Annotated in this window: 56 protein-coding genes and 1 pseudogene (1 of these 57 running past the window's edge); 28 read left to right on the top strand and 29 right to left on the bottom strand. The window is 37.6% G+C overall.

Features of this window, described 5'->3' with window-relative positions:
- Positions 1-2,923, top strand: partial view of a nitrate reductase gene (locus EHQ49_RS09770; protein WP_208732195.1) — the 3' portion only. Its footprint begins 602 nt before the window's first position; the window shows 2,923 of its 3,525 coding nt (coding positions 603-3,525); its start codon lies beyond the left edge, outside the window; it ends in the stop codon at positions 2,921-2,923.
- A 143-nt stretch (positions 2,924-3,066) separates the two neighbouring features.
- On the top strand, positions 3,067-4,161 hold the full coding sequence (locus tag EHQ49_RS09765) for a PepSY-associated TM helix domain-containing protein (protein WP_208732194.1): 1,095 nt from the start codon (positions 3,067-3,069) through the stop codon (positions 4,159-4,161).
- A gap of 14 nt (positions 4,162-4,175) precedes the next feature.
- Here the strand turns inward: EHQ49_RS09765 and EHQ49_RS09760 are convergent, their stop codons facing one another.
- Positions 4,176-4,739 (bottom strand): LIC_11695 family lipoprotein, encoded by a 564-nt coding sequence (locus tag EHQ49_RS09760; protein ID WP_135578868.1) that lies wholly within the window; start codon positions 4,737-4,739, stop codon positions 4,176-4,178.
- 16 nt (positions 4,740-4,755) lie between these two features.
- Positions 4,756-7,125, bottom strand: a complete 2,370-nt coding sequence (locus EHQ49_RS09755) for a TonB-dependent receptor (RefSeq protein ID WP_135578866.1) — start codon at positions 7,123-7,125, stop codon at positions 4,756-4,758.
- 133 nt (positions 7,126-7,258) lie between these two features.
- Between EHQ49_RS09755 and EHQ49_RS09750 the strand changes: the two genes are divergently transcribed.
- Positions 7,259-7,690: a DoxX family protein gene (locus tag EHQ49_RS09750; protein WP_135578864.1), complete on the top strand. Its 432-nt coding sequence runs from the start codon at positions 7,259-7,261 to the stop codon at positions 7,688-7,690.
- 67 nt (positions 7,691-7,757) lie between these two features.
- Positions 7,758-8,162: a hypothetical protein gene (locus tag EHQ49_RS09745; protein ID WP_135578862.1), complete on the top strand. Its 405-nt coding sequence runs from the start codon at positions 7,758-7,760 to the stop codon at positions 8,160-8,162.
- A gap of 4 nt (positions 8,163-8,166) precedes the next feature.
- On the opposite strand, the gene EHQ49_RS09740 is transcribed toward EHQ49_RS09745, so the two are convergent.
- On the bottom strand, positions 8,167-8,577 hold the full coding sequence (locus EHQ49_RS09740; RefSeq protein ID WP_135578860.1) for a CoA-binding protein: 411 nt from the start codon (positions 8,575-8,577) through the stop codon (positions 8,167-8,169).
- Positions 8,578-8,720: 143 nt separating this feature from the next.
- On the opposite strand from EHQ49_RS09740, the gene EHQ49_RS09735 reads away from it, so the two are divergent.
- The 3 genes from EHQ49_RS09735 (at position 8,721) to EHQ49_RS09725 (ending at position 11,247) form a co-directional block, all read left to right on the top strand.
- Positions 8,721-9,881, top strand: a complete 1,161-nt coding sequence (locus tag EHQ49_RS09735) for a hypothetical protein (RefSeq protein WP_135578858.1) — start codon at positions 8,721-8,723, stop codon at positions 9,879-9,881.
- 6 nt (positions 9,882-9,887) lie between these two features.
- Positions 9,888-10,616, top strand: coding sequence for a flagellar filament core protein flaB2 domain protein (locus tag EHQ49_RS18840; protein WP_135578856.1), 729 nt, complete (start codon positions 9,888-9,890; stop codon positions 10,614-10,616).
- A gap of 85 nt (positions 10,617-10,701) precedes the next feature.
- On the top strand, positions 10,702-11,247 hold the full coding sequence (locus tag EHQ49_RS09725) for a DUF4334 domain-containing protein (protein WP_135578854.1): 546 nt from the start codon (positions 10,702-10,704) through the stop codon (positions 11,245-11,247).
- Positions 11,248-11,303: 56 nt separating this feature from the next.
- On the opposite strand, the gene EHQ49_RS09720 is transcribed toward EHQ49_RS09725, so the two are convergent.
- Positions 11,304-12,995 (bottom strand): methyl-accepting chemotaxis protein, encoded by a 1,692-nt coding sequence (locus EHQ49_RS09720; protein WP_135578852.1) that lies wholly within the window; start codon positions 12,993-12,995, stop codon positions 11,304-11,306.
- Between the two features lie 90 nt (positions 12,996-13,085).
- Positions 13,086-14,267 (bottom strand): DJ-1/PfpI family protein, encoded by a 1,182-nt coding sequence (locus tag EHQ49_RS09715; protein WP_244241429.1) that lies wholly within the window; start codon positions 14,265-14,267, stop codon positions 13,086-13,088.
- Positions 14,268-14,386: 119 nt separating this feature from the next.
- Here EHQ49_RS09715 and EHQ49_RS09710 point away from each other — a divergent pair, with 119 nt between their 5' ends.
- Positions 14,387-15,526, top strand: coding sequence for a helix-turn-helix domain-containing protein (locus EHQ49_RS09710; RefSeq protein ID WP_135578850.1), 1,140 nt, complete (start codon positions 14,387-14,389; stop codon positions 15,524-15,526).
- A gap of 27 nt (positions 15,527-15,553) precedes the next feature.
- On the opposite strand, the gene EHQ49_RS09705 is transcribed toward EHQ49_RS09710, so the two are convergent.
- The 6 genes from EHQ49_RS09705 to EHQ49_RS09680 all read right to left on the bottom strand — a co-directional run bounded on the left by EHQ49_RS09705 (position 15,554) and on the right by EHQ49_RS09680 (position 24,014).
- Positions 15,554-16,720, bottom strand: coding sequence for a YheT family hydrolase (locus EHQ49_RS09705; protein ID WP_135578975.1), 1,167 nt, complete (start codon positions 16,718-16,720; stop codon positions 15,554-15,556).
- Positions 16,721-16,739: 19 nt separating this feature from the next.
- Entirely contained in the window at positions 16,740-18,428 is a 1,689-nt protein-coding gene (locus tag EHQ49_RS09700; RefSeq protein WP_208732193.1) for a glycoside hydrolase family 2 protein, read from the bottom strand.
- Positions 18,428-19,756, bottom strand: a complete 1,329-nt coding sequence (locus EHQ49_RS09695; RefSeq protein ID WP_135578846.1) for an MFS transporter — start codon at positions 19,754-19,756, stop codon at positions 18,428-18,430. Before EHQ49_RS09695 ends, EHQ49_RS09700 begins: the two co-directional genes overlap by 1 nt.
- A 96-nt stretch (positions 19,757-19,852) precedes the next feature.
- Entirely contained in the window at positions 19,853-21,379 is a 1,527-nt protein-coding gene (locus tag EHQ49_RS09690) for a lipid A deacylase LpxR family protein (protein WP_135578845.1), read from the bottom strand.
- A gap of 127 nt (positions 21,380-21,506) precedes the next feature.
- Positions 21,507-23,609: a 7TM diverse intracellular signaling domain-containing protein gene (locus EHQ49_RS09685; protein WP_135578844.1), complete on the bottom strand. Its 2,103-nt coding sequence runs from the start codon at positions 23,607-23,609 to the stop codon at positions 21,507-21,509.
- 75 nt (positions 23,610-23,684) lie between these two features.
- Entirely contained in the window at positions 23,685-24,014 is a 330-nt protein-coding gene (locus tag EHQ49_RS09680) for a DUF3817 domain-containing protein (protein ID WP_135578842.1), read from the bottom strand.
- A 228-nt stretch (positions 24,015-24,242) separates the two neighbouring features.
- Here EHQ49_RS09680 and EHQ49_RS09675 point away from each other — a divergent pair, with 228 nt between their 5' ends.
- The 4 genes from EHQ49_RS09675 to EHQ49_RS09660 all read left to right on the top strand — a co-directional run bounded on the left by EHQ49_RS09675 (position 24,243) and on the right by EHQ49_RS09660 (position 29,582).
- A complete protein-coding gene (locus EHQ49_RS09675) occupies positions 24,243-26,252 on the top strand; it encodes a neutral/alkaline non-lysosomal ceramidase N-terminal domain-containing protein (protein WP_135578840.1) in 2,010 nt (669 codons plus the stop codon).
- 183 nt (positions 26,253-26,435) lie between these two features.
- Positions 26,436-27,239, top strand: a complete 804-nt coding sequence (locus EHQ49_RS09670; RefSeq protein ID WP_135578838.1) for an SDR family NAD(P)-dependent oxidoreductase — start codon at positions 26,436-26,438, stop codon at positions 27,237-27,239.
- A gap of 42 nt (positions 27,240-27,281) precedes the next feature.
- Positions 27,282-27,674 carry a hypothetical protein gene (locus EHQ49_RS09665; protein ID WP_425269849.1) on the top strand — a complete coding sequence of 131 codons (393 nt, stop codon included), beginning with the start codon at positions 27,282-27,284 and terminating at the stop codon, positions 27,672-27,674.
- Positions 27,675-28,124: 450 nt separating this feature from the next.
- A complete protein-coding gene (locus EHQ49_RS09660; RefSeq protein ID WP_135578834.1) occupies positions 28,125-29,582 on the top strand; it encodes a PAS domain-containing sensor histidine kinase in 1,458 nt (485 codons plus the stop codon).
- Between the two features lie 68 nt (positions 29,583-29,650).
- Here EHQ49_RS09660 and EHQ49_RS18730 read toward each other — a convergent pair whose 3' ends face one another.
- Positions 29,651-29,935 (bottom strand): STAS domain-containing protein, encoded by a 285-nt coding sequence (locus EHQ49_RS18730; protein WP_167483002.1) that lies wholly within the window; start codon positions 29,933-29,935, stop codon positions 29,651-29,653.
- A gap of 113 nt (positions 29,936-30,048) precedes the next feature.
- Between EHQ49_RS18730 and EHQ49_RS09650 the strand changes: the two genes are divergently transcribed.
- Positions 30,049-30,354: a hypothetical protein gene (locus tag EHQ49_RS09650; protein WP_135578832.1), complete on the top strand. Its 306-nt coding sequence runs from the start codon at positions 30,049-30,051 to the stop codon at positions 30,352-30,354.
- A 60-nt stretch (positions 30,355-30,414) separates the two neighbouring features.
- On the opposite strand, the gene EHQ49_RS09645 is transcribed toward EHQ49_RS09650, so the two are convergent.
- Both EHQ49_RS09645 and EHQ49_RS09640 read right to left on the bottom strand, forming a co-directional pair.
- The gene (locus EHQ49_RS09645; RefSeq protein ID WP_135578830.1) at positions 30,415-31,335 is read right to left on the bottom strand and encodes a hypothetical protein; all 921 of its coding nucleotides are present in this window, start codon (positions 31,333-31,335) and stop codon (positions 30,415-30,417) included.
- A 67-nt stretch (positions 31,336-31,402) separates the two neighbouring features.
- Positions 31,403-32,842, bottom strand: a complete 1,440-nt coding sequence (locus EHQ49_RS09640) for an LA_3751/LA_3752 family putative glycosyltransferase (protein ID WP_135578828.1) — start codon at positions 32,840-32,842, stop codon at positions 31,403-31,405.
- Between the two features lie 47 nt (positions 32,843-32,889).
- Here EHQ49_RS09640 and EHQ49_RS09635 point away from each other — a divergent pair, with 47 nt between their 5' ends.
- Positions 32,890-33,996, top strand: a complete 1,107-nt coding sequence (locus EHQ49_RS09635) for an SGNH/GDSL hydrolase family protein (protein ID WP_135578826.1) — start codon at positions 32,890-32,892, stop codon at positions 33,994-33,996.
- Positions 33,997-34,026: 30 nt separating this feature from the next.
- On the opposite strand, the gene cueR is transcribed toward EHQ49_RS09635, so the two are convergent.
- The gene (gene cueR / locus EHQ49_RS09630; protein ID WP_135578824.1) at positions 34,027-34,416 is read right to left on the bottom strand and encodes a Cu(I)-responsive transcriptional regulator; all 390 of its coding nucleotides are present in this window, start codon (positions 34,414-34,416) and stop codon (positions 34,027-34,029) included.
- Between the two features lie 108 nt (positions 34,417-34,524).
- Between cueR and EHQ49_RS09625 the strand changes: the two genes are divergently transcribed.
- The 6 genes from EHQ49_RS09625 (at position 34,525) to purT (ending at position 39,926) form a co-directional block, all read left to right on the top strand.
- Complete coding sequence (locus EHQ49_RS09625; protein WP_135578822.1) at positions 34,525-34,971, top strand: hypothetical protein; 447 nt, start codon at positions 34,525-34,527, stop codon at positions 34,969-34,971.
- Positions 34,964-35,167, top strand: coding sequence for a heavy-metal-associated domain-containing protein (locus EHQ49_RS09620; RefSeq protein ID WP_135578820.1), 204 nt, complete (start codon positions 34,964-34,966; stop codon positions 35,165-35,167). The genes EHQ49_RS09625 and EHQ49_RS09620 overlap by 8 nt, the downstream gene beginning before the upstream one ends.
- A complete protein-coding gene (locus EHQ49_RS09615; RefSeq protein ID WP_135578818.1) occupies positions 35,151-37,355 on the top strand; it encodes a heavy metal translocating P-type ATPase in 2,205 nt (734 codons plus the stop codon). The genes EHQ49_RS09620 and EHQ49_RS09615 overlap by 17 nt, the downstream gene beginning before the upstream one ends.
- Before the next feature lie 27 nt (positions 37,356-37,382).
- A complete protein-coding gene (locus EHQ49_RS09610) occupies positions 37,383-38,210 on the top strand; it encodes a helix-turn-helix domain-containing protein (protein ID WP_135578816.1) in 828 nt (275 codons plus the stop codon).
- A complete protein-coding gene (locus EHQ49_RS09605) occupies positions 38,207-38,677 on the top strand; it encodes an ankyrin repeat domain-containing protein (RefSeq protein WP_135578814.1) in 471 nt (156 codons plus the stop codon). The genes EHQ49_RS09610 and EHQ49_RS09605 overlap by 4 nt, the downstream gene beginning before the upstream one ends.
- Positions 38,678-38,753: 76 nt before the next feature.
- Positions 38,754-39,926, top strand: a complete 1,173-nt coding sequence (gene purT, locus EHQ49_RS09600; RefSeq protein ID WP_135578812.1) for a formate-dependent phosphoribosylglycinamide formyltransferase — start codon at positions 38,754-38,756, stop codon at positions 39,924-39,926.
- 75 nt (positions 39,927-40,001) lie between these two features.
- Here the strand turns inward: purT and EHQ49_RS09595 are convergent, their stop codons facing one another.
- Positions 40,002-40,742 (bottom strand): adhesin OmpL37 family surface protein, encoded by a 741-nt coding sequence (locus tag EHQ49_RS09595; protein ID WP_135578973.1) that lies wholly within the window; start codon positions 40,740-40,742, stop codon positions 40,002-40,004.
- Between the two features lie 190 nt (positions 40,743-40,932).
- Between EHQ49_RS09595 and EHQ49_RS09590 the strand changes: the two genes are divergently transcribed.
- Genes EHQ49_RS09590 through EHQ49_RS09580 form a run of 3 tightly spaced genes read left to right on the top strand, consistent with a single transcriptional unit; the run spans position 40,933 to position 44,110 of the window.
- Positions 40,933-42,429, top strand: a complete 1,497-nt coding sequence (locus EHQ49_RS09590; RefSeq protein WP_135578810.1) for an ABC-F family ATP-binding cassette domain-containing protein — start codon at positions 40,933-40,935, stop codon at positions 42,427-42,429.
- On the top strand, positions 42,426-43,352 hold the full coding sequence (locus EHQ49_RS09585) for an ABC transporter ATP-binding protein (RefSeq protein ID WP_135578808.1): 927 nt from the start codon (positions 42,426-42,428) through the stop codon (positions 43,350-43,352). Before EHQ49_RS09590 ends, EHQ49_RS09585 begins: the two co-directional genes overlap by 4 nt.
- On the top strand, positions 43,349-44,110 hold the full coding sequence (locus EHQ49_RS09580; protein WP_135578806.1) for an ABC transporter permease: 762 nt from the start codon (positions 43,349-43,351) through the stop codon (positions 44,108-44,110). The genes EHQ49_RS09585 and EHQ49_RS09580 overlap by 4 nt, the downstream gene beginning before the upstream one ends.
- A 75-nt stretch (positions 44,111-44,185) precedes the next feature.
- On the opposite strand, the gene EHQ49_RS09575 is transcribed toward EHQ49_RS09580, so the two are convergent.
- From EHQ49_RS09575 to EHQ49_RS09560, 4 genes are all read right to left on the bottom strand, one after another.
- Complete coding sequence (locus tag EHQ49_RS09575) at positions 44,186-44,926, bottom strand: SCO family protein (protein WP_135578804.1); 741 nt, start codon at positions 44,924-44,926, stop codon at positions 44,186-44,188.
- The gene (locus EHQ49_RS09570; protein ID WP_135578802.1) at positions 44,923-45,480 is read right to left on the bottom strand and encodes a toxin-antitoxin system YwqK family antitoxin; all 558 of its coding nucleotides are present in this window, start codon (positions 45,478-45,480) and stop codon (positions 44,923-44,925) included. Before EHQ49_RS09570 ends, EHQ49_RS09575 begins: the two co-directional genes overlap by 4 nt.
- A gap of 7 nt (positions 45,481-45,487) precedes the next feature.
- Positions 45,488-46,402, bottom strand: a complete 915-nt coding sequence (locus EHQ49_RS09565; protein ID WP_135578800.1) for a YHYH protein — start codon at positions 46,400-46,402, stop codon at positions 45,488-45,490.
- A 95-nt stretch (positions 46,403-46,497) separates the two neighbouring features.
- On the bottom strand, positions 46,498-46,887 hold the full coding sequence (locus EHQ49_RS09560; RefSeq protein WP_135578798.1) for an FKBP-type peptidyl-prolyl cis-trans isomerase: 390 nt from the start codon (positions 46,885-46,887) through the stop codon (positions 46,498-46,500).
- Positions 46,888-46,971: 84 nt separating this feature from the next.
- On the opposite strand from EHQ49_RS09560, the gene EHQ49_RS09555 reads away from it, so the two are divergent.
- Positions 46,972-47,286, top strand: coding sequence for a HepT-like ribonuclease domain-containing protein (locus tag EHQ49_RS09555; protein WP_135578796.1), 315 nt, complete (start codon positions 46,972-46,974; stop codon positions 47,284-47,286).
- 3 nt (positions 47,287-47,289) lie between these two features.
- Here the strand turns inward: EHQ49_RS09555 and EHQ49_RS09550 are convergent, their stop codons facing one another.
- Both EHQ49_RS09550 and EHQ49_RS09545 read right to left on the bottom strand, forming a co-directional pair.
- Positions 47,290-48,423: a DUF1577 domain-containing protein gene (locus EHQ49_RS09550; protein ID WP_135578794.1), complete on the bottom strand. Its 1,134-nt coding sequence runs from the start codon at positions 48,421-48,423 to the stop codon at positions 47,290-47,292.
- 99 nt (positions 48,424-48,522) lie between these two features.
- Positions 48,523-49,083, bottom strand: coding sequence for a hypothetical protein (locus EHQ49_RS09545; RefSeq protein WP_135578791.1), 561 nt, complete (start codon positions 49,081-49,083; stop codon positions 48,523-48,525).
- A 181-nt stretch (positions 49,084-49,264) separates the two neighbouring features.
- Here EHQ49_RS09545 and EHQ49_RS09540 point away from each other — a divergent pair, with 181 nt between their 5' ends.
- The gene (locus tag EHQ49_RS09540; RefSeq protein WP_425269848.1) at positions 49,265-50,206 is read left to right on the top strand and encodes a patatin-like phospholipase family protein; all 942 of its coding nucleotides are present in this window, start codon (positions 49,265-49,267) and stop codon (positions 50,204-50,206) included.
- 67 nt (positions 50,207-50,273) lie between these two features.
- Here EHQ49_RS09540 and EHQ49_RS09535 read toward each other — a convergent pair whose 3' ends face one another.
- Entirely contained in the window at positions 50,274-52,541 is a 2,268-nt protein-coding gene (locus EHQ49_RS09535) for a hypothetical protein (protein ID WP_425269845.1), read from the bottom strand.
- Between the two features lie 94 nt (positions 52,542-52,635).
- Here EHQ49_RS09535 and EHQ49_RS09530 point away from each other — a divergent pair, with 94 nt between their 5' ends.
- Entirely contained in the window at positions 52,636-53,112 is a 477-nt protein-coding gene (locus tag EHQ49_RS09530; protein ID WP_167483003.1) for an OmpA family protein, read from the top strand.
- A 42-nt stretch (positions 53,113-53,154) separates the two neighbouring features.
- Complete coding sequence (locus EHQ49_RS09525; RefSeq protein ID WP_135578787.1) at positions 53,155-53,550, top strand: acyl-CoA thioesterase; 396 nt, start codon at positions 53,155-53,157, stop codon at positions 53,548-53,550.
- Position 53,551: 1 nt separating this feature from the next.
- Here EHQ49_RS09525 and EHQ49_RS09520 read toward each other — a convergent pair whose 3' ends face one another.
- The gene (locus EHQ49_RS09520; RefSeq protein ID WP_135578785.1) at positions 53,552-53,938 is read right to left on the bottom strand and encodes an LIC_11502 family protein; all 387 of its coding nucleotides are present in this window, start codon (positions 53,936-53,938) and stop codon (positions 53,552-53,554) included.
- Here EHQ49_RS09520 and queG point away from each other — a divergent pair.
- The gene (queG, locus tag EHQ49_RS09515; protein ID WP_135578783.1) at positions 53,937-54,920 is read left to right on the top strand and encodes a tRNA epoxyqueuosine(34) reductase QueG; all 984 of its coding nucleotides are present in this window, start codon (positions 53,937-53,939) and stop codon (positions 54,918-54,920) included. The two genes, EHQ49_RS09520 and queG, sit on opposite strands and share 2 nt — an antisense overlap.
- A 98-nt stretch (positions 54,921-55,018) precedes the next feature.
- Here queG and thiE read toward each other — a convergent pair whose 3' ends face one another.
- The 5 genes and pseudogenes from thiE to map all read right to left on the bottom strand — a co-directional run.
- Positions 55,019-55,657, bottom strand: coding sequence for a thiamine phosphate synthase (gene thiE / locus EHQ49_RS09510; protein WP_135578781.1), 639 nt, complete (start codon positions 55,655-55,657; stop codon positions 55,019-55,021).
- Positions 55,647-56,450, bottom strand: a complete 804-nt coding sequence (gene thiM / locus EHQ49_RS09505) for a hydroxyethylthiazole kinase (protein WP_135578779.1) — start codon at positions 56,448-56,450, stop codon at positions 55,647-55,649. Before thiM ends, thiE begins: the two co-directional genes overlap by 11 nt.
- Before the next feature lie 21 nt (positions 56,451-56,471).
- Positions 56,472-56,867, bottom strand: a complete 396-nt coding sequence (locus EHQ49_RS09500; RefSeq protein ID WP_135578776.1) for a response regulator — start codon at positions 56,865-56,867, stop codon at positions 56,472-56,474.
- Positions 56,868-56,872: 5 nt separating this feature from the next.
- Complete coding sequence (locus EHQ49_RS18835; RefSeq protein WP_279638118.1) at positions 56,873-57,004, bottom strand: hypothetical protein; 132 nt, start codon at positions 57,002-57,004, stop codon at positions 56,873-56,875.
- A gap of 57 nt (positions 57,005-57,061) precedes the next feature.
- Positions 57,062-57,631, bottom strand: a pseudogene (gene map, locus EHQ49_RS09495) (type I methionyl aminopeptidase); the annotation flags it as partial.
- Positions 57,632-57,671: the final 40 nt, after the last annotated feature.

Here is a 57,671-nt window from a genome sequence, read left to right as displayed (position 1 = left end):
TGTTGTAGATCCGAGAAAGACAGATACCTGCGCAGATGCTGACTTACACTTACAAATTCATCCAGGGACTGATATTTATCTTTTTCATGCAATTGCTAAGGTATTAATTCAAAACAATTGGATTGATTCCGAATTCATTAACTCCCATACGGAAGGTTATGCAGAATTACAAAAACTTTTATCCGATTTTGATTTAGAGTCCGCAGCAAAAACTTGTGGAATCCCTGTGGATGAGATCCATTTAGCGGCATCTTACATTGGCCAGTCGAAAGGATTTTTGTCTTTATGGGCTATGGGATTGAATCAAAGTGTGGTGGGTGTCAACAAAAACCTAGCTCTTCTCAACTTGTCATTGTTAACTGGTAAAATAGGAAAACCAGGAAGCGGCCCTTTTTCTCTTACTGGCCAACCCAATGCTATGGGAGGAAGAGAAGTCGGTGGACTTTCTAATTTGTTGCCGGCCCATCGTGATTTGAGCAATGTGAGTCATCGAGAAGAAGTGGCAAAGTTTTGGGGGGTTGAAACCGAAGTCATTCAAAGTAAACCAGGATTTACGGCAGTGGAAATGTTCGAAAACCTTCGTACTGGAAAAATGAAGGCAGTATGGATCATATGTACAAATCCTACCACAAGTTTACCTGATGCTCGTATGGTAGAACAGGGATTACGTGCTGCTGAACTTGTAGTGGTCCAAGATATTTCTATGAATTCATCTGCTATTCCTTACGCAGATTATGTCCTTCCTGCTGCTGGATGGGCAGAAAAACAAGGGACCATGACTAATTCCGATCGTCGTGTTACTTATCTTTCTAAGGTTTTGAGTCCACCTGGAGAGGCGTTAGCTGATACTTTCATCATTCAAAAATTTGCGCAGAAGATGGGTTTTGGTTCTTCTTTTAATTATAAAACGGAAGAAGATGTATTCTTAGAACATTGTGCTTTAACAAAAAATACCAAAATTGATATCAGTGGATTGGATTATTCCATTTTAAAAGAAAAACGTTCTGTGCAGTGGCCTTACCCTCACAAAGAACACGGGGGAACTCCTCGTTTATTTTCGGATCATATTTTCTATCGTGCCAATGGAAAAGCAAAGATATTTGATGTATCACCGGAGGATACATCTGAAAAAACTTCAGATCTTTATCCATTCATTTTAACAACCGGTCGCATCCGTGATCAGTGGCATACTATGACCCGAACAGGTAAAGTGCAAAAACTTATGGAACACAAATCCGAACCGTATTTGGAGATTCATCCGGAAGATGCAAAACGAATAGATGTCATTGATGGTGCAATCGCAGAAGTTTCGAATGAGAGGGGGGTCGTACGTGTTCGTGCTAAAATTACTGACACCATCAAACAAGGGACAGTTTTTTTGCCGATGCATTGGGGGAAAAAGAATAAAAATGATGAATCTCGGGCGAACAACCTAACAAGTAAAGACTATGATCCTTTTTCGAAACAACCAGGGTTTAAAATCTCTGCCGTGCAAGTGAAACCTTATGTCAAAGAAAAAGAAAAAATTATCATCATTGGTGGCGGGAATAGTACACATGCATTTATAAAAAATTATAAAGACCTAGCTCCCGATGATGAAATCACTGTGATTTGTAAGGAAGAAAATCCTTTATACAACCGTATCCTTTTACCTGATTTTATCAGTGGAGAAAAAGAATTTCATGAACTTTCCAGTGCCGATTCAGAGGAAGTGGCTTCTTGGAATATTGATCTTCATACTGCAACCTCAGTGACTGAAATTTTGCCAGAAGCGAAGATAGTCAAAGATGCCTTTGGTAATTCCCATTCGTATAACAAACTAATCCTTGCTACGGGAAGTTCTCCGCAAATTCCGAAATACATTGGACCGGAAATGGTAGGTGTTTTTAGTTTACGGGCTAAAACCGATGCCGATCGGATCAAAGGATTTTTTGTTCCTGACTCTCATGCATTGATTGTTGGTGGTGGGCTTCTTGGGTTGGAACTTGCTGCGGCTCTTAAGTCGTTAAATGTAAAAGTGACAGTTCTTGTTAGAACAGATCGTTTGATGTCCAAACAATTAGATGCAGTCGCTTGTGATATCTTAAGAGAAGAAATTGAGAAGAGAGAGATTGAAGTTCTTTTTAATTCTGAAATTTCGAAAGTGAACGGGTATGGTCGAATTACGAATGTAGAATTGAAAGATGGGCGAAAACTCCAACCAGATGGAATTGTGTATGCGATGGGAACAAGTCCCAATTTACATCTGGCAAAAAACTTAGGTTTTGAATTAGGAGAAGGAATCAAAGTTAATGAATTTTTACAAACGAGTGATCCGGATATCTATGCCATAGGAGAAGTAGCAGAACATACCAGTGGTGTTTATGGAACAGTTCTTGCGGCGGAGGAACAAGCAAAAGTTGCCGCCTCACATATATTTGGTTATAAATACAAAACATACTCAGGATCTTTACATTCCAACCTTTTAAAAATTCCAGGCCTTGAGTTGGTTTCACTACGGCTTCCTGGTGTTTCCTTTGAAAACCTATCGGATGAATATGAAGAAATCGTATTCTTGGATCGAAAAAGAAGACGTTATAAAAAATGTATTGTTAAGGGAGATAAATTAGTAGGTGCCATCCTCATTGGCGATAAAGCTGAGTTTGTTGAATATAAAAACTTAATTGCTAGCGGAGTAGAACTTGGAGACAAACGAGGAAAGTTACTCTCTGGTGGTACGGGCGCCAAACCTCCTAAAGGTGCACTGGTCTGTTCTTGTAATAGTGTGGGTCGGGGAAATATCGAAGATGAAATCAAAAATGGTGCCTGTAATTTAGAATCGATTATGACGGCAACAGGTGCCGGTACGGGATGCGGAAGTTGTCGGCCCGAAGTGAATCAAATCCTGAAAACAATGATGGCAGAGACAAAAACATCTGATTAGTTGGAATCCCTTTCGGTTTCCGATTTCTTAAAATTTGTAAATCCTTGGTTCTCTAAGGATTTTTAAGGTTTGATAAATTTTATTTGAAAATGAGACCTATTCTCAAAATTATGGATCTATTCTAGAGTAGGAGCCTAGCACTTGTGAAGGCAAAAACTTGGTATCAGGTTCATATGGTTCTCGGTATTTTCGGAGCCAGTTTTCTTTTGGTTTTGGGTGTGACTGGATCTCTTCTCGTCTATGGAAAGGAATTACAATCACTTACAGGTGCTTATTCTATAAAAGTAGAAAAGGAACGCCTACCTTTTGATACTCTTTACAAACAATTGTTAGATCAAATCCCCGAAGGAACTGTGGCTGGTTGGTTGTTATCCGATTTACATGACCAAGCGGACCAAGTTTGGTTTCATAATTTAGAAACCCCTAGTCGTGAAACTGTCTACTTAATCAATCCATACAATGGAAATCTTATTGGAAAACTGAAAGAAAACAGAAGTGATAGCCTTTATGGTTTTTTACTCGTTTTGCATTATAGTCTTTTTCTTGGCGGTGTGGGTTATTTCCTCACCGGATGTATTGCCTTTATTTATTTGTTTTTAGCAATCAGCGGAATCAAACTTTATAAACGATTTTGGGTGAGTTTGTTTCGCCTTCGATGGAAAGAAAGTGCACAAATTCTCTTTTCCGACTTGCACAAGTTTGTTGGTATTAATGCAGTTTGGTTCCATTTGATTTTAGCAATCACTGGTGGATGGTGGAGTTTAAGAGACACTGTGATTCTTACGTTTCCAGAAGAAAAAGTGGTTCATCATCTGTGGGTTTCTGAGGATTCGATCAATGAGCTAATAGAGCAAACAAAAAAAGAAATTCCTGGATTCCGATTGGGATATGTTTCTTTCCCTCACCATTCCAAAGAAGAACCAATTGGAATTTATGGAAATCGTTTCGATTCTTCAGGATTTGAAAGTCGATATGGTTCTTATATTCGTTATGATGTAAAATCCAAAAAGATCTTTGATAAAGTAGATATGGGGAAAGAAAACATTTTGAATCGAGTTTTGGATTCCTTTCGGCCACTTCATTTTGGAACCTTTGCCAATCATTTTAGTAAAGTAATTTGGGTGATTGGTGGTCTCACACCGGCGATCCTATCAATCAGTGGACTCAGTCTTTATTATATAAAGAGAAAAAATAAAAGAAGAAGAACCCAAAAAATCCCTTTGAGTTCTTCTGTTTGAGATTTAAGTTCGAATTATTGCCAACATTTACTTGGGTCGTAACAAACGTAAGTTCCTTTGAATCTTTCACAAGCTTCTTTCGCACTTTTTAAACCTGTAACACCATAGTATACGTTTGCAGGAATTAAATATCCATGTTCTCCTTCTGTAGTGTATGCGTAAGGAATTAGGTCATTGATTCCGTCTACTCCGTCGTAATGACAGGCTGCAACTTTATTCGTAATAGAACAAGGTCCATTGAATTTTTCTACAACGATCTGAATTCCAATTGCATTTCCAATTGTGGCATAAGTTTGTTCCATATCCTTTTCCCATTCTGCTTTTTTCTCTAAGTAAGCAGTAGAATATTCTCTGCAAAACAAATGAGCTCCGTTTTTGATACTAAATCGGTGGCTGTAAGCTACGTTTAGTCCAAGCCTTTGTGCTTCGCTCATACTGTTTGCATTAATTTGTTGTAGAGCTAACATGGAAACCAGGTCATCACTGGTAACTTTTGATTTGGGATCAAATAAATCACATTGGAATAGAGAAATTCCAAGGGTGACTAGGGTAAGAAGGGTTTTTATTTTAGTTTTCATAGTTTTCTCCAGAAATTTAAATTTTATAAGTTAACATAAATCCGTAGGTTTTTGGTGCTCCAGGTACAGCCTGGAAAGTTCCATCAATGTAGGAGGTGAAGTAATACCGATCATTCATATTGTTCATATATAAGTAAGCGGAGATGGTATCGGTTTCATATCCGATTCTAGAATTAATTACATAATAGGGGTCGCTATATACCGTGTTATCTGCTGCGAAATACATTTGACCAACTGCTTGAAATTCGCCGCGAAAAAATATTCCGTATTCGTTTCTGTATTGAAAATAACTTACGATGTCATACTTCGGAATGAAATGAACCCACTTTCCATTAAAATCTCGATTTAGAACAGAGTCATAAAATTTGTTAAAGATTCCTTCTGTATAACCTGCAGAGAGCCCAAGTTTGGTATCCTTATGAGGTTTGATGAATGTTTCCAATTCATATCCTCTGATGGTAACAAGTTCCGCATTGAGGTTTATGTATTGAGAGAGGTTGATGGCCCGGACAACATGAAAGTCTTGGGTTTCCGTATAGAACTGAGTGTATTTTAATCCAAATTTTCCTTTAAAGAATTCTGATTTTATACCGGCTTCTATGGTATCATTGATTTCTGGTTTGAATGTAGCTCTGCTTGGAATGTTAACAACGGTGCTATAACCCGCATTTTTATAACCACGACTAAAACCTATAAAAAACATGAGATTGTCGATGGGTTTGTAATCAAAGATCATTCTTGAAACATTGTAGTTATAATGATTGTTAATTGTATATGGATCTGATAAAAGTTTTGTTTCTCCATATGGATTGATTGGTGAAAAACCGATCACTTGTTCGGTATGAGACAAACGACTCTCTTGTCGTTCCAATCTGGATCCTATGGTAATTGTAAATTTTTCTGCAAAAGTATAACTATTATGTGTATAAAAACTAAGGTTACGATCATGAATTCTTGAGAGATTGTTTTCGCGAGCAGGGGCACGAAGGCCACCAAAATCATTTCCAACATACATTTGAACTCTATGTTCTCTTGCTTGGTCAATATTTGTAATTTTACTGGATGAGTAGATTCCTACCTTAAATTGTAATGGGTCATGTTTATCTTTAGATTCAACATATACATCGTTCAGGAAAGTTGTAGCTTTTTCGACATAAATAGATCTATGTTGATCGGTTGTTGTAAAGTCGGCATCGGCAGTGATGGGATCAATGTCCATCTTCCGAATCGCAGATGCTGTTTTTAGATTTGCTTGAGGTAATTTCGTAGTTGTTGCTAGAGAATATGTGTTCCCCGTGACATTACTTTTTCCTTCATAATCCCAGTAAACTTTTCTATCTCCATTCACTCTGTTTACATAGGTTCCATATAACTTGGCACAGTTGGATGGCATGGCAACACAACCTTGTAATAAAGCTTTTTCCCTTTCAGACTTGGCACCTAAGTAGTTTACCAAATTGAGGGAACCATCATCAAAACTTTCTGCGCTGACTTGTAAGTCTGCTTCAAAGACATCGTTAGGAGTAAAAAATAATCGGAAACGTCCTGCTTTTCCTTTTCTACCATCGGGATGAGTTTTGTAGATTTCTACGGGAACTTCATAGGGCCGGTTGGTTGGATAATAAAAACCTGTTACGTTTGAAAGATATCCTTCTCGTTCAGTAGTTTTTCCAGCGATTCCAAAATATAATTTATCTTTGATAATGGGTGCATTGTAATAAGCCGATGTTTCTTGTTTTTTATAATTTCCAGCATCATAAGTAATTTTTCCTTCAGCAATATTTGTTGGTTTTTTAGTTCGGATCTCAACAACACCACCTTGAAAGTTTTTTCCAAACAAGGTAGCTTGACTTCCTCTATATACTTCAATGTTTTCAATTCCATATAACTCAGTGTTAAGCGCCACATTGTCGTTGAGTGGAACTCCATCTAAAATCAGACCTACTGCTGGTTCACTGAAGGCAATACTCCGCATTCCTCGAATGTTGAAATAAGTAAAGTTACGCGATCCCGAATCAATGATGGAAAAATTCGGAACTTGTTTATCGATGTCATTGGTTCGATTGATTCCAGCATCTTGGATGTCCTGTTCGTTCAACCGGCTGATACTATTTGGTGTACGAAGAATTTCCCGGTCTCTCGGATCTTTTTTGCCTGTAACTCGAATGCCTTGTTCGGCAGGTTTTGTTCCTGTGTTGGGAACCTGGTCTGTGGGGTTGCTCGGAGGTAGGGGAGTTTTTTCCGTCGTTTGTGGGAGAAGAGCTGTTGTCGAAAGGATGAAAATGAGGAGTACGGAAGTGAAAGTAGGAAATTTACTCCGCCACTGGATCTGGGCCTTTCTCAATCCTATCTTTATATGAGAGTCATTCTCAAAAAGGAAAGTCATATGGCCATTCCTTCGTAAGACCAGTCAATTGTCTAGAATTAAATGAGATAAAGACTCAATCTCATAATTTAAGGATTTCCCGAATTCTGGGTTCGGAACGAAACAGAATTTGATTTTTAGAGTCTAAATCCGTATGAGTCAAACAAATACAGTCGATAGAAGTATCTATCAAACAGGGTTGCGTATCCTTCTAGGGGCCTTTTTGGTTTTTGCAGGAGCCGGACACCTAACATGGCATAGGACAGAATTTTTGGCGCAGGTTCCTACCTGGTTACCGATCAATGCAGATTTGGTTGTGTTACTTTCCGGTGTTGTGGAAATTACATTGGGATTGTCTTTGCTTTTTCTTAAGAGCAAACAAGTGCAAGTTGGTTGGGTTGTCGCATTGTTTTTTGTTCTTATCTTCCCAGGAAACATATCCCAATATATGAATGGGATCAGTGCATTTGGTTTAGATACTGATAGAGCACGACTCATTCGTTTGTTCTTTCAGCCTGTGCTTGTTCTTTGGGCTCTTTGGAGTTGTGGATCTTGGCAAGACTTTCAAGCTAAGAGGAAAAGTTAATCCTTAAATTTTTGAATTGTTTTTCCGTATCGATTGTGAGTTCTATTTGTAATCTATAGGTGTCTGTATGATTAAAAATAGTTTCTCTATACTTCTCGGGTTGGTGTCGGCAATGGCCATTATGATGGCAGTGGAGTTTCTGAATTCTTTTTTTGTGAAACCGCCAAGTGATGAGATCATTGCCAATCCAGAACTTTTAAAAGAGTTTATGACTAACTTACCAACTTCGGCCTATCTTCCTGTTTATTTTGGTTATGTTTTGGGAGCTTTTGTTGCTGGCATTGTTACAATGAAACTAAGTAAAAGTAACCAAACTTTGATGATAGTTTTGGTAGGTAGTCTATTAACTCTTGCCGGTGCTTTTAACTTTTTTGTCTTCCTCCCTGGCCAACCTCTATGGTTTGTTATACTTAGTTTGTTATCATTCCTCCCATTCGTGTGGTTAGGTAAAAAAATGGTTTCTAAGTCTTAGCCGTTTAAAAATAATTTCTGTGTTCAATGATGAGACAACGATTGGACACAACACGAATCCCCGCATCTTCCGCTTTTTTTTCTGCTTCGGGATGGGAGATTCCCAATTGTAGCCATATTACTTCTGTTCCACCCAAACTTAAGATTTCATCGATAACTTCTGGAACTTTATCGGAACTACGAAAGACATCGATGAATTTTCTATCTTCTTTCGGAACGTCTTTGAGGTTTTTGTAGATGGTAAACCCACCTACACTGTGTTCTTTGGGATAAGTTCCGACCACTTCCCATCCTTTGTCTCGAATGTATACGGGAACATAATGGCTTGGTTTGGAAATGTCATTGCTAAGTCCGTAAACCGTGATTTTTTTATAGGATTCAAGAAGCGATTTGATCTCGGAATCTAATACATTCATTAGGATAGTATACTACATGGATTGGGAAATGCAAGTGAGTAAAGTTCAGTTTATGATTCTATTTTGAATCTAACAATGAATCTAAAGTCTAATTATCGTTGCGTTTGTTTTTTAGTGTATTAAAAATAGTTCCTGATTGAGTTATGCAACGGATTGATTTTCTAAAAAAACTATCTTTTACTGCTCTACTTGTGGCTGGTATTCGTATGGAATTATCCTCGGAACCAAGCCAAGGTTCAACGTCGAATCAAAATCAACAAGTGGATCTGCTTCCTACCTATCCCATGGATGAAGCAGAAAAAATCACAGAGGTAATTGTTACAAAAGTTTACAAAGAAGGAATGGAATTAGATACATTCCTAAAATTGTTTGCTGAAGAATTAAAAACACGTTTTCCCTTTGTAGAAAATTCAAAAACTTCTAATTATCATTCGTTGTATTCTGTTGCAGTTCGTTCCGAGATCTTGTTTCGATTAATCATAATACTCGTGGAGGTTTGGCAAAATCTCTGTCTTCAATTTGGACTAGAAGGTTATGACCAAAAGGAATTCGAATCCGATTCGATTCAAATTCAAGATTGGATCGAATCATTAGGGAAGGAATTTAAAATTGGGGAGAGTCCCCATTTTTTCTTAAAAACAAAAGGAGATTGGGAATGGCTCCCATCAAAGGTTCAGTATCTGGTTCCTTGGTTTGGAACTCAGAAAACAGAATCCATTCAATTTTTTCCTCTGTCCTTAGAAGTACATCAAGTGTGGGAAGATGTTTCTTCATTCAAAAATAAACTCGAATATAACCAAAATATTATCTCTGAAGTATTAAGAATTTTGGACATCTTACTTTTTCGTTTACATATGAATCGTGCCATTTGGCACCAATATGCTGTTAGGTTTTATTATTTGAATTTTGTAGAAAAAAAGTATTCGAACAAACAAAGTAAAAAAAATCAAAAAGTACAAAATAGGAATACTTTGGATTTGTTTGCCATCCGTTTTACATCTTTTGAATCTGCCATTCGCACCATCCAAGAGAGAGCCTTCCATATGCAAAGTGGAGTATACCATGCGATGAATCGGCAAAATCAACAAATGGTTGTGTCATCCCTTGTTCAAGTGATTGGACAAATTTCAGTAGTGACTGGTGGGGATCAGGATGTATGTAAGAGGTTGCGATTGGCCAATCATTATGGGGGGATTCTGAGTGTTTCTACTGCGGCCATGGCAACCGAATCCCTGCCAATACTCGAAGACGCGTTACAAATTTTGCAAAAAGAACGTAAGTTATACTTTCCAAATGGTAAATAAACATTTATGAAATTACCAAAGAATTCTTTTCTATTCATTACTTCACAGAGAGAAGGCATCATCCAAAAACAAATTCAGAACCTTCAAAAAGAAATATTGGATTGGGTCGCTGAAGAAGACAATTCAACCGGAGGACAAAAAGAAATTATACTTCGAGTGAATCCCGATGCGAATTTTTTTTACCATTCGGTTTTGAACCTAAAGGAAACAAAGGTCACAAGTTCGAGGTTGAAGTTTATTTCTCTTACTTCGGCAAGATTGGAAAAACTTTATGAAGTCAAACCAACTCGAACTACATTCCAGAAACAAAATCTTTTGATCGAAAAGGTGATCGTATATCTGGATACCTTACTTCTGATATCCAAAAGAATGTTGTTGATTTCGAAATCAGAGACGATGGATAAATCTAATCAAAAAGACTTACAGTTAGAAGTGGGAACGCTCATTGATGAAATAGATCGAATTGCTTCGTTTGCAGAGTTTAATCGAATGAGTTTATTGATGGGTGATTTTTCTAAAAATTCTAGAGTCGCTTCTATGTGGTTTATTAATGAAAAGAGTGGGAAACTTTTTCGAATGTACATTGCTACAATGACAGCTAAGTCCTTGGGTTTAATTACACTCAGTGGATATCCTTTAGCACTATCCAATTCAACTTTGTTTCAAAAAAAAATTGAAAATACAATTCTGAGAATCAACGAAGAACGAAATCGAATCCGATCTGTTCTTGATTGAAGTTTTAAAATCGATTCTATTTTTTGTATATATATTTCCTTGGAACCGAGGCCGAAGAAGATTGGTTTAGGTTACAATTTTAATTATGAATACTCTCGAAAAAAAATTCTACGAAATGCGTGGTAAAAAGAACAATTCTATCGATGATTCTTTCGCTCTTTTTGACGCATTAGAGACAGTTAACATTGAAGATACAATGGGTCGTTGGCATGGTTCCGGATTTCACACGGGACATACAATGGATGGGGCCTTGGAAACATTCAATTGGTATGGAAAAGAATTTGTGGATGCCGACAACGTCCATCCTTTGGTATTTAAATCCTTTGGAAAAACTTTATTTAAGGTAAATCCTTCCCTAATGCCTGTTCGGTTGGCAACGTTAATTCCATCTACTAATTTATGGCCTTTACGTTATGTATTTTTGCTAGTACGTTTTTTATTTCAAACTTCGTCATCGAAAGCTCGTGTTCGTCGGATTGAATTTCGTGGTAAACTCACCGCTGCCATGATTTATGACACACTTCCTATACACGATGTATTTAAAAGAGTAAATAAAGACACAATGTTTGGATGTATGGATTACAAAGGAATGAAACAACCATTCTTTTTTGTATTAGAGCGAGATAAATAGGATAAACCCCTTCAAACTTTGTGATATTAAAGAATGAAGGGTTTTTGTGTTACCGCCTAACGATCCAACCATTCAATTCCAAATTCTAAACTAGGAACGGATTTTAGTTCGACATTCCCTGTTTTTAGAGTTTGGTCATCAATGGAGATGGCGGCAAGTGCTGAGTTGGGAACAACAACTGCCATCTTGCGGAGGCTGGAATTACTTGCTTTTGGGAACCAATTGACATTGACCCATTCTTGAGCAGAACGAGTGACAAGTCCCATTCTTCTTGTATCTGCAAGCCATTTACGAATATTATGTTTTTCGATTATTTTTAATGCTTCGTTTAGAATTTCTGAATACTTTTCCTCACTAAAGTTCGGTGTCCAAACCACTTCCAGGAGATCTTTTTCTTTTATATAATAGATACTTCCAATTTCAGATCGGAATTGGAGTTTGTGGGTAGTTTCGTCTCGATCAGAAATAGATGATTCATCCGAAACTAAATTCGTTTTGAATAGATCCACCATGGAGATGAGTTTATCTGCTGTATTTGCGATTGCTGTAATTTTTTCGGCGAGTAAATCGCTACTTTCTGAATTACTAAAAGAGGATTGGCTAATTGAGGATACGGAAGCCATCACTTCATTTGTTGCTGTTTTGTGTTCTGTCACTGCATCTTTGATTTCTGTTGATCTTTCTTTTACGAAAACAGCTTCTTTTAAAAGTTTATTTTTGAGTTCCTTTTGTGTATTTACAGCATAATGAACTTCTGTAATTTTTCCAGAAATAGAATCAATATTTCCAATGATTTCTTGGATTTCCATTGTTGTTTTTTCAATTCGTTCACGTCCTAAGGAAACATCGTTTTGATTCTTTTTCATTAAGGAATCGATTCCTTTGACTGCACCTGCTGTTCTTTCTGCAAGTTTTGAAACTTCTTCTGCAACCACTGCAAATCCTCTTCCCGCATCACCTGCTCTGGCGGCTTCAATTGAAGCATTGAGTGCAAGCATGTTCACTTGTTCACTGATCTTTGAAATGACATCTACAGTTTTAGAAATTTCCAATGAACTATGGGATAAATTGTCCATCGCTTCGTTCATAGTGCGTAGTGTGTTTTTACCCGCTTCTGCACGTTCAATGATGATTTTTATAGAATCAAGTGTTCCTTCGACGTATTCGCCAGTTTTGTCAATAGCCAAAGATAATTGATCAACTTCGGTTGTCAGATTATTCATACTTTGGGAATTGTTTTCAGCAATGTTTGAAATGGATATTGCAACACCTGATATTTCTTCTATCGATGCTGAAACTTCTTCCGTGGCAGCAGATTGTGATTGTAAGTTACTTGAAAAATCAAGAGTCACCAATTTCATTTCTTGTGAATCTGAAGATAAAGTGTCGGCCGATGTTTTGATATGTTGGATGAGTTCACCTTGGGCTTGTAACATTCTGTGGAAACTGGAATAGAATTCGGCAAATAACTCGTTCGGTTTGTAAGAGAGTCTAACTTGCAGGTTTCCCAATCCTACTTCTTTAAACGCCACGTCTAGTTTTCCGAAAATTTTTCCCAACCAGGAACTTAAAACAATCCCAAAGATAAGTGCAAATACAATCAAGATGCCGAATCCAAAACCAAGGATTACATTTAAGTGATCCTGTGCTATGTTTTGAACTTGTAGTAGCACGGTGACGCTGAAAAGCAATAAGGATCCAAAGACCAAAAAGGAAAGGATGAAATACAATTTAAGTTTTGAATGCATACGTTTACTGATTCCAATTTTTAAGAGTACAAACGAGATGCTAGCCTAAAACTCTAAAATTAGATTTTTTGATTTTGGATTTTAACTATGTTAATCTTTACACGTGACATAATGACAAAGCGGACCAGTTGAAAACTCCAGCTGTGTTGCGACAAATCGCATTGTCCCCATTCCGTATCGATTTTGGATTTGGCCAAGAGTTTCTTCCAAAAGTGGATTCGCTTTTTTAACTTTTGGAATCTCTAGGATCAAATTTGTTTCCTTCCGGTTTTCTTCTTTGATTTCAGAAAGAAAACGAATCCCCGAATTGGAAGTGATTGGCTGAAGATTGGTAGATATTAATTTTGTTTTTGATCTGTAAGTGCGGGAATAAGAATCGGCAACTAGTGCTAAAGATATTTCATCGATGCCATGATACAAAGGAATTCCTATTGTTTCATGATTCCAAACGAATGTTAGGTTCTTTGCCGCCGTTAGATATTGTTTCCAATCTAAATTAAATTCTTCCGTATTGTGGGTTGGATCCCAGCTTTGAATCCCGAGTGATTTTGCCATCTCTTCTGCTTTTTTATTTCCCGCAATGGATTCTATTAAAGCTACAGAAATGGGAATAGAAGCCGTGACACCTGTAGTTGTTATGATGTTTTGATCTTGGACGTATCTTTTGTTTTTGATCCATTCTGTATTTGGAAATGTATTTTTTAGACTTTCTTTTGAATACCAATGACCTGTCGCTTTTTTATTGTTTAATAACCCGGCATGACCTAATGTCCAAACTCCATCACAAATTCCCACAATAGTGGCTCCGTTTTTAGATTGGTTTTGAATCCAACGAATGATGGTTATATTTTCCGCGTTATGAATGGCGGGGACAATGACGATGTCAGAACCTTCTGGATGAAGGTTGTCAAAGTCATCAATGGATGTTGTGATTTCGATAGAAAGTGTAGGAAACATATCCATAGTTCCTTTGTTAGGGGCTACTGCATAAATCTCTGCAATTTCAGATCTTTTTAAGATTCCGTATGGGACTATGAAATCGGTGAGTTCGGTATATTGGTTTTCTCCTATAACGACGATTACCGGTTTTTTATGGTTTGATTTTTTATGAATTTTTTCCAAACGAATTTCAGGTTGGATTTTAGATTCAGCAAATATTGATAAATGATTAAAGGTTAATGTTAATACTGTCATCAGTATAATTGGTGGAACCATTTGTTTTGTTGAAAACGGGTGATTTTTTTTCTGGTTGTGGCGAAGGTTTTGATTCATGATAAAAGTATCTCCGAAATCTGTAAACCGGTCGTCCGTTTGGATACGGATGGACTAAAAAGATGTCGAAATGTATTAAAAAATAGACAAATGGATTTTGATTCTCCGTAATTGTTGTTATGAATTTGATTCCCTTTGTGGGAGCCGTGGTTGCTTTTCTTTTGGCAGTTTCGTATTGGATGGAAACGATCCAAAAGGGAACTAAGAAAAAACAGACTAATTTGCCTTCAGATCTGAATGCCACTTCTTTTAGAAAAAATTTTGATATTTGTTTCCTGAATCAATATACAACAACATTTCTATTTTTTTCACTTACCATTCTCCAACTCCATATTTACGTTGAACTTACAAAAGAAATGAACTCTTATCCTTTGTTCTATGGAATTCATATTCCTTGTCTCCTCCTCCTCGGTCCTCTTAGTTATCTTTTTTTTGAAGAAATGAGTGGGGGAGAGTTTTCCCAAATTCATTTCCTTCATTTTCTGCCGAGTATACTGAGTATTTTCTATATCTTTTTCTTCCGTCCTGCGGGTTTTGTTCTGCCTTCTCTTGATTCACAAACTCATAGTGATAATAGTTATACAACATCCATAACAATTTTACTTGGTGTAGGAGTAGTATCTATTTTTTGTTACATGTTTGCCATTTTCGTTCGAGTGATCCGTTGGAAGTTAAATTCGAAAATAAGTATTGAGTCCTCATTCCAACCATTTTTATTCCTACTACTCTATTCGCTTTTAGTCATGGTTTTGTTTGTTTTTGCTCAACTGTTTTTTATGCAAATCTTTCTTATTGCTTGTGTAAGTTTAACTTGTCTTTTGATTCTAGTTTTGCTTTCTAAAATGAATCACAAAGATCTAATACTAAATTTTAAAACAGAAACTCGGTTGGCACGGTATAAGGAAAGTCGTGTGAAAGGCATCGATATCGCTCAGGTTTTACAACGTTTAGATGATCTGATGAATGTGGATAAGTTATATTTGAATGAGGACTTAACGTTACTTACTTTGGCAAAAGAGTTGGATTTGGATTCTCATCAACTTTCTGAGATTTTAAATTCTCGTTTGGGTTGTACATTTCGTAATTATGTAAATCAATTTCGTTTGCAAGAAGCGGCAAGGCTCCTTTTAGAAAGATATGATATGACAATACTCAGTATAATATATGCGTCTGGATTCAATTCCAAATCCTCCTTTCACAAACTCTTTCAAAATCGGTTTGGGCTTTCGCCACAGAATTATCGAACGAAGACAAAGTAAAATCAAAACAATCGATCGTTAACTAACCTACTTTTTCTTAAGTTTAGATTTTGTTTTTTTGTGTGGTTTTTGTTTGGGAAAGTTCTCTTTTAGGACGGCTGCAAAGTATTCACCTATTATGGTGTCAGACCAAGAACTGGCTCTCAAACCTTGATAGTAAGCTATATGGCTACCTCGTTTGGTATGGACATGAATCGTATTGGGAAGAGTTTCCAACCAATGAAGATTTTCTAAGACATTTTGATTCACACAAATAGGATCATCTGCAGAATTTAATACGAGTAGTGGTGTCTTTATATTTTTTGCAACTAACACTGGATTGGAATGGTAATAATAATTCTCTTTATCTTTATATCCCGAAAGGGTATGTAACTTATCTTGAAATTCACCAATGGTTTTAATTTTTAATAGTTCTTCTACACCTTTGAGTTTTGACAAACTTTCATAATGATTCTTTAGAAAATAACTAATCAATCGTTGGCCCATAATTTTACTGTAAACAGGGTGGACTCTGTGAAATGCTTTTTCGATATCGTAAGCGGGGGATACAGCAACGGCTGCGCTAAATTGACTTTTGGCCCCTGCTTCTCCTAAATAACGCGCAAGAAGTCCTGAGCCGGCTGAAATTCCAACACCAAACAATTGTTTTTTTGGATATTTTTTTTGAATGTAGGTTAGTTGTTCTATTAAGTCAGAAGTGGAACCCATTGTATTGATTTTCGGTTTAGTGAGTGGAAGATTTCCATGCCCCCTCCGAATACAAACAACAACTATCCAGCCGAATTGTTCTCTTAAGTATTTAACCGTAGATTTAACATCTTGTTCATCACCGCTGATAGTATGGAATACGACAACAATAGGTGTTTCATCTTTAACGGTTATGTTCTGGATTCCTGACCAAGCAAGTCCCGTAATCCCCCCATCCTTCATTTTTAGTTGTTCTAATTTGTCGTAATCGTAAGCTTTAGTGCGGTATTCGCGTAACATAAGCAGGAGTAACATTAGGTGTTGGTTGAAACACCAAAAGGTTGGATAATATTTGTTTGTTAAGTTCGGTGACCTTTCGATGATACGTAATAAAAAATCAGATTCACTAAACCTAAGAACAGGTTTTTCGATTACTTCCCAAAAGTAATAAAAACCAAAAGCCAAAGTAATTACAGCCAAGATCACACTAAAAGAATATTCCATCATAAATTCCATTTCAGTTTCTTTATTTGTATACTAATTTTGAATTTAGCTCTTGTATCAATTCTAAATCAAACTTAACCATTTTTCGGTCATAAGTGACAATTCCGTTGATTTCTTCTTCTACATCGCTTACTTGAGTGTATATGGAAGCACTGAGTCCTTTTTCAATTAATGGGATTAATTGGTCTTCAATTAAACTTCTATATTCTTTTTCTAAACTTTTTTTATCGGGAAGGATTTTATAACCAAAAAGTTTGTTTTCGTCATAAACATGACCCTCTGTCTTTAGAGAATACCCACCAAATTCAGATAATACGATCACGCGTGATTCATTTTTTGGTACTTTTAGTTTTTGGTAATATAAATGTAAACTTTTTAATTCGCTACTATCTTTTCCTTGGTCATACCATCCACTGACACTGTCAATGGTTCTCGTATCATCGAGTTTTCGCAATTTATCTGTTAATTGGATGCTATCAAATTGTCCCCAACCTTCATTAAAAAGAACCCAAACCGCAAGAGATACAGTATTTTTTAGTAAATCTACTGTTTGGTCCATTTCGTTTATGAATTCATTTCTACCATCCTCATCAGTTCTGTTTAAAAATTTATACTTTGTGTCTTTATTTTTCCATCCAATAAAAGGCAAATAAGCAACTTTCCAAGTTTCATAAGCACCGCCACCACAAACAAAATCTTGCCAAACTAATATACCAAGACGATCACAATGATAATACCAACGTAAAGGTTCAATTTTGATATGTTTACGTAACATATTGAACCCCATATCTTTCATCAGTTTGATTTCTTTTTCCATCTCTTCACCGTTTGGTGGAGTGAGAAGACCTTCAGACCAATAACCTTGGTCTAAAAGTCCATTGTGGAAATACGGTTTGTTGTTTAAAAATAATCTTTTGAATTTACCATCGAAACCTATGGAAAACTTTCGCATTCCAAAATAGGATTTTACGGTATCCCCCGAAGTTTTGATAAGAATCCTGTAAAGTTTTGGATTTTCTGGTGACCAAACTTCCATGTTTGGAATGGGTATATTTGTATTCGTCCCAGACGACTCGGCAATAATTGTATCACCATCTAATATCTGTATGGTTGTATTAGAACTGCTGGTAGTGATTTGAATGAATACCGATTCTGTATCTATATTCGGTGTAATTTTTATGTCTTTTATGTAATCTTCGGATACACTTTCTAGCCAAACGGTTTGCCAGATTCCTGATTGAGGGGTGTACCAAATTCCACCTCGGTTTAGTTTTTGTTTTCCTCGCGATTGATTTCCTGTATCTGTTGGATCCGTGACTTTTAATTGAATTGTATTTTTGCCAATTTTTATATGAGAAGAAATGTCAAAATAAAATGGCAAAAAACCTCCTTTATGAGATCCAACTTCATTTCCGTTGATAAAACAAATACAGGAATAATCAACAGCACCAAAGTGAAGTAATGTGATTATTTTAATAAAATCAGTTCGTAACTCAAATTCACGTTCGTAAACAAGTTCTTCATCTGGTTGGAGAATGAAGTTTCCAAGTCCACTTGCCTTGGATTCGGGAGAGAACGGGACATTGATTTTGTAATGTTTTTTTGTTTCACTTCCTATTGGTGAATGACTTAGGTCCCATTCTCCATTTAAGTTAATATAACTATCTCTTTCTAATTGAGGGCGTGGGTATTCTGTATGTGATAGTTTCATCAAGATTGTTTGCCTCGTAATAATAACGAAAGAGGAACGAATATGAGAAAACAAAAGATTGCGCCAACTAAAAAGATTTCGGGTGAAGGAACATGGGCTGTTGCTCCATTCACGGGATCTATATAACTAAGGTTTGTCCTTTGGTTGATTGTTTCTCCAATCATGGGGCCAATGAACATTGGAATGAGAACAAAAAAGATCATACGTATCCCTTGTAGTTTTCCTGCATTTTCAGAAGGGGTATTGTCTCGAATTTGTGCCCCGAGAAGGGCTAATACCTGGACAAAACCTGTAATTAAAATAAGGCTTGTGATTCCTGTGATCCACATCACTTGTGTTTTTAAACTTAAGTCGATAGATTTGGACATTGTATATAAAGATAACATTCCAAAGATATAAAGAATAGAAAAGTATACGAGTAACTTATCTTTGTTTTTGCCATCAAAACTTTTACCAAGAAAAACTGTAATGATACTGGCACCAAGAATTACACCTGCAAGTACGATCGAATATTGGATCGCATTAAACTTAAGATATTCTTGCATATAGATAATAAGATAGGGCATATAAATTTGACTTGCGATTCCATAAATACCCATTGCCAGAAAATATAAATATAACTTCCGGTGCCCATGAATCACATCCAGTTGAAATCCATATGCGATATCGGAAAAAAAATTGGTATTTTGTTTTTTTAGATTTGGATTGTCTTTGATAAGCCAAATTCCAATCACTCCAGAAACGGACATCATTGTTCCAACAGCGACAAAAAGGCCAGGGTAACCGAAGGCATTTACAATCATTCCAAATCCTCCAGCCACAACCAACATGGCAACGAGTGGCATAGCGGAAAGAACACCTTCTGCAAGACTTCTCGCATTTCCGGTGTTATCTGTTACGTATGCATTAAAAGCAGCATCATTGGCAGTGGAACCAAATGCTGTCATAATACAATCTAGAGTGATCACAATCGCAATCGTTAGATTTATAATTTCTATTGTATCAGATAATTCAAACCATCTTGCTGTATTGTCTTTGGAAACAAAGGCAAATGAAAGCGTAAGAAGGCCCCAAAGTAGGTAACCAATAGAAATAAAGTATTTTCTATTCCCTGCTCTGTCCGTTAAAATTCCAGCAATGAGGGTGGCGAAGGTTGCCACAATTCCACTGAGTTGTACCATCACTGTAACTGAGGACGTACTCTTTGTTATGATATTGTAAATGAATAGGTTAAAGTACATATTCTCTACAGACCACGCAATTTGACCTACAAGTCCAAAGAGAATTAATACAGACCAAAGGCGTCCGCCTAAATTGTGATTGTTCATGATCGCTTAGTGTCAAAGATAGACGGCTAGTTTGGCGACAAAATTTTGAACCAGGTTCAAAATTCTTTATTAGCGATTCTAATTACAAAATGTTCGTTAGAATACCTTTCCTAATTGGAAACCTACCCATTGGTGTTGTTGCGGTAAACCTTTGGCCGATTGAAAGTCGATTGTTTGGTAATTGTAATGAAGACCAAATAAAAACCCAGCGTTGGATACAGAAACAAAACCGGCTCGAACAAATCCAACTGCACGTTTTAAATCAGCAACATATGTTTTTTCATCTCTATATTGAATTTCGTCACGTAACAACTGCAATAGGATCTCTCTTTGTTTTGGATCTAAAATAAATTGTGACAATACTTCGTATGAATATAATCGGATGATAGGTGGAAGTTTTCCACCTTCTGGTCTAAAGATAGAATAAATCGCCAAAGCACGTGCGTTATCTGGAATTGTATCCCATTGGTCGACTAGATTTTTTAGAAGGAATATACGAGTTGTTTTTTCTATATCTTCAGCACCATTGAATATGTTGTTAAAAATCAAATAATTGAGTCCTATGTTATAAGGATTGTTTGTTCCTTTGACCAAAAATTCATTGAACAATATATATCTTTGTAAAGAATTCCTACCGTTGTCTTCTGTGAGAGCTTTGTATTGAATTTCTCTTTCTCCTGCCTCTAAAGTGGGATTATTTAAATAGTTATCCAAATTACTAAAGGCAGAATTTCTATTTTGTGCTTTGTAAGTTCTTTCCGTGCCTATTTGACCTTGGATTGTTGCATTATACAGCTGTAATGTGCCACCTGGGTTTATATAAAAATACCAATATCCTTTTCCATCCTCATGTAGAATTGGCGGACCTGGTTGTAGAGCAGAACTACCTGGTCCCGGTGTTTTGTCTACGTTACCGAATCGAAAGATAAGACCAAAAGACACGTCAGTTTGAATATTCCCTAAATTTACGTTGTACTGGGTTCCAACAAATCGATGATAGAACTTACGGATATCGGTTCTTATAGCGCCTGAGTAAGAATTAGGAATTTGTGTATCCCAACCTTGAGGTGTTGGGGAACCAATCAAATTATGAAAGTTCATTTGCGCTGATTTACCACCCACAGATGGTCCTATCATACCAACTTCTAACTCAGTAGTAATACTCGTATCTTCTGTTGCCGTGGTTAAAGAATTACTAAAATAGGCACGACTGGAATAAGGACGGTCTCCATAAGATACATCCGCCTTTGTTATGTTCGTTGGTGTATAGAATTCTTGTCCCAGGGCAAACCCTTGTAAATATTTTGTTGTTTCTGAAGGTGTAATGAATAATTCGTTCCAATATCCCAAAATCCTTCTGGTAGGATTGGATTCCCCCGCTGTCATGTGAAATTCCAATCGCGAACCATTCGTATAATACCGATCCGAAAAACCACCAAAAGCATCATTTTCCATAATCAATCGGAGTTGGTATTGGTTTGGCGGTTCGGGTTTGGTTCTTTCTATTTCGGGAGGGGTTTCCATTTTGACAGGACTTTGTTTTTTGACGGTCTTTGTTGTTTGGGCAGTGACGTTTACACTAACAATAAGACTTAGGAAAAGTAGGAACCATGGGGCCTTCATGAGGCCTATTGAATACCCCCCTTAAGAATTCGCAAGGAACTCTCTGATGATTTTCGGAGTTTCCTTCTATCCGATTGGATGATTGTGGTGACTTTGAATGTTCAAGGGTTTTGTGCTTTAGTGGAAGTTATTCCTCATCTTCTGAGAATTCGGTTGGAATTACGGAATGCGGTGATGTGGCCGGAAATAATCTTTTTAGATATAATTGTGTCGCTTTATCTTCTGGGAATAGTTTGGTAACTGCTTCAAATTTTTCCTTAGCTTCGGTAAAATTTCCAGCATGATAAGCGGTGGTTCCTTCTAAATATAAATCTTTTGTATTTAATTTCTGTTCCAAACTGACCGGATCATCTCCGTTTAGGATTTCGTAAACAGAGACAGGTTTTGTTTTTCCTTTTACTCGGACACGATCTAAAAATCTATATTGTAAACTTTGAATGTGTTTGTCATCGATAGCATGGATAGCTGCTTCCGTAACTGCAATTTTGGCACCATAAATTTTTGTAAGATTCTGAACACGTGAGGCTAAATTCACCGTATCTGAAATCACAGTACCTTCTAACCTTTCTTCTGCACCGATGGTCCCTAACATAAGAGAACCTGCATGGATTCCAATTCCAATTTGAATTGGGACATATCCTTGTTTGCTTCTATGGTAGTTGTATTCTTTTAGATACAATTGCATGTCCACTCCGGCACATATGGCATCAGTGATGTTTCTTTCGAACAAGGCCATGATTGCATCTCCGATGAATTTATCGATAAATCCATTGTGTTTTTGAATGATGGGGCTCATCCTTCCCAAATAAGAATTGATAAAATTAAAGTTTTGTTCCGGACTCATCTGTTCAGAAAGTGTAGTGAAGGAACGTATATCACTAAAAAGGACTGCCATGTATTTTTGAATTTGATCGCCTAACTTAACGTCTAGTATGGTTTCCTTTCCTAAGTTAGATAAAAAGTCTTTTGGAACAAAACGTGCATAAGACTCTGTGAGAATTTTTTGCATTTCAATCGCTTTTGATTGAGCCACCTCTTTTTCTTCCTTCATGATATTGATTCGGTCAGCAAGGGCAATCGAGAGTAAAATTACCTCTGAGGCAGACCCTATATAAAGACCATATTCAGTTAAAAAATTTTGTGAAATGAGGTTTAGGTATTTAAAAACCACCACTAGGGTTGCACCAATGAGCACAGTAAAGGCGAGAAGAAAAAAACGAGCCGCTCTATAATGGCGCAGGAAACTGATGACTGCTGCTATAAAAATAAGAATAGGGACTGGAATTGTTAATAATAACCCTATTTTTACGGTAATTTCCGGAGAAAGAAATAACGTGAGTGGAATTTGTATTAAGTGAAGGATGAAAAAGATTTTTAATAATTGGTCTAACCAACTCGGCAGATTTTTTTTCGTATTTAAAAAACGTTTTGTAAACAGAATTAAAGAAGCAACACAAAAACCGCTAAAAAAAACGAAACCATTTCGTTGGAATTCAGGTAGGTTTGGCCAAAGATATTGAAAACCGTGTCCGGTTAAGGTTAACTGTAATCCTAAAAACCCAAGGATATAAGTTACGTAGTATAAATAACTGACATCTTTTACACTTAAGAAAATAAAAAAATTGTATAGGATCATAACGATCATGACACCGTAATACAGTCCTAAACCATGTTGAATGTCTGCGTAATGTAAGGTAAACGTTTCTTTTTCCCAAATGGTTAACGGTACAGAAAGTCCTCCGCCATTGTAAAGTTTGATGTAGATAGTTTTGGATGTTTTGCTATCAAGTTCTAAAGGGAATAAAAAATTTCTGTTTTTTATTTGTCTCTCCGAAAATGGGAACATCATCCCTAGTTTATCTGTTAGTTGATAAGACTCTTTGTTTTTTTCATACACTTCTACTAAATCGATATTGCTGTAATCAATTTCTAACAATCGTTTGGTGGGTTCTGAACTTTTGTTTTCTAAAGGAATTTTGATCCAATAGTAAAAGTTAGTTTGACCGAAATTTGGAATTTCTTTTGTGGAAGGAATAAATCGATTGTTTGTTTCTTCTTTTAGGACATCGGAGATTGTAAGAGATTTTGATCTGTCTTCGAGAATCAAAATCTCCTTGCCGATGGACTTTTTATCTAAAATCTCACTCAGTTCTATAGGCCATAAACCAACCGGTAATAGGCAACAAAAAAGAAGTAATATCTTTAGTGAATGATCATAAAATGATTTCATATCAATGGGTAACAGTACTAATGTTAGATGATGATATCATAAAAGAATCAATAAAAATTCTCCGACAGCCAACATTTACTTTTTGGTTTCTACTGGTTCTTCCGCATCGGATTTTAGATATAAATACTTTTCGGCAATAAAAGTTCCAAAGGGAACCACCGATGCAAGGGCCGCGAGTAAAGTTTTTTTGGTTTTCCATTCCAGTTCTACTTTGATTTGGAATAATTCTACTAAATATAAAAGGAATAACAAGCCGTGAATCAAACCAACGATTTTGTTTGGTTCTGGATTTTGGTAGAGATACTTGAGGGGCATTGTGATGAAGAGAATTGTCAAAAAAGAAAGTCCTTCCAAAAAGGCTAAAATTCGGAATCGTCCGAGTTTGGTTTGGAGTAAAGAGAACATAATCACTTCCTTGGAGTTCGTTATTCACCAGGATCGCGAGAATCTTTGGTTTCGTCCTTACTTTCTTCACGGACTTACCTTTTCCAGCGACAGGCTTTCTCGCCTCAGGAAAGAAGGGGAATCCCTCCCTGCCCTTGCATTTTCTTTCAGAAAGCCAGGTTTATTCTAAAATTAGTCGACAATTGTTCGGGATTGACATTTCCAATCGAACACTGTACACTTTGAAAGATGCAGTTTCGAATTTTTTTAATCCTTCTTTTTTGTTTCACAATCCCTCTTTGGTCAGAGGAGAGTCCTGTTTATTCTGCGGCGATGGCTAAGAAAGACATTACTGGTCCTTCTGTCGGAGTTATGTTTTGGGGTTATGCAAGAGAGGACCAAACAGGGGTCGGAATTCATACAAGACAGTTTGCTCGGTCCCTTGTGATCCGAGACCTGGCATCCAAGAAACTTTTGGCTTATGTAACGGCTGAGGTTGGAGGCATTCCTTTTGAAATCCAAAGGGATGTAGTGAAAAGACTTCAGACCGAACTTGATCCCAATTTTGGTTACGGTAACGTTCTACTCAACGCCTCTCACACTCATAGTGGTCCTGCAGGTCATTTTCATTATTCCGAAGTTTCTTTTTATTCCAAAGAATTTTATTCCGAGTCATATGCTGTTTTAAGAGACGGAATATTTGAATCGATAAGAGAAGCGTATTTAAAATTGAAACCTGCAGAGTTGACCATAGGGAAAACTTTTGTGAGTGAAGCTGGGATCAACCGAAGTTTATCCGCTTACCTTGCCAATCCAGAATCGGAAAGAAAACAATACTCAGAAAATATCGATCGTGAAATGGTTCAACTTTCCGTATCAGTGGCGGGTGTTCCTATAGGGCTCGTTAATTGGTATGGAGTACATCCAACAAACATTACTTTTGACAATCGATTGATTTCTTCTGACAATAAAGGGATTGCTTCTTTACTTTCAGAAGCGGAAGCCAGAAAACAAGGGTTAACTGAGTTTGTTGCTATTTTCGCTCAAGCAAATGAAGGAGATGTATCTCCAAATTTAAATTTAAACAATACGGGACCTGGGAAGGATATTTACGACAGTAGTTTTATTATTGGGAAAAGACAGTTTTTGGCAAGCCAAGAGATTTTGAAATCTAGCAGAAAACGTTTATTAGGTGGTATTTCTTTTACGCAAAAATTTATCGATATGAGTAAACACCCCGTAAGTAAGGAATTTTCTGAAACTGGAAAAACAGAAACTACCTGTCCTTCTGCTTATGGATATTCCTTTGCTGCAGGTTCAACAGAAGAAGGAGGAGGGCACTTTTTATTCCATGAAGGAATGACAAATAAAAATCGAAGATTCTACATAGATTGGATTGCAAAGTTTATGTTACAATCTCCATCAGAGGAACTTAGGGAATGCCAAAGTCCCAAAGCTGTTTTGTTCCCGATGGGAGAAACCAAACCCATTCCCAGTTTACCACAAATTCTTCCGTATGGGTTAGTATTAGTTGGTGATCTTACCATTTTGGTGATGCCACATGAAGTCACAACAATGTCTAGCAGAAGACTTAAAAAAGAAGTTCAATCTGTTCTGAAAGATAAAACATCGGAAATAGTTCTCTCTGGACTCACTAATGATTTTTCTGGCTACATTACAACACCGGAAGAATACTCCACTCAAAACTATGAAGGTGGACATACTTTACATGGACCTAATAGTTTGAATGCTCTTAGGCAAGAATTTCATAAGATGTCAGTTGAGTTAAGAGACGGAACTTCGCAAACACCAACCTCAATTATGCCATTGGATCTATCTACCCGAGTCCATCCCTTGAAGATTCCGTCTGCTGATTCCGTTTCAAACAAACCACAAAACATCATCCAACCAAGTGCAGAGTCTTACCAAAAAGGAGAAGTGGTTTCATGCCGAGTTGCCTCCGCAAACCCTAACGTAGGATATCCCCAAGTGGGTTCCTATTTATGGGTGGAGGTATCGGACAAATCAACTTGGAAACCCATTCGTTCTGATTCCGATTTTGATACCAAATTTTTCTATCAAAAACGAGGACTCTGGGGAAGGGCGGAAGAAAGTACAGATCTTATTTGGGAAACCAGTGCCGATACCAAAGCGGGCGAATACCGGCTGGTTCATGAAGGGATTTATCTGGGTGCAGACGGGATTCGATCTCCTTACCGTATCGAATGTCCTAGTTTTCGCATAGAGGTTGGAAACTAAATTTTAGAAATTACAAACGCTCCATAGTCTCCTTATGGATCGTTTGTCCCATACCCAAGGGCTTTCCCTTTTTAAATTTTCGAACTTTCATTCGAAATCCGTTCTGGCTAAAAAACAAGTTGTGGGAATTCCGTATCTAGTGGAAATCTTAGGAAAAGAGAACAGGGCTTAAGAGGAAATCTTATGAGCGAATTTTATCAAGATGAATGGGTTTGGATTACGGGAGCCTCCTCTGGGATTGGAAAAGAACTCGTTAACCAAGCATACAAACAGAATGCCAAGATCTTACTTGCGTCTCGAAAAACAAAATCTCTTGAAGCCATTGCCAAAGAACTCCATTTAGAAAAAGGGCGTTATGCTGTAGAGAAGTTGGATTTGGAAGACTACAAATCAGCCGCAGCATTTGCTAAACGTTGTTTGCAAAAATATGGAATTCCCAAAGTGGTCATTCATAACGGTGGAATCAGCCAAAGATCCTTAACCAAAGAAACCAATTTAGTAACACTCGAAAAGATCATGAATACCAATTTTTATGGCGCAGCAGAAATGACTCGAGCTATGTTACCACAAATCTTAGGTAAGAAGGAAGTTCATTTTGCAGTGATTTCGAGTGTTGCAGGTAAACTGGGTAGCCCACTCCGCTCTGCTTATTCGGCCTCCAAATTCGCGTTAGTTGGGTTTTTCCATTGTTTACGATCGGAAGAAGAAAAATCTGGAATTTTTGTGACTATGGTATATCCAGGGTTTATTCAAACAAATATATCTAAAAATGCACTAAAGGGAGATGGTTCCTCTACGGGAACTATGGATTCTGTCATTGCTGCTGGACTACCAGTGCAGTTATGTGCACATCGAATTTTACATGCAGTAGCTAACAAACAACGTGAAGTTGTTATTTCTGGAATCAAAGAAAAATTCGGCTTGTTTCTACAAGCGGTATACCCATCGTTATTTTTCAAAATGATTCAAAAAGCAAAAGTAAGGTAGAAGGGGAGAATTCATTTGAAACGTTTTTTATATACCATTGGAATGATCCTATTTTTAAGTATGGGAGTTTTTGCGGAAACTTCTGTGTTGGATTATAAAACAAAAAATAAAACAAATGAAAAGGAAAGAACTTATCTTTTGGATCTTTTAAGAGCCAACCTTTCCAATGAATTCAAACAAGAATTTATATTTGTTGTAGAACATTTCAAAGTTTCCGGTGATTTTGCTTGGTTTCGTGGAACCGCTAAAAGAAAAGATGGAAAAGAAATTTCTCTATCCGAAGATATACCCTATGATTGTTGTCATGTAGAAGCTTTGTTTAAAAAAACAAATGGGAAGTGGCAAATTTCTGAATCAGCAGCATTTAGTACTGATGTTTGGTGGGACGGAATTCAGTCTCGTTACCCGAAAGCAACCAAAGAAATCTTCCAATAATACTGTAAGATTTGTTAGGGCAACGGTTTTGCAACCATTGTAGCTGCCATTGAAGAAGGAAGAGGTGTCTTTGATCATACTCGTAAATTTTTTTGTACGTTTTGAACTATAATCCACAAGAGCTTATTTCTTTTTGTTCCACTTCCTATTCACGTGGATGTCCATTTTTTTTCATGGAACAGTTGTTATAATTTTGTATTCAGAGATATTAAGGTATTTCAGAAGAAATTAATGGGTTAAGAATTAGAAACATTCTATTAATTTGTGTTATTGTTTTTGATCGTTCATTAGTGGAATGTTTGGAACCTTAGACTTTTGCCATTAGGTATTTATTCTAAAAATGGAAGAAATTCAATTCTTCATAATTTGATAGACCATTCTGAATGGAAGGATAATCCTGTAACTCAAGTGGTTTTTTAGATTACTCTAATCGTTATTAGATCCAACTTTATGTTTCAAACAAATTACAACGATTTACTTTCTGACATACCTGATTTGGTTTGTGAGTTGGATTCCTCAGAAAAGATTCGTTATGTAAACTCGTTCCATAAACATAGATTAGGTTATGAGTCCCATGAAATAATTGGGCGGTCTGTAGATGAATTTTTTCATCCTGAGGATAGAAACGAACTGCTTACAAAAATCTCTCGTTTGCAGACACCGGGTGCAGAAACAAAAGGGATTTGGAGAATTGCACATAAAGAAGGCTATTTTTTAACTTTTGAATGTAGAGGGAAACTCCAACCCGATTCTGAAGGTAACAAAAGGATTGTTGTGATTGCTCGGGACATTACTGAAGAACTCGGAGCAGAATTTAAATTACATACAAAATCAATTTCTAAAACTCAAATAACAGCAGAATTACAACCTAAGGCATCGGATTTACGCCACCAAAGTTTATTTGAATTAAAAATGTCTCAGTTCGAGTTTTCTCAATTGAAACATGCTTTCGATGAACATGCAATCATTGCCATTACAGATCGAGGTGGGCAGATTACTTATGCCAACGATCGGTTTTGTGAAGTATCTATGTATTCAAGAGAAGAACTTATCGGGAATAACCACCGTTTATTGAATTCAGGATTTCATTCCCCGGAGTTTTTTGGTCGTATGTATCATATGATACAGAATGGATATGTATGGAAGGGAGAAATCAGAAATAGAACTAAAACGGGATCTATTTACTGGGTGAGTGCTACGATTGTTCCTTTACGTTCTATCGATGGAAGTATTAATCGTTTTTTTGCCTTACATACTTTGATCACACGCACTATCGAATCAGAAGAAAAAGTATCACAATTGTTACAAGAAAAAGAATTACTTTTACAGGAAGTACACCACCGAATCAAAAACAATTTGTTTTCTGTTTATAGTCTTCTTAAGATGCAGGCAAACTTTTCTGACGACGAACATCTGAAAGAACAGTTTGATGAAGCGGCAGGTCGCTTACGTAGTATGATGGCACTTTACGATCGTTTGTATCGATCTCAAAATCGTAATGCTATTGATTTAAAGGAGTATATCCCAAATTTAGTTGTACAAATTCTCTCAACCTATTCAAAAAACATTCATTTTGATTTTATTTCGTATGAACCTGTCATTGTGAAACCGGATATCGCAAATAATTTAGGAATCATTTTAAACGAATTGATTTGTAATTCTGTAAAACATTCTTTTCTTTCTTGTGATTCGGGAATGATCGAAATCGAAATCAAAAAAGAAGAACATCAAATACAGTTTGTTTATCAAGACAATGGTGAACCTCTTCCCGATACTTTTTCTTTAGGAAATTCCGAGGCAGGATTTGGAATCAAACTGATGAATTTACTTGTCCAACAATTGAAAGGCAAAGTGGAATTGAGACCAGGACAGAAAGTACGTTTTGAATTGTTAGTTCCAATACGATGATTTTGGACTGAACTAAGGGAGGACGAAGCCCGATGTCTCGGATAAATATTAGTACTCTTACGTAGGTATTAATCGAGGAGATGGAGGATGGTGTCGAGTTTGTTTAACCGGAAAACGGTTCGAATGAGTTTGTTCACTCCTCGAATTTGTAGCTGTAAATGTTGCGATTCCAATGCCGAATGAAATTTCATCAATTCCCCTATGGTTGCGCTATCCAAAGACATGGAAATATCCGTAAAGTCTAAGACAACATCTTCCTTAGTATGGTTGATGGTAGACATAATTCTCTCTCGGAATCCACTGAGTCCATCAAAAGAAAGATCATTGTTCTTGATTTCGATTACAATTGCCAAGGTTTAAAACTATTTTTATATGATGGGATTTTTTGAAAGAATTTTTCCATATCATTTTCTTGTTTCCGAATTGTTTTCTTTTCCTTTTGTGATGAGATTGGTCTTCATTCCATATGTCTGTAAGTGATCGACAATTAAAATTAATCAAAGAAGCCGCCGAGTTGCTAGTGATGGAGCATCGCCTAACTTCAGATGAAGCGGTGGTTGTCATATCTACAGCAATTAAAAAAGAGTTGTCTATCCGAAATACAAATTTTGAAAAACTGGAAAAGGGTTCAAAAATTGACCGTACTAGTTTTACTCGGAATGTAGTAAAAACGGTTCAGGATACCTTAGAGGCCAATCCCTATTGGCGTTCCCATAATCTAGACAAATCCATTGATAATTTTTATAAAGTCCTTCATAAACATTGGGACTAAATATAAACTATGATTGTTTGAATCGCCTGAAATTTTTGCATTTGGTTGTTAAGAAAAGAACTAATGGTTTGTATTTTCTTTTAAAACTGCGTTGGTTTCACAAAAGTAAGAGTCCGGTTTTTGTTTACTTCTTGAAAAAACAATTTCAAAGTTTTGCGATTCCTTTGGTAAAAAGTTCTCTTTATCTAAACTAATACTTTCATAATCAACAGTATTTTCTTGTTTATCAAGGAGTAGGCAAGTGATCCGAGTGTGGTTGGTTGTTGTGTTACCTTTGTTCTGAATTTTTCCAGCGAGAACTATTTCTTTGTATTGGTTCCGTTTGAAATCTATATTCTTTAAAACTAATGTTGGTTGATCTGAAATTTCTGAAATCGTCATAGCTGAAACATTTATATTGTAATCAGAATACTTTGGCACCTTTTCATGTAACACTTGAAAAATGACAGATTCGCCAGCGATTACAATATTCTTTTCTGCATATCCAAAACTTGTCCCTAAACTGACCCCATCCTGATTTAATAAATCAACTGTGAACTTAGGCATGAGTAAATTTTGAGAACTTTTATTCGTAAATTTTCCTACAAAGTAAACATTACCAATAACGTCTGGAATGGCAGAAATAAACTGAAATTCTCCTTCAGGGATGATTTCGTTGGATTCTAATGGAGGATCTATGGGAATGGTTGTTGTTTTCTCCTCTTGTAAGGAGTTAGATCCAGATTGGGTATTTTGGAAATAACTAATCGCTGTTGAACCTAACACGATCCATGCGAAAACAATACCTGTAACCAGATTTTTCCAGTTTCCCAAATTACCAGTTTTATTATTTTGTTTTGAGGTACCGTAGACTTTTGGAGGTGGTAGGTCTACCATTCCACCCGTTGGTAATTTATCAAAACAATCGCCACATCGGTAGATGGTTGCCGATTCTTGGTATAAATTTGTGCTTCCACAGGTCGGGCATTGTTTTGAGTTCATATGTCGAATTGAAAGGGATCCCTCTAGAAATCCAAGTAGAAAACCAACTGGGAAATATCTTTCTTAATTAGGGTTTATAGAATACCTCGAGCAAACATTGTGTTGCTTGGATGGGGAGTAAAACTTCCGGCAATTGGTAACGGTAACTTATCCGATATTTGATTTGAGACTGAAAGATTATTTCTGCTACATTGGGACGGAGTGGAATAGGAGAAGGCGGAAGTTCTAAAAATGTAAAACTTTGGTTATGTTTTGTCGTTAGAATTTGAATTAAGGTTTTGTTATCGTAATCAGGTCTAAGTAAGAGTATGTCTTTTTCTGATTTTGAAAAAGGTAAGGACATAAACTCTGGTGCTACAACAAAAGAAAAATCTGAATTATTAAAAACTAACACTTTATCTTTTATCTTTGTAATTTCCTGCACAGTGTTCATTTGGTATTTTGAAATTTTTCTTAGTTCTTTCGTTTGTTGGAAAAGTGTATTTAAACTATAACATGAAAGTATGAAAAGGATAAAAATCCAAGGTTTTGTTATTTGGGTTTCTGCGATTTCATTTTTTCGGAGAACCAAAATGTAGAGGGGTATGAGTCCAAATAAATATCTAGGAGTGTTATGGCCGCCAGTATTTGGTGAGATGAGTATCATAACAATTGTTATTAGCAACAAAACTAAATTTTGATATGAAAATACTTTTCGCACCATTGATCTTATAAAACTAAGAACAAACAAAATAAAAATAGGAACTTGTTCTGCCCAAATTTTAAACAAATAAAAACTTGTATCAGTCCTAAATTGAAAACCTGAATTTTTAACTAAACGAAGAGGAAAAAACGTTCCTAAGGTAATTTGGTTTAGGATCGAAAATAAGGTCCCTGTTATAAAGAAAATGAATACAAACCGTTTCCAGTTATGTTCTTTTGTAAAACAAAGTGGAAGAAATCCAATAGCAAAAATCATTTCTGGTCTCATCCAAACCAGGCACATAGATAAAAGTCCTGAAAAGCCAGTCCATCTGCGATGATACAGATACAATACCAGAACCTCTAAAAAAAGAAATAAAATGGTTTCATGGATTAAAAAAACGTATATGGAGATTGTCGATCCAAATAACAGAAGTATTGTGGAACTCACATCTTTGTTCATTAGATAGAAAATATATATTGAAAGGAAAAATAGTACAAGTTGTGCGAGTTTGATTCCTAATATGCCAAAACATGCATAAATTGGGGAAAAAAGAATGGGATAAAAGTTGGGGAAAGTGGAATAGGGGAGACCATTGTGTACATGGAAGAAAATATCCGGTAGCGGAAAAAATTGAAAGTTCGGATCTTCTAAAAGATATTCATAATGTAAATGAAACGTTCCTTGAAGGGCTAACTTTATTTGCCATTCTAAAAGGGCAAAGTCAGAAAACGGTTGGATTTCCTTTGTGGTGAACGCAAAATACCCGAAGGTTAAAAATGTTAAGCTAACAAAGAAACCAATTGCTTTTTTTGATCGTGTCATAGGAAATCGAAAACAGGTACATTCTTTCCTGATTCTTACGATCTGCAATGAAAAAAGATAATGATCAATCTGCTTTCTCATCCAAACCTGTAAAATTTGTTTTTTACCTACTCCTCTCCTTTTTCGGTTTGTTTTTTGCTTTTCGGATTATGGATTCCTCCAGTTTTTATTTAGATTTTCCTTATGGTCATTTTCATTTTCCTTTAGGTAGGCAAATTCCTTTTTTTAAAGAAGGTGAAAGAGAATTTGGCGAAATTGATCAATTTGGATTTCGGAAAGGGAGTGTAAAAAAGAATACAAAATGTAACTACTTATTGTTAGGTGATTCTCAGACATTTGGATCTGGTTTGTTTTGGAAAGATAGTTTCCCTGAAATTTTAAATAGAGAAACAGATTGTCGTTGGTTCAATATTAGTATCCCGGGTTCAACTTTAGAAAATCAATTTTCGATGTATCAAAAAGTTAGTTCTCATCTTGAATTTAGTCATGTATATTTATTTGTATATGGAAATGATATATATGAAACCGGAGATACACCAGACTATTTGCATTTTGTGAATCATAAAAAATGGTATGTTCATTTTCTTTCCTTTTTTTTTCCGGAACACACTCGTTTGTATTTAAAGAAAAAATACTTTGAATCCATACAAAAACGAATGGAATCCGAGTTGGAGCGAGTTTCTATTCAACCTTATCAGGCTCCGAACCTCAAAAAAAGAAAAGATGAAATTGCAGATTACCTTCCTCTAAAAACTTTATTTCAAATTAGCCCAACTTATCTTTCTAGTTCACTCGATACGAAAACGTATGCAAAAGTCAATTTCGATCGATGGAAAAAAATTCTATTAGAATTAAATTATAAAATTCTAGATCAAGGTAAACATCTAACGATAGTTTATATTCCCTTGGAAGTTGAGTTTGATAAAAGTCGTTATGACGTTTATCAAGGGATTGGATTTGTTATGAACCCAAAATGGTTAGAATCAGATTCCGAGTTAGTAGAAGATTTGGTTCAGGTGTCAGCTGAAAATCAGATTCCTTTTGTCGATATGAGAAGTTGGATGCGCTATAGAACAGATTTGTTGCAAAAAGGTGATATCCATTTGAATGAAGTCGCGACTCGGCTCATTGCAGATATTCTAAAAAATAAGTAACGAATGAACCAATCTCCCTGGATCAAACAATTAACTTTGTTCTAAATTTTTTAGGATTGGGCAATCGGGTCTGTGATCGCCATGACAATGTTTAACGAGGTTTTTTAAAGTGTCAGACATGTCTTTTAATTGTTTTAATTTTAAATCCAATTCATTTAAATGTTTTTCCGCGAGTAATTTTACCTGTTTACTGCTACGTGATTTGTTTTTCCAAAGACCGAGTAGGCTTTTGATGTCTTCGAGTGGAAAACCAAGTTCCCTTGATCTTTTAATAAATCGTAAGTAGTGAATATCATCTGAACTATAGGATCTGTATCCATTTTCCATCCTTCCTGCTTCTGGGATAAGACCAATCCCTTCATAATGACGAATGAGTTTTGTGCTGACTCCAGATTCTTTCGAAAGTTCTCCAATATTCATTTTATCCTCCAAAAAAAATGCTCCAATTGCTAAAAAAAATCAAATCGGCTATTGACCTTCCAACGATTGGAAGGTTTAGACTGGATTTATGTTAACAAAGGAGTTACCATGAAACCAATCAAAAATTTAATAAAAATTGCAATTTTTGCATTTTTCGTCAACTCGCAGCAGATTATTGCACATGGGGAACACAAACCAGGTCCCCATGGCGGTGTGATCTCTATGCCTGGTGCTTTTCATACCGAAGTATTACCATATCAAAATTTAGGGTTTAAGGTGTATTTCCTTGATCTTAATTTTGAAAATCCTACTTCCAAAAATTCGAAGTTGAGTGGTAAGATACGATTGAATGGAAAAGAATTCCCTTTGAAGTGTTCAAGTCACCCCGACCATTTTTATTGCGAAATTCCCAAAGGAAGTTCTGCTTTTGAGGGTGATCTCATTTTATCCCCTGAATGGAATTTTCAGAAAGGGGCGGATGTTAAATACAAACTTCCGTTAAATAAAGTAAAAGAACAGGCAAAGGAAAATAATAAGGAACATCATCATGGTTAATTATGAAGTAGAAGGAATGACTTGCGGACATTGTAAAAAAACTGTAGAAACGGTTTTTGGTGAAATCGGTAAAGAAGCAATTGCAAACATAGACGATAAATTGGTAACCGTGAAAGAAACTTTAACGGATGAAGAGTTGAATAAACTTCGCAGCCGTTTGAGTGAGGATGGATATTCCCTTGGAAACGTTAAATAATACCACGGAACGAACATTAGATCTTTTTGGTATGACTTGTGCTAACTGTGCCCTTCGTATTGAGAAGGGTCTTTCTAAAATGGAAGGGGTTTCCGATGTTCGAGTTAATTTTGCGCGTGAATCTGTTTTTCTAAGAAGTACCGATTCTGTAACTGTTGATTCCCTTTTGGGAAAAGTTGAATCGCTTGGATACTCGGCCCTTGTTCATGATATTAATAAACAGTCCGAAGCAGAAAAAAAACAAAAAGACCAAATTCGAAATTTAAAAATCCGTTTTTTACTTTCGACAATATTCGCCTTGCCTTTGTTTTACGGTATGGTCACTCATTTTGGTTTTTTAAGTTTTATGCCTATGCCCCATTTTTTAATGGATCGATTTGTACAAATGGCCATAGCTTTTCCTGTGCAGTTTATTATTGGTTTTCCTTTTTATCAGTCTGCTTATCGTGCTTTGCGGAATGGATCTGCCAATATGGATGTTCTTGTTGTGATTGGAACCTCTGCGGCGTACGGGTACAGTATGTTTGGAAAACATCTTTATTTTGAAACTTCAGCAGTCCTCATCACCTTTATTTTGGGAGGGAAATGGATTGAACATTATGCCAAAGGAAAAAGTAGCGATGGTATCAACGCTCTGATCAAACTTCGACCTGAAATGGCAACGGTTAAATTTAATGAGGTTTGGACAGATGTTCCCAATGAATATCTAAAACTAGGGGACCTCGTATTAGTGAAAGCCGGGGAACGATTCCCAATGGATGGAACCATTTTGGAAGGAGAAAGTTTTTCCGATGAATCGATGTTAACTGGTGAAAGTATGCCCGTTGAAAAAAAAGTAGGCGATCAGATTCTTGGTGGGACTATGAATGGGAATGGATCTTTAGTTGTCAAAGCGACTAAGGTGGGAAATGACACTGCTCTGGCTCATATCATTCGTTCTGTGGAAGAATCTCTTGGCACCAAAGCTCCGATTCAAAGAATTGCAGATCAAATCTCTGCCTATTTTGTTCCTGTTGTTGTTTCTATCAGTATCATTGATTTTTTGGTTTGGTACTTCATCATCAATCCAGGAGTGACTAGTTCCGCGATTGAAACAAGTATTGCCATCCTTGTGATCGCTTGCCCTTGTGCTCTTGGCCTTGCGACACCAATTTCTTTATTAGTGGGAACGGGTCGCGCTGCCAGACGAGGCGTGTTATTTCGTAGTGCAGAAGCTTTGGAATCAGTTTCTAAAATCAATTGGATTGCCTTTGATAAAACGGGAACTCTTACGGAAGGAAAACCAAAAGTAGTAGAGATTACACACGCTCATTTGGATCCAAAGGAATTGGATCTTGTATTACAAACAATTGTACAAATAGAAAAAACTTCGGACCATCCACTGGCAAAGGCTATTGTTGGATACGGAAAAGAAAAAAAAATATTTAGAGATTCGGCCGAGATGGTGTCGACAAAAACCCATCCTGGTGGCGGAATCCAATCAGAAGAAAAAGGAAGTTCCTATTTCGTAGGCAAACAAATGTTTGTTGAAGAAAATGGATTTACTCTTTCTGCATTAGTAAAGGAATTTATCCAGTCTTGGACAACTGATGGATCCAGTTTGGTTTTTGTCGGTATCAGAGGCAATATCAATGGAATGGTGGTCTTTCGTATTGAGGACAGTTTGAGAAATGATGCTAAGGATTGTGTGGAAGAATTAAAATCCATCGGTGTGGAACCTATTCTACTAACGGGTGATAACCAAACTTCGGCTGAAAAGATTGCTCGTTTTGTGGGAATTACTGCCGTTCATTCTGGACTTTCACCTGAGGATAAAGCACGAATCATTAAAACTTTTAAAACAAAGCAAATCCACTCTGCTATGGTGGGTGATGGAATCAATGATGCTCCAGCCCTTGCTTCTGCCGATGTGGGCATTGCTATGGGGACAGGATCAGATGTAGCGATTCAAACCGCGGATGTTGTTCTTGTGAATGGAGACATCCAAAGAATTGTGGATCTGATTCGGATAGGTAAAGATACTGTCATCAACATCAGACAAAACTTTGGTTGGGCTCTCGGATACAATCTACTTGGGATTCCGATTGCCGCTTCAGGATTACTGGCACCTTGGGTGAGCGGGCTTGCGATGGCACTTAGTTCTTTGTCTGTTGTATTTAACGCCTTACGAATGAGTCGTTGGAAATAAAACTTATCAAGGGAAGATGGTAAAACTTTGGACATTTCTTTTTTAAAACCTCCTTCCCGTTTTGAATCCTCTGTAAAAGAATTTTGGATTTGGAAGGGAGTGAATGTTAGAGAACTTCCTTGGATATTGCCATCTTATGAGTGTGAGATGGTGTTTCATTTGGGAGAGTCTCCCCTTGTTGAAACGGAGGATAAACAACTCATTCGGTTGCCAAAACTTCATCTTGTTGGTCCTCAAAAAAGGAGATGGAGGATATTATCCGAATCTAATCTTTCTTTGTTTGCGATTCGGTTTTATGTAGGTGGGCTTTATTCTTTGTTTTCTAAAAGAGGAGATGAATTACAGAATCGATTTCCTGAAATTACAACCAATCGGATGTTAGTTGAATTTTCTGAATCCAAATTCAACTCTGAAGAAACAATTTCAGATTTTCTAATTTCTTTTTTAAAACAATATCCCGGAGAACCTTCTGAAATTCCGGTCTATGTTCGGTTTGCCCTTTTAGAACTCACTCATCCCGCGACCTCCATTGAAAATTTATGCAAAAAATTGGGGGTCTCTCGCAAACAATTGGATCGTAAATTCAAAGAAATTGTGGGTTTGCCTCCTTCTGAATACAGAACGGTGCACAGGTTACTCCAAATGGTGAGAAATCCCGAACACTATCGGAAAAACAATCCAGAATTACGATTCACTGATCTGGCCCAGGAATTTGATTATTCCGACCAGTCCCATTTCAATCGTGATTTCAAACGAATTTCAGGAAGTATTCCCAACGAATGGTTTGCGGAATATGAAAAAATGTCCCATTTTTACAATCAAGATTCGTCCTATACTGATAGGATGGAAACATGATACAAAACATAATCGATTTCGTTGGCAAAACAAAATCCAATCTTAGGTTACGAACATTGTGTTCTGCCATCACCAGAGAAGACAAAGAATCATTTGATTTATTATTATCTGACTCGGATTTGAAAGAAGTTTTAGTTTCTGAATCACCTCTGCTTCTTGGCCTTGCTGTGACTGAAGTTTCCAATATTTATTATTTAAAAAAGTTACTCGCTCTTGGACTTGATCCAAATAGACCAGATAACATGGGTTTGTATCCAATTCATAAAGCCACAGAAACGGGGAATGTAGAAGCTGTGGACGTTTTGTTAAATTCTGCTGCTGATCCGAATGCCGCTGATCCCAGTGGAGTCACTGCACTTCATATTGCCAACAGTTTTGATGGGCTTAGCGAAATTTCGGATCTACTCATTCGAATGGGTGCCAATATTTACCAAAGATATAAACTCGGCAAACGTTACTTAATGTAACATTAAATTAAAATTCAACGAATCAGTGGTCATAATCTTCCTTGTCTGAATGGGCCACTTCTTGATCTTTGTGAATATGATCGGTACACCTTTTACTCCCAACGCTACAAAACTTTTACTCCTAGGATCAGGAGAACTTGGTAAAGAGGTCGCTATCGAAGCAAACCGTCTGGGTGTTCATGTGATTGCTGTAGACCGGTATCCGAATGCACCGGCAATGCTTGTGGCACAAGAATCTCGTGTCATTAATATGCTCGATCCAAAAGAATTGGAAGCCACCATACGAGAGTTAAAACCAGATTTTGTTGTACCTGAAATTGAAGCCATTCATACAGAAACGTTAGTTCGATTGGAAACCGAGGGTTTTCGTATCATTCCATCTGCGAAAGCTGTGAACCTAACCATGAACAGAGAGGGAATTCGGAACTTTGCCTCCAAAGAACTTGGATTAAAAACTTCCAAGTTTCTCTTTGCAGATACCGAAGAAGATTTTACCCGTGCAGTAAAAGCGATTGGGTTTCCTTGTGTGGTCAAACCCATAATGAGCTCTTCTGGAAAAGGACAAAGTTTGGTTCGAGAAGAATCGGAAATCTTAAAAGCATGGGAGTATGGCCAAACCGGTGGAAGGACTGGCAAAGGCAAAATGATCGTTGAAGAGTTTGTTTCTTTTGATTTTGAAATCACACTCCTCACCATACGCCATATAGGTGGAACTACCTTCTTGCCACCCATTGGTCATAGACAAGTAAACGGAGATTATGTGGAATCTTGGATGCCACAACCTATGACGGAACTTGCTTTACGTGCTGCTGAAAAAATTGCGGAGACAGTTACGACCGGCCTTGGAGGATTCGGAATTTTTGGAGTCGAACTTTTTGTCAAAGGGGACGATGTGTATTTTAGTGAGGTATCACCAAGGCCACATGATACTGGGCTTGTGACTTTAATTTCGCAAAATGTTTCTGAGTTTTCACTTCATGCGAGAGCATTACTTGGCCTACCGATTCCAGAACTGATCTTTCATACTCCTGCTGCTAGTTCTGCAATTTTGTTAGAAGGAAAAACGAATTCACCAATTTATACCGGTGTTGACGAAGCCCTGAAACTAAAAGGTGTGGACATTCGAATCTTTGGCAAACCGGAATTGGATGGGAAACGCCGAATGGGAGTTAGTTTGGCTCTGGGGAAATCAATTGAAGAAGCCAAAGAAAAAGCAAATCATGCCAGAGACCTGATCCACCTGAAATAATTTATGAATCGATAATCAAATGGTATTTCCGAAAGGCAAACTAACCTTGAACGAATTAAATTCTATTTTATGTGATTAGTCTTTTTTGATTTCCGGGGCTTTGTAATTTGTCATCATACTTTCGTAGATACTTTCCTCTCCAAAAGGAAGGAAAGAGTTATCGTAATGAAGTGCGAGTAGTTTATTGTTCCCTTTCCCAAAACCACGAATGAGTTCGGATTCGATGGAATCAAAATCAGAAAACTCAATCGAATCCATAAACTTACCATCATGTAGCAGGTTTAGAAAAATTACAAATTTTCCTGCGTGTTTTAATATCTTTAAGGAGAACAACATTTCTCGAAGTTTTAATAAATAAAGAAGAGGGCGAGTGTTTCTTGCCATCACTAACTTCTGTTCGGCTTCACTCACATCTCGGAGTGCAAGGCGTAAAAATGCTCTGGTTTGTGTTTTTTCTTTGTCGCGCGATTTTCCCCCGAGTAAAATTAATTCGGAACGAATAAGATCTAAATTTTTAGTAAGTATTTTGTCGTAGAGTTGGATGAGTTTGAATTGAGTGGAACGAACAACCAAATAGGCATCACCATATTTGCCTTGGATGTGAAGGCTTTTGAATCGTAAATACTCATCTATGATTTCTTGGTATTCTTTCTTTTCTTCCGGACTCCCTAAATGGATGATGCTGGAATCAAGCGAACGCACCAAAAGATAATTTTCTTCTGCTCCAAAGGCCACTTGTAAGTTGCCGTTGGCATAGTTTCCCTTACCGGAAGTGAGACAAAGGAAACTAAGAAAAGAAAAAAGAAAAGTTCGCACAGTATAGTTTCGGAATCCGGATTCCTTAAAAAAAGTCCATAATTTCACAGGTGGTTTTCCTAGTGATTATGTCCGAAGAATTTACCTTTCGCGAAGGAAACTGGCCCAATTTCTTTTCGATTCTACTCGTCGTTTCCGGTTCTTTTTCGATCCTGGTTGAATACGGAAAGGGAAAACCTTCGGAAATTATATGATCAAAGTATCTGGAATTAACAAACAATTTAACGGTAAAGTCTTATTTGATGACTTACAATTCAGTGTGAACCGTGGCGAAAGAGTCGGTCTTGTTGGCCGTAATGGACATGGAAAATCAACGATGGTCCAAATCATTTTAGGAAAAATGGAACCGGACTCAGGGAACATTACAATTCCCAAAGGATATCGCATTGGACATTTAGAACAACATTTAGTATTCACCAAACCTACAGTTTTGGAAGAATGTGCTCTTGGTCTTCCAGAAGGTGATGAGTACGAAACTTGGAAAGTTGAACGAATTTTGTTTGGTCTTGGATTTTCAGAAAAAGACATGGAGAGAAGTCCGGAGGATTTTTCTGGTGGTTACCAAATCAGGATGAACTTAGCCAAACTCCTTGTTTCGGCTCCAGACATGTTAATCTTAGATGAACCAAACAACTATTTGGATATTGTCACCATACGTTGGTTAGAAGAGTTCCTACGAGAATGGGAAGGTGAAATTGTACTCATCACACACGATAGAAGTTTTATGGATAGTGTTGTAACACATACTGTTGCCATTCATAGAACCAAAGCCATCAAAGTGCAAGGTGATACAGAAAAGTTATACACACAAATCAACCAAGCAGAAGAAATTTACGAAAAAACTAGACTCAACGAAGCTAAAAAACGCAAACAAGAAGAGATCTTTATCGCTAAGTTTAAAGCAAAAGCAAGTTTTGCGAGTCGCGCCCAATCTCGAGTGAAACGATTAGAGAAACAAGGCGAAATGAAAGCGCTTGAAAATATTGAGGATATGGAACTTTATTTCAATAGTGCTCCATTCTCCGCAAGCCAGATGTTAAGCGCCGATGAAGTTTCTTTTTCTTATAATGGTAGTGCTCCGTATTTGTTTGAAAACTTTTCTATCAGTGTTGGTCCCGAAGATCGAATTTGTATTATTGGAAAAAACGGAAAAGGGAAGTCAACTTTACTCAAACTGATTGCAGGAGAACTTTCCGCTGTTTCTGGTACGGTCAAAAAACACCAAGTTTTGAAGGAAGGTTATTTTGGCCAAACTAACAAACTGAATATGAATGAAGGTAATACGGTTGTCCAAGAAATTATGAGTGCAGATCAAAACTGTTCCGAAGGGAAAGCTCGTAACATTGCCGGTGGACTGATGTTTTCGGAAGACCTAGCCTTAAAAAAGATTAAGGTTCTCTCTGGGGGAGAGAAGAGCCGGGTGTTACTCGGAAAAATTTTGGTCACACCTTGTCACCTATTGTATTTGGATGAACCTACAAACCACTTGGATATGCAATCCTGCGACTCACTGATTGAGGCCATCGATAATTTTGATGGCTCTGTGATCATGGTCACACACAACGAAATGCACTTGCGCGCTGTGGCCACAAAGTTGATTGTATTCGATGATGACCGAGTTTTTGTTTATGATGGGGGTTACGATGACTTCCTCACAGACATTGGCTGGAAGGATGAAACCGTTTGAAATCGATCCTAACTCTAAAAAAAGTTTCCAAGTCATATGACAATGGATTCCAAGCTCTAAAAGATGTAAATTGGGAAGTAAAAGAGGGTGAAATCCACGCCCTGCTTGGGCCCAACGGAGCGGGAAAAACCACTCTGATCAATTTAATTTGTGGTATTGTCTCACCAAGCGCTGGTGATGTGAACGTGGATGGATTTGATATCATTAAAGATTTCAAAAAAACCAGATCCTTTATCGGTCTTGTTCCACAAGAACTTAGTGTCCATGCTTTTGAAACCGTTTGGGCTAGTGTTTCGTTTACGAGAGGACTCTATGGAAAACCAGCCAACCCAAAATACATTGAAGAAGTTTTAAAATCCCTTTCTCTTTGGGACAAAAAAGACCAAAGGATCATGACTTTGTCTGGGGGAATGAAACGACGAGTTCTCATCGCCAAAGCATTGTCACACGAACCAAGTATTTTGTTTTTAGATGAGCCAAGTGCTGGTGTGGACGTAGAATTACGAAAGGATATGTGGAAGATTGTGGAATCTCTTCGAAAAAAAGGTGTTACCATTATTCTCACCACTCACTATATCGAAGAAGCTGAATCTATAGCAGACAGAATTTCTGTGATCAGAAAGGGTGAAATTTTTCTTACTGAAAATAAAGACCGACTCATGAAACAACTCGGAACCAAACAACTCCGAATCGAATTAAAAAAATCTTTGAAACTAATCCCAAAATCACTCTCAAAATACGAATTAGAGCTTGTGGATAACCATTCTGCTCTTGTTTTTACATATGATCGTTCGGATGACAGTAGTTTGATTACAAAACTTCTAGATGATTTAAAAAAACTCAAAATCCAGTTCAGTGATTTGAGTACAAAACAAAGTTCCCTAGAAGAAATTTTTGTTCAGTTATTACAGGAGGCTGTATGAATTTTTACGCAATCCAATCTATTTATCGATTCGAAATGGCAAGAACCTTCCGTACACTTTTACAAAGTATTGCCTCTCCTGTACTTTCCACTTCCTTATACTTTATCGTATTCGGTTCGGCCATTGGTTCAAAAATTCAGGAAATTGACGGAATCCATTATGGAAGTTTTATCGTTCCGGGCCTTGTGATGTTATCACTTCTTACGGAAAGTATCTCCAATGCCTCTTTTGGAATTTATTTTCCTAAGTTCAACGGAACAATTTACGAAATCCTCTCGGCACCTGTGACTATGTGGGAAGTTGTGATTGGGTATGTAGGAGCTGCTGCCACTAAATCTTTGATGCTTGGTGTACTTATGCTTATCACTGCATCGTTTTTTGTTCCCATTCGTATAGATCATCCTATCCTTATGGTATTTTTTCTGGTATTAACATGTATTAGTTTTAGTTTGTTTGGGTTTGTAATTGGGATTTGGGCGGATAGTTTTGAAAAACTCCAAATGATTCCTATGCTCGTCATCACTCCACTTGTATTTTTGGGAGGGAGTTTTTATTCCATTCAAATGTTACCTCCTTTCTGGCAAAAACTCAGTATGTTTAACCCTGTTTTGTATTTGGTGAGTGGGTTTCGGTATAGTTTTTTTGAAAGAGCAGATGTGGCATTATCTGTTAGTATCTCGATGATTTTAGTTTTTTTGACCCTTTGTTTGACTGTGACCTGGCTTATTTTTAGGACAGGATATAAAATCAAAAACTAAAGTTTCAAACAATAGTTTGTCAAATATCCATTTCGATCATTTTAACAATCTAAGGATTCCAAAAAAATCCTTAGATTAGTTGATTTGTTTTCTTAGTTTTCGTATATCTTCCACTAACCTTTGTATATCGCCCGTACCTTTGGCACGATAGATTCCACGTAGGTATTGATTTTTATCAAATAAAAAGATATTTTCTGTATGAACAAATTCATACTTCCCTCGTTCTACGGAGAATCCTTCCATTTCTGCACCACAAGTTCCTTTGGCAAAGGTTTCAATCTCCGACTCCTTTCCAGTATAAAAACTCCAATTTTGATTTTGGATTTTATACGATTCCATATATTTTTGTAAAACAGGAACGGTATCTGCTTTAGAATTGATAGATAGGGATAGGATTTTTAAGTCAGGGAATTCGGAAAGTTGTGGTTGGATTTGCAAAATATTCCGCGTAATGAGGGGACAAATCCCTCGACAGGTTGCGTAAAAGAAGACCACCAAACTTTCTTTTGGTGCCCAATCTTTAGGATATATTTGTTTGCCTGTATGTTCAATTAATCCGAGAGAATTTGGGACTTGTTTGAGATTTGTATTTTTTTCTGGGTGATCCGTCCAAATCGGATCAAAATCCTTCCCTGAAAAATACGGAACTTGATTTGGATTGGGTTCTGATTCTGAGGGTTGGCAGTGAATTCCCACCAAACAGAGAAAAATGACTAGGAGGAGAGTCGAAAAGGGATTACTGCTCTGAGCTCTAATTTGAATTTTATGGCGTTTTATATCCAGAATACTCTTTAAAAATAGTACTAAAAATTTCATATAGAATTGGTTTTCTCGTTGGGAATGGGTTCACAGAGTTTACTCCCCGGGCGACCGAAACTTTCTCCCGATTCCATAAATACATGATTTAGATAGATTTGTCCGCGCCGGTTCCATTTTTTGGAAACCTTTGGTTTCCCAGAATCATAAAACGTTTGATAGGTGGCAATTTGCCCGTTGTCAAAATAATCAACATATTCGCCAATGGGTTTGCCGTTATCAAATTCTGATTTTTGTTTTAGGTTTCCATTTTCAAAATAACTGATTTGTTTTCCATGTTTTTGTCCATATCGAATGTTTCTTTCTTCCAAAACGGTACCGTTTAACTTTTTTGCCGTATAACGACCGTGAGGAACTCCCTTGTAGTATTCTGTTTCATAAACTTCTAAAAGGGTGGGATTGGTTTGGACAAAAATTCCATTGAGTCGATTTCCTTGGTAAAGAAGGAAGTGGTTTGAATCTTCGCTAAGACCTGGATCTCCTGCTTCCACCCGGAGGGGGGAACAGGAGATAAATAACCATAAACCAAAAAGAAAAGAGATGGCTTGGAACAATTTTTAACTAGTTTGAAACTGTTCCTGGAGTTCCACGGAAAGAAGAACCAATGAGTGTATTGATTGTGGCCGTACTATCATATGCAAAATGGTAATGATAGATTCCACTTGGGAAAAGTACTGTGTTTGCTGTATGACCATGGTAAGCATCAAGTGCTGGCCCAACGGTTCCTGGAGCACCATCATCCCCAGTGTTAGTTGTCGCATTATCACAATTTAAACCATACACTGGAAATCCATCGAGCAATACTCCAATCAACTTGGAGTCGTTATTCGTTACATTGAGTGGTTGGGAGTGGTGGTGGTAAACGCCTGAACTTTGTGGGTGACCGTTGAATGTATCAAATGTTTGTGCTTCCGTTGCGAGTGTATCAGGGGCAGCTGCTGCGTTGTTAAAAATGGCAAGTCCATTCACAGTAATCCCAACAGAAGCATAACCACTTTGAGTTCCCACTAAAGTACCTGACTTGGCAGCAGGTGCACTAGGGATGGTATATACCAAACACTGAGAAGCAATTTGATTGTTTCCTGCAGATTTTTGTCCACCAGCAAGTGCCACATACATTGGAGAGGTAGAACCAAAATAAAAACTTTTGTTATTTGGGATATTTTGTGATCGGAATACATAATTGGATCCGGAAACAGTACCTACTGAGCATTTAAAGTTGTTTCGAATCCAAGCAGGTAGATCTGACGACATAGAAGATGTCATACCAGTGATACAATCTGTATTTGTATCTAAAGTAGCAGTGGAGTTCACCACAGTAGTTCCCGTATAGGAGTTATTGACACAAATCTTCGAAGCAGCAACAGCTAACAAGAGCAAGGTTTCTTCGTCAGAATCTGATTTGGGTTTGCATTGGGTAAGTGTGGTACCAAAAACAAGGAGTAAAACAAGGGTTCGAATTTGTAACAATTCCATAGTCCAAACAAGTTAGAACCATTCTGAACTTTGTCAAGAAATTCGTGAATAGGAAGTGTCATATTCTCCCTTACGTACAAATCCGAAATCTTTGGTTAGTATATTTTTAAAAGTTCTACTTCAAAAATGAGAGTGGAGTCAGGAGGAATGTTTCCTACTTTTTTACTACCGTATCCTAGTTCAGGTGGGATGATGAGTTTACGTTTTCCACCCACTCGCATTCCTTTTACACCTTTGTCCCAACCTTTTACCACTTCACCTGCTCCCAAATTGAATTCAAAAGGGCGGTTGCGGTCACGAGAGCTATCAAACTTGGTGCCATTGGTGAGTTTGCCTACGTAATGTACAGTAACATAGGAACCGGAAAAGGCCTCTTCCCCTTTCCCGACAACGAGATCGATGATTTGGAAATCCTTTTCTGCAGATTGGATGGGGAATACCAAAACAAAAAGGAAAAATAGAGCAGCTTGTATACGGATCTTCATACTTTAGTGAAAGTATCCAGGATTTGAATTCCTTTGCCAATGAAAAAAACTATTCCAAAGGGAATCCCATTTTAGATTAAACAAATGTTCCATGAGTTTATTTTCTATTGCCGGGAGCTTGAGTCCTTCCTCTACAGAAACCAAATCCAAGAATTCAAAGAGGGTGACCACGATAGTTTTTTTGCGGAAGAAATGTTACGTTATATCCAAGCAGAATCCTTAAAAATCCCTCAGTCGGAAAAACAAAAATATCCGGACCTTCCTTGGGAAAAGATTGATAGTCTTTGGCAAAAGGATTTGGCCCGAGCTTACGACTATATCGACTTAAAGATGTTATATTATATCTGCGCTTATGAAATTCCGAAAATTACAAAAACAATCAAATTGGAAAGCCGCTAACTTTTAAGCCGCAGACTTTCCATTATTTTTGATAATTTCTATATTTTCTTCGAAACGGACTTTTTCGGCGTAAGTGCGTTTTCCGGAAAACTCTACACCGACAAGTAAATCTCCTGAAGCTTCTTTGAAAGCCCATGCAATTTTACCAAAAAACCGGAAAGGAGTTTGGAGTTTAAACACTAACTCCAACAAAATTCCTTTTTGTTTGGGCAAAGTTTCCACCAAGCTACTATTAGTAATTCTGAGTCTGAGTCCTGTCGTAGATAAATCCAAAACTGGAAATTTTTCTACTGTTGTCATTAGGTTTGCATCTTTGATCCTTTCGATCATTTCTGCGATTTGTTTTTGGTAAAAATCTAAATCTTCTTTGGTGATAAAATTATCTTTAGTTTGTAATGAATAATATCCAATAGGAATGGTTTCTTCTAGTTCATTTGTATAGAGGATAGGCAGAATGAGTTCCGATTTTATCTTTTTGTCTCTTGCAGCCATTGCCAATTTATCAACATGATCTTCGATTTCATCTTCATAGTTAATGAAACCTTCATCATCTGATCGGTAACTTTCTGCATTGGTAGCATCTTTAATAAAAAGGATTTTTTGAGTGGATTTAACAACATCATACTTTCTTTCCATTCCAGATTTGAAAATATCCATCGCACCTGCTTCGCCTGACCTAACCATCATACGTTTTCTGTAGTCTTCAAAGTTGACTCGTACGAGAGTAGGGATGTTGAACATGTTTGCTTCAATGATGGTTTTGGAACTGACGATGTTGGTAACATTGACAAGACCATCTTCCGAAATAGTAAAACGAGGGTTTAATCTTTCTTTTTTTGCAATGAGAACTTTGTCTACATGTAGTTGGATTTTGTTAGGTGCAATTTGTTTTACGAAAGAACAATGGAGTTCTAGATACCGAGCCAAAAGTTTGGAAAGTATGAATGTGGAACCAGGGCCAATCGCCCAAACTTCAGACCAATCAACAATAATTTCTTCACCGCCAGGTAATTCCTGTGTGACGGTCATGGATTGGATTTGTCCATTCCAGTTGGCCTTCATTTCTTGATTCATAAGATAGTGTAAGATCACATGGTGTTTTTGTTCTTTCCCTGTGATTTGATCCATTGGTCGCATAGCTAGTTCCGAGTTCTATTTTTAGGAGACGGAAATAAATTTCCACCCCTAATGGAAAGTAAAGATCATACTCGTCTCTTTGGCAAGAAAAACGAAAATTTAAAGTAGAAGTAGGTGTTTTTTTTCTGTTAATTCATAACAGAAGCGAATCCAAAAAAAATGATTTTGTAAGTGCGAATACTCGGGAAGGTACTGAAGAAGAAACGCTTCACAACGTTTCTCTCTTTCGAAATATTTTTTTTCCATGACAATAGTAAGATCGTTCAAAGTTTTTTCGTATGTGTCTGCATCCATATAACCTTCCTGTAAGGCTTTTTTTAGAAACATACATTTTTCATTCCATTCTAGTGGGGAAAGTACTGAGATCCCATCCACTTCCAACCAAAACTCTTTTAGTTCTTTTTCGAACCTGGGAACTTCCTTTTTGATGTTTTCACATTTGTGGAATAGTGTGCGCAGATGACTGATTGCGTAGTTATCAATTTCCGACATATGTCCATCCCAAAGTGCATGGTAGATTTTGGGGAAGGAGAAGGTAAACATAGGACCTGGATAAGGGGAGAGTAAATCCAATTGGTACGCACCTTTTGCATTCAATTGTAAGGAACCTTTGATTGAGATTCCATTCACTTCCGTCTCCAACGTTTTAATCCCGAGCATACTAATATTCAATTGCGTACGTAGCGAAATTTATTGTATGGCCTCAAGATTTTTTAGGAAATTTTGGGAATTTGGTAGGGGGAGAACCTATGTTTGGTGATTCTCCTAAAAAGTTGAAATTGTAATTTTGGAACGAATAGTTTTTTGCAACCGAAGCCAGGCAGAAGACCCTGACATTATTGTGCAGTCTCTTCCATCGAACGAATCTCCAAATCATCCCAAACTTCCTAAAGCCAAAGGTTCCAAAAGAGCACTCCTTGTGGAAGGAGGGGGAATGAAAGGGGCATTTTCTGGCGGTGTTCTCTACGCATGGAATCAGTTCTTACGACCGAATTACTTTGATTTGGTGGTCGGTGTTTCGTCAGGTGCTTGTGCTGCCGCTTATTATGTATCAATGCCTAAAAAAGAACCAATTAAAAGTGAAAAGGCACTGGCCGTTTGGTATAAGGATTTGTCGGGAAGAAAACTCATTTCCTTTTTACATCCTTTTCAAGGCAAAACGCTTTTAAATCAGGAGTATCTAATCGATTTTATCTTTCGGAAAAAAGTTAGGTTAGAATCAGAAACTCTGGATAGAAAAAATGTCCCTCATTTTGTCGTCGCAGTTAGTAATTTACATACCCATTCTATTGAATATGTCAAAGCCACATCTTCCAATGTGTTTGATTTGTTGAAAGCTGCTACTTCGTTACCAATTGCCACTCGCGGTAAACATTGGTTAAATGGAACTTTATATTCCGATGCAGCGATTTTAAATCCACTGCCCATCCAAGACATCATCGAAGCTGGATACAAAGAAATTGTGGTGATTATGAATTCTCCTATCCGTCATATTTCAGGCCCACTCACAAGACTTACTAGTTTACTTGCTTTTCCAACAAGACGAACCATCCGAAGGTTGATGCGTAAACTCCATCACTTCCATTTCAATACAGCAAGAGAACTCGCCGTCAAACCACCCAAAGGTGTGAAGATTATCACCGTTGCACCAGATAAACCGCTTCCAGTCAAACTCACGACAACGATTCGGACCAAATTGTACAAAACTGTATTACTTGGTGCTAAAAAAGGCGAAGAGGCTATGCAAAAAATTCTAAAACGGAAATCTAAAAAACAAAAATAGGTAAAAATTCTTTTTTTCTGTCAGTTCGCATGATGAATCATGCTCTGTAAGGTTTGTTAGTTGGTAATCATTCGTTCAAATTAGTTCGAACTAAACCACCATTACTCTTCCTGAGGGCGATTGTAAAAGCTCCACCCAAATAGTATCTTCCATTTTTATACATGGATGTATAGACTACGTCATTGATCCCACCATTCCAAGAGGATAATACATTGGTGTTACTATTAAAAACTCCAAAAGAATAGTTATCGGTGGCACCATTCAGTCCAGTAAAGGATCCTCCAATCAGTACGTTCCCGTCAGGGTAAGCAGCAATGTGGTAAATAATGTTATCGCTATATACTGGGTTAGGCTGTTCGTAAGATTGAGTGGCAAGGTTATAAATTGCGAAATTATTGAAGGTTCCTATACTACCAATTGTCGCAAATTGTCCCCCGAGAAAGATTTTTGAACCTGATAAGGTTTGCGTATAAACTCCGCTACTAGGGAAATTGGTTGTTGAAGGAATCCCGCGTTTGGTTCCAGTGATTTTGTCCACGGCCTGGTAACTTGTGGTAACACCATCCCCGTTAATTCCTGAATACAATCCGCCTAGGAAAACGACATCAGCTACAACAAGGAAACTTTCCCCACTGCCGTTGAGGTTCGGATTCCATCCACTCACAGATAGATCCCCTAAATTTAAGGCAAAGGCTCCGTTCCTTGTTAGTGCATTCACATTAGCTACGCTGGCCCCTCCTACATACACTTGCGATTCATCGCTTGTGATTGTCCGGATTTCGGGGGAGCCGGTAAGCACGGTATTAATCGGGCTTACTTGGTAGTTAGGTAAATCCAAAATCGCAAAGGCGTTCCGTCCTTGACCGGCGATATTGGTAAAAGATCCTCCTGCAAACAATCGGTTTCCAACTCGATGAAGGGCTTTGATCGAATAGTCAAAGTTAGGTGTTCCTTCGATCGGGGCTCCTGTGACTTCATCCAAAACGGCAAAATGATTCCGAGCTTTGACATTGACTGTCGAACGACTGGAAGTGAAAAGTACAACCCCGTTTCCTGCCGACACAATCCCCGAACCAGGATTATTGAAACTACCATCATAAGCCGGATCAAAGGCAGTAACCGATTCATCGGGTAAAGAAAGTGCCGCCGCATAGTTTCTCGGAACAGATTTCACCTGGGTAAAACTTCCGGTTAAGTAAAGTGTATTTTCAATGATTTGCAGGGTTGCGACAACGTCGTTGACACCGTAATTTGTAGTGATGGCCGTACCCGTACTATTATTGACAGAGACTAAATTGGGAGCGGAAGTTCCACCATTGATGGTAGTAAAATCACCACCTAAATAGAGCCTATTGTTATATTGTTGGATGGAGTTGACCTTAGCATTAGGAGCGGGGTTCCAAGTGGTTAATGTTCCATCGGGATAAAACGATATGGCTCTGCTAAATGTTGGGGTTGTCAAATCGCCAACGGCATAGATATTAGGACTCCCATTGGAATCGGTTCCGTAATACAAATCTAGGCAACTGGATCCAGTTATGGTTGTAGTAAAAGAAGATACGATGAGACCAGTGGAGAGAGAAAACTTGGCTAAGGAATTCTTCGTATAACCACCGATATTCGTAAAATCTCCACAAACATAAAGAGAGTCTCCATCGGTTTCTAAATCGGAAACTAACAAATTTGGATTTGGCGTGAACGAATTGTCCAAGGCACCAGTATAACGATTGTGACGAACCAAATACCCACTATTATCACTAGTATTATATCCGCCCGCGTAGAGTGAATCTCCCGCAAGTAATAAGGTATAAATACTGATAGAATTATTTTTGGGAACATTGAAGTTGCGATCCAATACACAGCCCGGTAAGATATGGGCCACACTAGATCTTTCTACGCCTTGGACTGCATAGAACTCACCGCCAATATAAAACCCACCACCTCCATCGGAGATAGCAATCCCGGTGGATCCCACTACTTTTAAATAAGGGCAATTGCGGTTGGATAAAACCTTTCCATTGGATGTTTCTAAATACACTACGCTCCCTGTAGACGGTCCCACATATTGAAAATTTCCACCAATGATGATTTGGTCGTTATAACTTGTGATGGCATTGACACTTGTCGTTCCCGAAGGTGCCATATAAACACCCCAAAGTTCTTGGAAATCAAAGGAAGGGAGACAAGAGGGTGACCGGTCCCCAGTGAGAAACCGAACGACCGTCGCTTGGAAGTATTCTTTTGTTTTCGCATCACAAGTGTTCGAAAGTTCTGCCGGTTTGCAGCCGAAGGCCAGACCGATTGACAGTGAATAGACGATCAAAATTTTTCGCATAGGTTTCATAACTAGATATTGTACTAAAATTTTGATTTTTGTCTACTCGTTTGAAAGAAATTTCCGCAAATCGGAGGTAAGAGTCTAAAGGAATATGGTTTGGATTTCCCTTATGTTAGTTGGGGCAGGATTTTTCCTCTTTTGGCTTTGGGCCAAACCTTTGGAAAAACAAAGAATTGTACTACTTGTACGCAAAGAAGGAAATTCCAACCCTGAAAAAAATACACTTATTCTGGAATCTCCTATTAGAGAACTTTCCATCTTTTTCGAAGCCGGATCCTCGAAGTTAGAAAAAGAATCTATCCATTTGTTACAAGCTGAGTGGGAACTCAATCCTATCTCCCAAATAGGATATCTTTCCTTGATTGGTTCTGCAGATGCCTCTGGCCATTTGACAAAAAATCGAAAACTGGTGAAAGATAGAGTTCGCAATGTCGAGAGCTACTTGGTATCTCTTGGAATTCCCAAAGATAAAATAAATCAAACTTTTTTAGAACCAATATATGGCAAAAATCCGGAACTACGAAGGTTGTTACGATCCGTTCAGATCCAATATAAAATAGAAACATAGAGATGACAGATTCATTCCTATTGCTTCAATTGATCATAGACTATGATACGTACCGAAATTCAAATTCGATTTAATGATATGGATCCAATGCGAAGGGTCAATAACTCCAGTTATTCGACTTATTTAGAGTTGGCAAGGTTGGATTTTTGTAATCGTTATTTAAATGTATCGGAGTTAGATGACATTCCTTTTGTTCTCGCACGTGTGGAAATGGATCTAAAGGCTTCTGTCCTTCCCGGTGTTTCCATTTATGTAGAAACTTGGGTCTCAGCTATTGGAACTACTTCTTGGGAATTTTCGTATGAAATTCGTGACAAAAAAACAAACACGGTTTATGTGTCAGCTAAAACAGTTCAGGTGTATTTTGATTATCATGCCAAAACCAAAAAACCAATCCCACCTGACTTTCTAAAATCACTCGAGAAGGAACAATTGTAATTTAAAACAATTCTCTGGAATCAAAATGTTTCCATTCCCAATGGTAGGCTGATTTATCTCCATATTGAATGCATTCTTCGAGCCAATTGGATTCAACTTCTGGGCTTAGAGCGGAATAGGTTTCGGAAACCGAACGGATCAGCTCCCCATATTCAGGAAGGATTTCGGGTAAAAGTGGGTCTGTGTTCCTTTCGAGAAGTCTCACCACCGATTGGAGTAAGGCAAAGTAAATTCCCTTTCTTAAAAGTTCCGGAAGTCCCTTGGGAAGAGTAACAAGGGCCTCAATTTGTGGAAAGAGAGAAACTAGTTTTGGGAGATGAACATACAAATGGCTTGGCAACTGGCCTTGAATTTCTGTAAGATAAACTTCGTTCCCATTTTCACCCATGACAAATCCAATCTATCAGATTCGTTCCCAAATTAAAACCATTTGTGAGGCAGAAGGATTTTCTTTGGTTGGATTCACAGAAGCAAAAATCCCAAATTCAGACCGCAAACATTTGGATGAATGGATTCAGGAAGAGCGATTTGGAGAAATGGTTTGGTTTGCCAAAGACCATGCTGTGGGAATTCGAAATGATTTTCAAAATTTAGGTTTTGTTCCGAAGTCTGTGATCTGCCTTGGGTTTATTTATAGATCAAGTCAGGGTGAAGAGTTACTTTCCCAAATGGAATCTAAGGTTTCCCGTTATGCGTTAGGTTCTGACTACCATCTCATCTTAAAAGAAAAAGGAAATCGGATTTTAAAAACCCTCCGGGAGAAGTTCTCTGGTTTTAAATTTCGTCAATCTGTGGATAGTTTGCCCGTAGCTGAAAAAATCTTAACTCGGGAATCGGGGATTGTTTGGCAGGGAAAAAATACAAACCTCATCCATCCAAAACTTGGATCTTATTTTTTTCTTTCGACCATTCTCACCGACTTAGAATTAGGTGGTCCAGATCCAGAAGAAATCATCACAGACCATTGTGGTAGTTGTCGTAAATGTTTGGATGTATGTCCCACAAACGCTCTCGAAGCTTATCAAATTGATGCTAGAAAATGTATCTCTTACCTAACCATTGAGGACAGAAAAGAAACCGAAGCCACTGATTCTTTTTTAGAATGGGATCGGAAAGGTTGGGTGTATGGTTGCGATCTCTGCCAAGAAGTTTGTCCTTGGAATGCCAATGTTGCCAAAAGAAACGAAGTTGAAACCTCAGAGAATGAATTTTTACCGAGATCCTTTTGGACGGACCCTAATTTTTTAGAAAAAGAATCATTGACCAAACAAGAGTTTGATGTTTATTTTAAGGATTCACCCATTGAGAGAATTGGGTTTGAAATTTGGAATCGAAATTTAAAACAAAAGAAGATCAAAGAAGCAAATTGAATGAGTTCTAAACTAATAAAAGATTTCGACTTAGATTAAAAAGAAAAATTATATAGATCTAGTTATATACAATTGATAATCGTTTCTCTAATTTCTATTTAGGTATGAAATTTTTTTGATAAAATTTCCGTTGCCAATTTTGGATCTTCGGCGGAACAAATCGCACTCACTACGGCAATCGAATCTGCTCCGGCTTTCACAACTGTTTCGGCATTGGATTCATTAATTCCCCCTATGGCAACGATGGGGATTGTGGTTTTACTTCGTAACCATTTGAGTCCTTCGAGTCCCCAGGCGGGTTTGGTATTTGTTTTTGTATTGGTATCAAACACAGGGGAAACCGCCAAATAATCTAAAGGAGGTTTTGGATTTGTTTCTATTAGAGAATGGTAATCTTCTTTGGTTTCTAAGGAAAGCCCAATGATGGCATTGTTTCCTAAGATCCGGCGAGCTTCCTGCCAAGGTAAATCGGATTGTCCCAGATGGACACCATCGGCACCGGCCGCCAAACAGATGTCTAAACGGTCATTGATAAGAAGGGGAATGGCGAATGGTGTTAGAATTTTTTTTAAATGTTTTGCGAGTTCTAAAAATTCGCGACTGTCAGTTTCTTTTTCCCGAAGTTGTACAAGAGAAACTCCACCAAGAGCAGAAAGTTCCACTACCTCTGCCAAACCATGCGTTCGGCAGAGGGGTCTATCTGTTACCAAATAAACTCCATGAATTTTATTCTCCATTTAACTTTTGTTTAATGGTATCTGCTCCGATTTCATATAGTGCATCTAAAAATGCGACTTGAAAACTTCCAGGAGAACTTGTTTTGGTTTTTGCCATTTCGCCAGCAATTCCCATCACAGCCATTGCGGAAGTAGCTGCACGAAACTGGTTCGGTTGGATGGCAGCGAAGGCCCCACAAATAGCAGAAGCAGTACAACCAAGGCCTGTGACCTTTGTCATAAGAATGTCTCCATTTCGCACTTGGGCTTTTTCTGCTCCACTTAAAATATAATCAGTAGCACCGGAGATAACAACCACTCCACCAGTGACTTTGGAAAGAGACTTTCCAGAATCAACTGCTGAATCTGAAGAATCTGTAGAATCGACTCCTTTGGTTTTTCCAGAAGAGTTGAGAGTTGAAAGGATTTCAGAAGCATTCCCACGCACAATACTTGGGCTACCTGCACCTAAAATTCGACGAATTGTCACATTACGCAAGTTACTTGCTCCTGCGCCAACAGGATCAAGTATAAAAGGTTTACCAAGAGAGACTGCTTTTGCTGCCGCTTTTTCCATACTTTGAATCCAAGATTCAGATAGAGTTCCAATATTGATGACAGTTGCCGAACAAATCGTAACCATTTCTTCGACTTCTTCAATGGCATGGGCCATAATTGGAGAGGCACCAATGGCAAGAAGTGCATTGGCAGTATTATTCATGACTACATAGTTTGTTATATTATGAACGAGAGGGGACTTCGAACGTAAAGATTCTAAGTCTTCGATAGTGTTTTGAATGATTGATTGAGACATGCGGAGGTTTCCTAGGAAAACCTAGGCAATCTTCGTAATGGCGTCTTCTACTTTTTTGATTAAATCCGATTCCGACCAAGGTTTGTTTAAAAAACTATGTAAGTCTACTTCGCCTTTCAATTGATTGAGTGATAACTCATCTATATGACCGGAAATAATTATTTTCTTAATTGCAGGATAAGTTTTGTGGACATCTCGAAGGAATTCATCACCCCTCTGGTTCGGCATAAGCCAATCCGAGATGATGATTAGGATGTTGATTCCTTCTTCCGCCAACTCTTCGATGATAGACCACGCCTCTTCTGTATTTTGGGCCGTTTCATAACGGTATTCATTCCCAAAATGTTTTTTGAGCTGTGACTTCAAACTCATCAGAATGATTTGTTCGTCATCGACGAAGAGGATGGCTTTGTTCATGGGAACTATTTTCCGTCGTGAGGGCACTCAACCAATTTGTCATTTCCAGGGCAGGAACGTTTTTCTTTTCCTGGGCAGATGGCAAAAGTTGCAGATGTGATCACAAATAGACTAAATAGAGTGATGGCAGTTTTCATAATAATCCTCTTCTTGAATTAGACGACAAATTGGATGTGAAAGCAAGAACCTTTTGTTCAAACTTTTGTTAGAATTTCATACCCTTTGTCTGTGACAAGAATGGTATGTTCAAATTGGGCAGAGAGTTTTCCATCTTTGGTGCGGACTGTCCATTTGTCAGATTTATCAAAGTTTACTTCCCAAGTTCCTAAATTGACCATGGGTTCGACCGTAAAAATCATCCCTGCTTCAATTTTTGCCAGTTTCCTCGGAGAACGAAAGTGAGGGACTTGTGGTTCTTCGTGGAAATTTCGTCCCACACCATGACCCATTAAGTCTCGAACAATTCCATACCCAAGAGGGGTGAGAAAATCATCAATGGCATTTCCGATATCGTCAATTCGGTTCCCTGGTTTCACTTGTTCGATGCCGACCCACATTGCCTTTTCGGTATCTGCTACCAGTTTTTCGGCTTCCGGAGTGGATTTACCACCAACGATAAAGGTTTTGGAAGTATCTCCAATGTATCCGTCCACAATGGGGGATACGTCTAGATTCACAATGTCTCCATTGGCGAGGACATCTTCCTTTTTCGGAATTCCGTGGCAAACGACATGGTTGATCGAAGAACAAATGGAAGGAAACCCTAATTGTCACTTCTAAAGTGAAAGCATACATCAAAAGCAA

The organism is Leptospira perdikensis (assembly GCF_004769575.1).
Taxonomy (GTDB): Bacteria; Spirochaetota; Leptospiria; order Leptospirales; family Leptospiraceae; genus Leptospira_A; species Leptospira_A perdikensis.
The sequence above is the reverse complement of the archived record's forward strand: the minus strand, read 5'-3'. Positions and strand labels throughout refer to the sequence as shown.

Coding starts and splice junctions, on each gene's coding strand:
- EHQ49_RS09760 (WP_135578868.1), bottom strand. CDS start 4,739: ATGAAAACTAAAATAAAAACCCTTCTTACCCTAGTCACCCTTGGAATT.
- EHQ49_RS09755 (WP_135578866.1), bottom strand. CDS start 7,125: ATGACTTTCCTTTTTGAGAATGACTCTCATATAAAGATAGGATTGAGA.
- EHQ49_RS09750 (WP_135578864.1), top strand. CDS start 7,259: ATGAGTCAAACAAATACAGTCGATAGAAGTATCTATCAAACAGGGTTG.
- EHQ49_RS09745 (WP_135578862.1), top strand. CDS start 7,758: ATGATTAAAAATAGTTTCTCTATACTTCTCGGGTTGGTGTCGGCAATG.
- EHQ49_RS09740 (WP_135578860.1), bottom strand. CDS start 8,577: ATGAATGTATTAGATTCCGAGATCAAATCGCTTCTTGAATCCTATAAA.
- EHQ49_RS09735 (WP_135578858.1), top strand. CDS start 8,721: ATGCAACGGATTGATTTTCTAAAAAAACTATCTTTTACTGCTCTACTT.
- EHQ49_RS18840 (WP_135578856.1), top strand. CDS start 9,888: ATGAAATTACCAAAGAATTCTTTTCTATTCATTACTTCACAGAGAGAA.
- EHQ49_RS09725 (WP_135578854.1), top strand. CDS start 10,702: ATGAATACTCTCGAAAAAAAATTCTACGAAATGCGTGGTAAAAAGAAC.
- EHQ49_RS09720 (WP_135578852.1), bottom strand. CDS start 12,995: ATGCATTCAAAACTTAAATTGTATTTCATCCTTTCCTTTTTGGTCTTT.
- EHQ49_RS09715 (WP_244241429.1), bottom strand. CDS start 14,267: ATGAATCAAAACCTTCGCCACAACCAGAAAAAAAATCACCCGTTTTCA.
- EHQ49_RS09710 (WP_135578850.1), top strand. CDS start 14,387: ATGAATTTGATTCCCTTTGTGGGAGCCGTGGTTGCTTTTCTTTTGGCA.
- EHQ49_RS09705 (WP_135578975.1), bottom strand. CDS start 16,720: ATGATGGAATATTCTTTTAGTGTGATCTTGGCTGTAATTACTTTGGCT.
- EHQ49_RS09700 (WP_208732193.1), bottom strand. CDS start 18,428: ATGAAACTATCACATACAGAATACCCACGCCCTCAATTAGAAAGAGAT.
- EHQ49_RS09695 (WP_135578846.1), bottom strand. CDS start 19,756: ATGAACAATCACAATTTAGGCGGACGCCTTTGGTCTGTATTAATTCTC.
- EHQ49_RS09690 (WP_135578845.1), bottom strand. CDS start 21,379: ATGAAGGCCCCATGGTTCCTACTTTTCCTAAGTCTTATTGTTAGTGTA.
- EHQ49_RS09685 (WP_135578844.1), bottom strand. CDS start 23,609: ATGAAATCATTTTATGATCATTCACTAAAGATATTACTTCTTTTTTGT.
- EHQ49_RS09680 (WP_135578842.1), bottom strand. CDS start 24,014: ATGTTCTCTTTACTCCAAACCAAACTCGGACGATTCCGAATTTTAGCC.
- EHQ49_RS09675 (WP_135578840.1), top strand. CDS start 24,243: ATGCAGTTTCGAATTTTTTTAATCCTTCTTTTTTGTTTCACAATCCCT.
- EHQ49_RS09670 (WP_135578838.1), top strand. CDS start 26,436: ATGAGCGAATTTTATCAAGATGAATGGGTTTGGATTACGGGAGCCTCC.
- EHQ49_RS09665 (WP_425269849.1), top strand. CDS start 27,282: ATGATCCTATTTTTAAGTATGGGAGTTTTTGCGGAAACTTCTGTGTTG.
- EHQ49_RS09660 (WP_135578834.1), top strand. CDS start 28,125: ATGTTTCAAACAAATTACAACGATTTACTTTCTGACATACCTGATTTG.
- EHQ49_RS09650 (WP_135578832.1), top strand. CDS start 30,049: ATGTCTGTAAGTGATCGACAATTAAAATTAATCAAAGAAGCCGCCGAG.
- EHQ49_RS09645 (WP_135578830.1), bottom strand. CDS start 31,335: ATGAACTCAAAACAATGCCCGACCTGTGGAAGCACAAATTTATACCAA.
- EHQ49_RS09640 (WP_135578828.1), bottom strand. CDS start 32,842: ATGACACGATCAAAAAAAGCAATTGGTTTCTTTGTTAGCTTAACATTT.
- EHQ49_RS09635 (WP_135578826.1), top strand. CDS start 32,890: ATGAAAAAAGATAATGATCAATCTGCTTTCTCATCCAAACCTGTAAAA.
- cueR (WP_135578824.1), bottom strand. CDS start 34,416: ATGAATATTGGAGAACTTTCGAAAGAATCTGGAGTCAGCACAAAACTC.
- EHQ49_RS09625 (WP_135578822.1), top strand. CDS start 34,525: ATGAAACCAATCAAAAATTTAATAAAAATTGCAATTTTTGCATTTTTC.
- EHQ49_RS09620 (WP_135578820.1), top strand. CDS start 34,964: ATGGTTAATTATGAAGTAGAAGGAATGACTTGCGGACATTGTAAAAAA.
- EHQ49_RS09605 (WP_135578814.1), top strand. CDS start 38,207: ATGATACAAAACATAATCGATTTCGTTGGCAAAACAAAATCCAATCTT.
- purT (WP_135578812.1), top strand. CDS start 38,754: ATGATCGGTACACCTTTTACTCCCAACGCTACAAAACTTTTACTCCTA.
- EHQ49_RS09590 (WP_135578810.1), top strand. CDS start 40,933: ATGATCAAAGTATCTGGAATTAACAAACAATTTAACGGTAAAGTCTTA.
- EHQ49_RS09580 (WP_135578806.1), top strand. CDS start 43,349: ATGAATTTTTACGCAATCCAATCTATTTATCGATTCGAAATGGCAAGA.
- EHQ49_RS09575 (WP_135578804.1), bottom strand. CDS start 44,926: ATGAAATTTTTAGTACTATTTTTAAAGAGTATTCTGGATATAAAACGC.
- EHQ49_RS09565 (WP_135578800.1), bottom strand. CDS start 46,402: ATGGAATTGTTACAAATTCGAACCCTTGTTTTACTCCTTGTTTTTGGT.
- EHQ49_RS09560 (WP_135578798.1), bottom strand. CDS start 46,887: ATGAAGATCCGTATACAAGCTGCTCTATTTTTCCTTTTTGTTTTGGTA.
- EHQ49_RS09555 (WP_135578796.1), top strand. CDS start 46,972: ATGTTCCATGAGTTTATTTTCTATTGCCGGGAGCTTGAGTCCTTCCTC.
- EHQ49_RS09550 (WP_135578794.1), bottom strand. CDS start 48,423: ATGCGACCAATGGATCAAATCACAGGGAAAGAACAAAAACACCATGTG.
- EHQ49_RS09545 (WP_135578791.1), bottom strand. CDS start 49,083: ATGCTCGGGATTAAAACGTTGGAGACGGAAGTGAATGGAATCTCAATC.
- EHQ49_RS09535 (WP_425269845.1), bottom strand. CDS start 52,541: ATGCGAAAAATTTTGATCGTCTATTCACTGTCAATCGGTCTGGCCTTC.
- EHQ49_RS09530 (WP_167483003.1), top strand. CDS start 52,636: ATGGTTTGGATTTCCCTTATGTTAGTTGGGGCAGGATTTTTCCTCTTT.
- EHQ49_RS09525 (WP_135578787.1), top strand. CDS start 53,155: ATGATACGTACCGAAATTCAAATTCGATTTAATGATATGGATCCAATG.
- queG (WP_135578783.1), top strand. CDS start 53,937: ATGACAAATCCAATCTATCAGATTCGTTCCCAAATTAAAACCATTTGT.
- EHQ49_RS09520 (WP_135578785.1), bottom strand. CDS start 53,938: ATGGGTGAAAATGGGAACGAAGTTTATCTTACAGAAATTCAAGGCCAG.
- thiE (WP_135578781.1), bottom strand. CDS start 55,657: ATGGAGAATAAAATTCATGGAGTTTATTTGGTAACAGATAGACCCCTC.
- thiM (WP_135578779.1), bottom strand. CDS start 56,450: ATGTCTCAATCAATCATTCAAAACACTATCGAAGACTTAGAATCTTTA.
- EHQ49_RS09500 (WP_135578776.1), bottom strand. CDS start 56,867: ATGAACAAAGCCATCCTCTTCGTCGATGACGAACAAATCATTCTGATG.
- EHQ49_RS18835 (WP_279638118.1), bottom strand. CDS start 57,004: ATGAAAACTGCCATCACTCTATTTAGTCTATTTGTGATCACATCTGCA.